Below are 45450 nucleotides of genomic sequence, written 5' to 3' on the forward strand. Positions count from 1 at the left end.
GCACAAAATTCCTTTGATGCGACCTGTCGCAAGCTCTATCAGTACCTGAATCGGGATTCACTCGGCTAGCCGCGCATCCGCTTTCACCCACAGATTCCGCCGACGAGCCATATTTTTAATGAAGTTTCTTGCAGGACAGGACACTACCTCCCGGCGTCCGCTATATCCGCTCAAGCGGACCGACGCCCGTTCCGTCGTAGAGCGGCTCGCCTTGCCAGTTCAAGAGTGGACAAGGGCTGAGAGTTAGATCCGGGAGGCTGGCATAGCTGTGGCAGAGACGTAAGGCCTCTTGTTGGTACTCGCGCACGCCCCAGCTTGCGATCTCTGTCAGTGACTCGGATACCGGAGGGGCCATCCTGGTCATTGCGTCTTCCTTGGTTGGCCACGTCGGTCTGGCAAGGCCACGTCGGTGGGCGAATTGGCCGAGAGCCATTGCAACAGGGCCAGGTTCATGCGCTGTTGCCAGCCGGGCCCGCTTGCGCGGAACGCTTCGACGATTTCGGGGAACAGCCGGATCGAAAGCGGAACCTTGCGGGGCGCCTTCTGCGGTCCGCGCTTTCTGGCTTCCTCCTGCGGCGGGGCAACGGTGCTGACCTCGGCCCTGGGACAGTCCCTCGCCGACCTACGGCGGTGTGCAATGTGCTGGTCCGAAGGACGCTCCATGGACCGGCTCACCGGTCGGCGTGGTGCGGGGCAACGCGGAAACAGGCAGACGCCTCCGCGAGTGCCGTTGGCAATGGGATGGGAGCAGCGCGCAACAAGGGGTAGACGCTGATTTCCTGCGGCACGACAAAAAACTGGTACCGGTGCGGATTGAGGTGCGAGGGCTTGTGCGTGATCAGCGCTTCCCATGCGCTGGAGGCCCACTCGCCGTAGGCGGCTTCGTTGGAGAGGTTGACCCGGTCGCCGCGAACGAACACCCGGCGCCTTGGATAAAGCGTTGCGATGTCCGGTGCTTGGCGGATTTGTTCTGCGGTAGCGTTAAGCACTGGTGTTCCGTTGGCGCCTCGTTCGACTAGCATAGGCGGTGCGCGGTGATCCGCAAGGCGTATCTTTGGGGCGTTATCAGGCCGCCTTGGCCATGGCTCACGGAGCGTCCCATGCCGCGATCCCTACCTGACCCAACCCCACCTTCGCGCGCGACGATTCGCAGCGCTACTTGACAAGCCACTACTCATAGAAGCGCTCCTCAACAACCACACAACAAGAGCCGACACTGCTGAATATTGGCCCATACGTTCCGGGATCTGCCCGGCATACCCGATGACGTTGTCAGACAGCGATAGCCGTGAGAGGGCGGCCCTGACAAGCCGCATCATCGCCACGAGCATTTGTGGTGGTCGGCCGAACGTCTGGGGGCGCTGGTGGATTGTTTTCCGCCGCTCGCTTACTTGGCTTACCGCCAGCCCTGGACGCGCGAGCGCATCCAGGCGTCACTCATGCTGTTTTTTTTGGCGTCGGCGCGCTGCTGCGGCTGTTGGTTCATCGCATTCCATTGCGGACCTCCTGCAACACCTCGTCGAAAGCGTCAACGCGGATCAGGCCTAACCGCGGAAACTCCAAGTCGACAATGACATAGAGTGTCACCGTCAGCGAGGCCACGAAAAAAAGCGCATGCAACCAGTTTCGAGGACCGCGGCTGGCCATGCCATAGCCCGCGAACAAAGCCCCAATCCAGCAAAGTGCGAAGAGCATGCCGAAGATGACGCTGGGCGGATGTTCCTTCGTTGAGGCGAGTCGGGTCGATGCCGTATCGAATGCTGCATTGAGTGCTGGCAACAGAAGCATGGTGGCCGCCGTACTAGCGGTTCGCTGGGACTCCGTTACGGATCTTGTCCAGAGGCGTTCACGCAGCACGTCCGAACGTACCAGGGCGGCCTCGACGCGTTTGCGGTCAGGGACGGCTCGATAGGCGGCAAGCCGGGCATCCAGATATTGCCTGAATATCTCCTGCAGCTCACCACGTGCTGGTTGCGGCAGCAGATCCAGGCGCAGGTAAGCAGTGCCGATGTCGTTGGCTTCCTGGACTATCAGCGTGCGCCGCATATCAAAGCGGCTTGCCGCCCCGGAAAAGGTGAAGGCGATCAATAGCCCAAGCAGTGCGAATATCGCGCTTGCGACCGCGCTGACGCCCGTTGTCTCCGGTTCGCGACCGGAGGAAACTTGCCATTGCCACACCAGCCGGCCGAGCTCCAGGGCGATCAGGATACTTGTGAATAATCCGACCGCAAACACCAGCCCGCCGGCCCAACCGGCACCATAAAGTAGTGATGCCAAAATTGCCTCCGGTGCTTTGCCGCGCGAAGCGCGCTTTCAACGTTGAAGACGGTATGGAAAAGTCTCGCCACCGTATGTGCACTTCCGCACAGACGTCCGATAGCTACATGCGGTTATACACATCTCTGCCGGCCCAACGCGACCGAGGCGCCCGGGAAACGTGTTTACTTTCAATGACTTGAAGCGGCACTTGTAAACTTCCGGAGTCTCGCGTAATGAGATGGTCGCCCCGCCTCCCCAGCGTTACGCTTACGGGGTGTTTCTACCAATGACGAAGAGGCCATCATGCAAGACACGACGCTGGTTGGAATTGATCTGGGCAAGAACAGTTTTCACCTTTCACGGCCAGGACAAACGTGGCAAAGTCGTGTTTCGCAAGAAGATGAGCGGCAAGCAACTGGTCGAGTTCTTCGCTACGTTTCACGCCTGTACCATCGTGATGGAAGCGTGCGCGGGTGCGCATCACATCGCCCGCAAACTGACTGCGCTCGGGCATCAGGTCAAACTCATCTCCCCACAGTTTGTACGGCCATTCGTCAAGAGTAACAAGAACGATTTCGTCGACGCCGAAGCGATTTGCGAAGCGGCATCCCGCCCCGCCATGCGGTTTGTCACACCGAAGACGGAATCGCAGCAAACTCTCTCAGCCTTGCACCGCGTCCGCGACTCGCTGGTGCGGGAGCGAACACAGGCCAGCAACCAGGTGCACGGCTTCCTGCTGGAATTCGGCATCACCACCTTTTCGCGCTTGGGCGCAGGCGCCTTCTTCGCCGGCTTTGCATTCGGGCGCGACCCGGGCTTTGCGGCCTTGGTCTTTTTAGCCTTTGCCGGCCTTCACGGCCTCTGTGGGCTTTTCAACCTTCGCGGCCTTCACGGGGCTTGTCGGACTTAGCGGACTTAGCGGACTTAGCGGCATTCACAGTGTTCGTGGCTCTCACAGCCTCACAGCATGTACCGGATGATATTCGGGCACATCCGGCGCTTGCCATTGGAATTGGCGACATACCAGGGAGCAAAGTCGCTATCGGGGGCGGCAAACATGGCGTAGCGCCCGCGTGAATAGTCGTACCACCGGCTGTACGAGCGCAGCTCCATGTCCGTGAGCTTCCATAGCTTGCTGCCGTCGTGAATGCGCCCCTCGAGGTGGCGAGTTTGCCCCTCATGGCTGACCTCCAGCCAGTACTTGATCGGGATGAGCCAAGAATTGACGATGGCGCGTTCGACCAGTGGAACGGCGCGGAGGAAGTCCTCAACCTGCGCTTTGGTACAGCAGCCCATCACGCGTTCGACGCGGTAGGGCAGTGGATGACTATCTCGGCAAGCCAGCCTGATTGCCACTGCTTTGCTGAGAAGCCGACAAGAATGGGCGACAAGGGAACCTTGCAGGCGTTTGCATACGCTGCGGCATGCCTTGGACTTCGTTGCCGGCAACCCCAGCCCGAAAATTCTTTGACCACATCTTGGCCGACGCCATCGTCGGCACTCGGCGCTCGCGTGTTGTGCAAGCTGCCGCCCACTACCAGAGAACGGCATGTCGAAGGTACCTTCACGCCATTGCGTTCCGATGCAGGAAGGGCTCGGCGAATCCGGGTGGTCAAGGACACGGACAGCTACTAGAAGTCGCGCGAGCTGCGAGCGTAGCAGCACGCCACGCTGGCCATTAGTATCGTTCTTCCACAAACCGATAAGGATAGTCAGGCTCCTGGTAGCCGCCCGCTTTCTGCCTGGCGGGCAGCTTGACCGGCTTGCGTTTGACGTCTTCGTAGGGTATCCGGTCCAGCATGTGCCGGATGATGTTCAGGCGAGCCTGCCTCTTGTCGTTGGAATTGGCGACGTACCAGGGCGCGAAGTCACTGTCGGACGCGGCGAACATGGCGTCTCGCGCGCGCGAATAGTCATACCAGCGGTTGTAGGAACGCAAGTCCATATCCGTCAGCTTCCACAGCTTGCGCCCGTCGTGGATGCGTCCCTCCAGGCGGCGGGTCTGTTCCTCCGGGCTGACCTCGAGCCAGTACTTGATCAGGATGATCCCCGAATTCACGATGGCACTTTCTACAAGCGGGACGCCGCGCAGAAACTCCTCGGCCTGTTTTTCGGTACAGAATCCCATCACGCGCTCGACGCCGGCACGGTTGTACCAACTCCGGTCGAAGATCACGATTTCTCCGGCGGCGGGCAGGTAAGGGAGATAACGCTGCATGTACATCTGGGTCTTTTCGCGCTCGGTCGGCGCGGGCAAGGCGACCACGCGGAAAACTCGCGGACTGACGCGTTCCGTGATGGCCTTGATGGTGCCGCCCTTGCCGGCGCCGTCACGTCCTTCGAACACCACGCAGACCTTGGTACCGCTGGCCTGTACCCACCGCTGCAGCTTGACCAGTTCGACATGCAGTGGCAACAGTTCCCTCTGGTAGACCTTTTCCGACATCCGGTCGCGGGTCTGACGATCCCGTGCACGACCTTCGCGACGGTCCACCACGTCGGCCCCGTGTCTCGGCTCCGGCTCCTTCCGGTCCTTGTCGTCGTGCTTTCCTCCTTTCTTGTCCATGGTCCACCTCCATCTTGATTCGGCGGCCTGAGGCCCACCTACTTACTACCGTCCCGCGCGTCGCCGCCAATTTCGTCGACAATAATCATGGTACGGTCGAGCGCGCCGCGTTCGTCATAGTAGGCTCTGAAATGCGCTGGCAAGAAGGAATTTGCGTAGAGCCGGTAGGACCAGACTTCGCGCTTCATTCGCGAGTAGAACTGAATGGGCTCGCGCGGATGGCCAAAGCGCTCGGCAATATCCTGCTTGGTCCAGACGCCCGGGCGCGCGTCGTAGATTTCTCTCGCAGTGAGCATCTGCCGAAACCTTGTCAGCTCGCCGTTCACGTCGAAGTCTGCGGCATAGACCTCGAAGCCGAGCGGCTGCTTCGAATAAATCCACCGCGTGGTGCCGTCAGCGAGCCGGTAGGTTTCCGTGGGAGTGCCGAACGTATCGCGCACGGCACGCTGCGGAGCGCCGAGCCTCCCCTGTCCCGTTTCGAGGGGCCGAAGGGTGGCGCAGGCGCCCAGCACGAGGGTTGCCACGGCGGCGGTCACGCAGGCGGGCAGGCGATAACGCACGTTCTCCTGGGAGGCGGCGCGACATACGCCGAGCTAGTTCAGCATAGCGCACGCAAAGTCCAAAGGATGGGTGGTTCATCTGGCCGTCAGTGGAAGAGATTTTTCTTATCTCGCCCTCCGAAAAGATTCAGTTCTGTTGCGATCACGGTTGACATTAGAGTTGGAGCAAGACGGACATCGGGCAGGGCTGCCACGCTTTCGCCTGCGTCATTGACTGCCTATATGGTCATAACGTGATGCGGGGTCGATGCCCGGCAGTCGGGCGAGGGGGCTTGGCCATGGAGGCAGGAATGAATTTACTCCGCTGCGTCCGCGCATGGGTGTTCGCAGGCCTGGCCTTGCTATCGCTCGCTGCCCATGCGCAGAATGTGAAGCAGCCTGCGCCGTTCAAGCCGGAAGAACTCGAGGCCCTGGTCGCCCCCATCGCCCTTTACCCTGACTCCGTGCTGTCGCAGGTCCTGATGGCCTCCACGTATCCGCTTGAGGTCGTGCAAGCCGCCCGCTGGGTCAAGGCCAATCCAAACGTGAAGGGCGATGCCGCACTCAAGGCGGTTGAAAGCCAGCCCTGGGATGTCAGCGTGAAGTCGCTGGCGGCATTTCCCCAAGCGCTGGAGCCGATGAGCGACAAGCTCGACTGGACGCAAAAGCTTGGCGACGCCTTTCTCGCCCAGGAAAAGGAGGTGCTCGACGCGGTGCAGCGGTTGCGGGCACGTGCACAGCAGTCGGGCAATCTCAAGTCGAATGAGCAGCAGAAGGTGATCGTGGAGTCGATGCCGCCCCCACCAGCGGGGCAAGGCCAGACGGCGCCCCCGGCTAGCCAGACTGTGGTGCGAATCGAGCCGGCGAACCCGCAGGTGATCTATGTGCCGGCGTACAACCCGACCGTCGTCTATGGGACCTGGAGCTCGCCCGCCTATCCGCCGTATTACTGGCCACCGTATCCTGCCTACTATCCTGGTGCCGCACTCGCGACCGGTCTAGCCTGGGGAGTCGGCCTCGCGGCCGCCGGGGCGATCTTCGGCAATTGCAACTGGGGTGGGGGCGACGTCAATATCAACGTCAACAAGGCCGCCAGCATCGATCGCAATTTTGACCGCACCAAGGTGCAAAGCGGCGGCCGCTGGCAGCACGATGCCGCGCACCGCAAAGGGGTGGCGTACCGGGATAACGCTTCGCGCGAAAAGTTCGGCGGCCGGAACGCCTCGGGGGCGGACCAGCGCAATGAATTCCGGGGCCGGGACGGCGCTGGCGTGTCCAACCGGGCCTCGGCCGGCGATCGCGCTGGACGGGATGATCGTGGCGGCGACCGTGCCGGCATTGCGGATCGCGGCGGAGCCAGCGATCGTGCGGGCATCGGTGACGGTGCCGGTGGTCGTGGCGGCAGCGACCGAAGGGGCGCTGGCGATCGTGCCGGCGTATCAGATCGCACCAGCGCTGGCGGCCGTAACGGCGCCGCCGGCGGCGGACGCGACAACGCATTCCAGGGCGTGGGCGATGGCGGCGCCGCTGCACAGCGAGACCTCGACCGCGGCCGCTCCAGCACACAATCGGCAAGCTTCCGTGACAGCGGTGGGGCGCAACGTGGTGGCGGAGGCGGGTTCAGCGGCCGCGGCGGTAGCCGTGGCGGAGGTGGCGGAGGTGGCGGAGGTGGCGGAGGTGGTTTCGGAGGCGGCCGCGGTGGCGGCAGTCGGCGTTGAGCGAGGAACGCGATATGGACCGCATACGACAAGTCACCAAACAAAGCACCGCGTGCTGGTTTAAGCGGTGCAGCGTTTTGCTTGGCCTGGTGCTGATCGCGCTGGCCATAGCGCCGGCCTACGCGCAAAAGAACTTCGCGTCGCCCGAGGCCGCGATGAACGCCTTCGGCGACGCTGTCGCCACCAGCGACGACGATGCCATGAAAGCACTGCTCGGCGCCAACTACACCTTACTGATTCCTCCTGTCGGGACCGAGGTGCGCTACAAGTTCCTGGAAGCCTGGAGCCAATCGCACGCGGTCCGCCCCGACAGCGCCGACCGCGTCAGCATCGCCGCGGGCAAGGATGGCTGGACCCTGCCCATCCCGCTCGTGAAGACGGCCAAAGGCTGGCATTTCGACACCCGCCTCGGCGTGGAGGAGATGCGATTGCGGCGCATTGGCCGCAATGAGCTGGCGGTGATGCAGACCCTACTGGCGGTGTGCGATGCGCAGAACGAGTACGCGCAGATCATGCGCAAAGCGGACGGCGTGACGACTTACGCGACGAAATTGGTCAGTTCGCCCGGCAAGCGCGATGGCCTGTACTGGCCGACGCAGTCGGCCGAGCCGGCCAGCCCGCTCGGTCCCGCCTTCATCGAAGCGGACCGGCGTACCGCCGCGGGAGATGGCTACCATGGGTACCGCTACCGGCTGCTGACCTCGCAAGGCGCGCAGGCGCCGGGCGGCAAGTACGATTATGTCGTCAACGGCAAGCTCTTCGGCGGCTTTGCTGTGATTGCCTGGCCGCTCCGGTATGGGGATACCGGCATCAAGAGCTTCATGGTCAGCCACGACGGGCGCGTCTTCGAACGGGATCTCGGTCCGGACAGTGCCGGCAGGGCGGCGGCAATCAAGTCATTCGACCCGGGGCCCGGCTGGACCGAGGTGACGCCGTGACACGCTTCACGCTGCTTGCCTGCCGTCGACCGGCTGTCGACGGCCTTTTCAAATTCCTGGCCTAACCCCGAAGGGGAGTCATGTCTATTCTCTTGCTTGGAAACCTCGACGCCAAAACTACGGATGAGGAAATCGGTGCCTTCCTGGTGAGGTACGGATTTCCTGAATACACCAGCATCGAACACATGGAAGGCGACGGCACCAGGCCGGCGGTGCGACTGACCTTCGATACGCTCGATGACGACACCCTGGACAAGCTGCGGGTGCGTATTCACGACATGTTTTGGAAAAGTCACAAGATCACCGCCGTTGTCATGAGAGAGCGCTTTAACTGAAGCGAGGGCGGCACAGGACATCGCGAGATGGCAATGCAAGTCTGATCAAAGGGGATATACAACATGAAACGAAAGACACTACTGGCTGCGGCGGTGATGGTAGCCGCCAGCGCTTCTGTGTGGGCGCAGCCCGAGACCCGCGTGGATGTCACGCAGTCGCCAGGACAAGCGACCGCGACCGGCACGGCGAAGCTCACCGCCAAGATCGTCAAGATCGATGCGCCGACGCGAACGGTCTCGCTGCAATCCGCCGAAGGCAAGACCAAGGACCTCGTGGTGGGGCCGGAGGCGAGGAACTTCGATCAGCTCAAGGTCGGTGATACCGTCACGATCGAGTACAAGGAAGCCCTGACCGTGAGCCTCAAGAAGGGCAAGGGACCGCTTGCCATGAATGAACGCGAGATATCGGACCGTGCGGCGCCTGGAGCAAAGCCGGGCGGCACGGTCGGGCGCGAAGTGACCGTCACCGCCGACGTTGTCGCGGTCAACACCAGCGCCAAGACCGTCACCCTGAAGGGGCCGAAGGGACGCACCGTGGATCTCATGGTCGAGGATCCGGAACGTCTCAAGGAGATCAAGAAGGGCGACCGGGTTGAAGCGGTTTATACCGAGGCCATTGCTGTGTCCGTGCAGCCGGCCGCCGGCAAGTAGCAGGCCAGAAAGCAGCAAGGAATCATTCCAGGACATGTCAGGCCCGCCAACCAGGCGGGCTTCTTTCCCTGGCGTCCGCGGCCGGGGCGTGGTCAATACGGTATCGCCGTGATGAACCGACCCGCTTCCTGGCTTCCATCTGACAGAATTTCCAGCGGAGAACGGCATGGATGCAGCAAAGCAACTGGTTCACGCGCGTGAAGTTGGCCTCAAGACCGGCATGGTGCTGCAAAAGCGCCTCACGAATGCGCAGGAGGCCTATGGCGGCCGCGTGCAGCAAGCCGTTGGCGCCCCGGGGACCGATCCGTCCACGCCGATGGCCGGCATGGATCCGATGAGCGGCTATGCCTATGCCATCGACAGCATGCAGCGTGCCATCCTCTTCTGGGACACGCTCAGGCAGCGGGGCAACAACTTTGTCGAGAACACCATGCAGGGGCTCAAGCCGGTCCTGCATTTTGGCTACGAGACCGTCATGGACGCGCGCCAGTTCGAGCGGCCCGTCAACTATGCGCTGCTGAAGATAACGGCGCCTGAGGGCGTGACGATCGATGACAGCCGCCGGCCCTACGTCATCATTGATCCGCGCGCGGGCCATGGGCCGGGCATCGGCGGCTTCAAGGACGACTCGCAGGTCGGCGTGGCAATGCGTGCCGGCCACCCCGTGTATTTCGTCATCTTCTTCCGCGATCCCGAGCCGGGACAGACCCTGCTGGACGTGTGCGAGGCCGAGCAGCAGTTCATCAGGAAGGTGCGTGCGCTGCATCCGCGCAGCCCCAAGCCCGCCATCATCGGCAATTGCCAGGGAGGGTGGGCCGCGATGATGCTGGGCGCCTCGGATCCCGACGACACCGGGCCGATCGTGATCAATGGCGCGCCGATGTCGTACTGGAGCGGTGCCTGGAGCGAGGGCGAAGGCGACAACCCGATGCGCTATTCCGGCGGGCTCCTTGGCGGCACCTGGCTGGCCTCGTTCACGGCGGACCTCGGCAACGGCAAGTTCGATGGCGCCTGGCTGGTACAGAATTTCGAGAACCTGAATCCTGCTAACAGTCTCTGGGACAAGTACTACAACCTGTACAGGAAGGCCGATACCGAGCCGCCGCGCTTTCTGGAGTTCGAACGCTGGTGGGGCGGCTACTACCTGATGAACCGCGAGGAGATCGAATGGATCACGCGCAATCTGTTCGTCGGCAACAAGCTCTGGAGCGGTGACGTCAGGAACGCCGGCGGCAAGGCGTTCGACCTGCGCGAGATCCGCTCGCCCATCGTGCTGTTTGCCTCGATGGGCGACAACATCACTCCGCCGCAGCAGGCATTCAACTGGGTGGTGGACATCTACGGCAGTACCGAGGAGATCAAGACTCGCGGCCAGGTGATCGTCGGCATGATGCATCGCAGTGTCGGCCATCTCGGCATCTTCGTCTCCGGCAAGGTCGCGCAGAAGGAGCACGCCCAGATCGTCTCGGTGCTCAAGAGCATCGAGCTGCTGCCGCCGGGGCTCTACGGCATGGTCATCCATGAGCGCAAGGGCAGCGATGGCGTGGAGTACGAGGTCGAGTTCGAGGAGCATTCGCTCGAGGAGATCGCCAGCAGGCTTAACCGCTTTGGGCGCGTCGACGAGCGGCCCTTCGAGACCGTCGCGAACCTGTCGGACTTTACGCAGCGCGCCTATGATCTGTTTGCGCAGCCTTACGTCCAGGCGGTGTCCAACGAGATGACAGCGCGGGTGCTGCGCGAATTCCATCCGCTCCGCATGCAGAACTGGCTGTTCTCGGACCTGAATCCGTGGATGGCATGGCTGAAGCCTGCCGCCGACGCGATCAAGGCCAACCGGCAAGCGCTGGAACCGGATCATCCGCTGCGGCAGCAGGAACAGGCGGGCGCGGAAATGCTCAGCGCCGGACTGGACGCATACCGGGCCGTGCGCGATGCGATGACCGAGTACACCTTTTTCAACGTGTACGCCAACCTGTTCCCGTTCCAGCCAAAGAGCGAGCCTGCCGCGCATGCGGGCACACCGGCGGCGACCGACCCGCGCGACCTGCCGGAAGTCAAGGCGGCGCTGGCCGCGGCCGGACAAGGCGGGTACGCCGAAGCCATCGCCCGGCTGGCCTGCCTGCTGAGCCGCAAGGGCGAGCCGCTGCCGCTGTCCAGGCTGGAGCTGCGCAAGGAGCTGGTCACGGACTATGCGGATCTGTTGCCGGAACTGGAGCCGGACGCCTGGCGCAAGGTCCGCGGCCGGCAGGAGCTGATCGCGCGCTACGCACCCGAGGAGGCGCTCGCGACGCTGCCGGCCTTGCTCAGGCATCAGGCCGACCGCCAGCGGCTGCACGCGCTGGCGGAGAAGCTGCGTAGCGATGATCGCGTGCTTGGCACCACGCCCACCGTCGAGCAGGCGGCAATGCTCGAGCGGATCCGCACCGTGCTCGGCGCCAGGCCGGAGCGCGTGCGCGGCGCGGCCGTACCGCTCACCCGCGCATCGTAGCGGGTCGTCGGCGGGCGCAGCCGTTGCTGCCGGCCGACACCGATGAACCTGACGCAGGAGCAAACCGTGAACGCCAAGCATGAGAAGTACCAGCGTTTGATTGACTACTGCAAGACCATGCCGCCCACGCCGACCGCGGTCGCGCATCCATGCGACCGCTCTTCACTGGAAGGCGCCGTGGAGGCCGCGCGGCTGGGCCTGATCGCGCCGATCCTGGTCGGGCCGCGTTCGCGCATCGAGGATGCCGCCCGTGAAGCCGGCATCGACATTCGCGAATATCCGATCGTCGATGCCGCGCACAGCCATGCGGCGGCGGCCGCCGCCGTGCAGCTGGTGCGCGAGAGCAAGGCCGAGGCCCTGATGAAGGGCAGCTTGCATACCGACGAGCTGATGGGCGCCGTGGTCAAGGGGGACAGCGGCCTGCGCACCGCCCGGCGCATCAGCCACTGCTTTGTGATGGACGTGCCCGGGCACGACGACGCCCTGATCGTCACCGACGCTGCCGTCAACATCGCCCCGACCCTGACCGAAAAGGCCGACATCCTGCAGAACGCGATCGACCTGGCCCATGCCTTGCGGGTCGAGGAGGTGCGCGTGGCGATCCTTTCGGCGATGGAGACGGTCAACCCCAAGGTGCCATCCACGCTGGATGCCGCCGCGTTGTGCAAGATGGTCGACCGCCACCAGATCACCGGCGCCATCGTCGACGGGCCGCTTGCCCTGGACAACGCCATCAACCTGGATGCCGCGCGGATCAAGAAGATCGATTCACCGGTGGCGGGCCGCGCCAATGTCTTGCTGGTGCCGGACCTGGACGCCGGCAACATGCTTGCCAAGAGCCTGACCTTCCTGGCTGGCGCCGACGCCGCGGGCATCGTGCTGGGCGCGCGGGTGCCTGTCATCCTGACCAGCCGGGCCGACTCCGTCACGACCCGGCTGGCGTCGTGCGCGGTGGCCGCGCTGGTGGCCAGGGCACGCCGCGAGTCCGGCCAGGTGGCGGGGTGATGCCATGGCCGAAGTGATCCTGGTCCTGAATGCGGGTTCGTCGAGCATCAAGTACTGTGCCTACCAGACCCATGACGATGCGCTGAGACTTGTCCTGCGCGGCAGCCTCGAGGGCCTCTATACGGCGCCGGCGTTCCGCGCCACCGACGCGGCAGGAGCCGAGATCGAGTCCCGGCGATGGGACGCGGGCACCGAGCTCGGGCACGAGGGTGCCATCGCGTTCCTGGCGGACTTCCTGCGCGGCCACGGCGAAGGGCATACGCTGGGCGCGGTGGGGCACCGGGTGGTGCATGGCGGGGTACGCTTCACCCAGCCGGCCAGGGTGACCGAGGCGCTGCTGGCCGAGCTGGACACGCTTTGCCCGCTCGCCCCCTTGCACCAGCCCCACAACCTCAAGCCGATCCGCAGCCTCACCGAGCGGCGTCCGGAGCTGCCGCAGGTCGCCTGTTTCGATACCGCCTTCCACCGGGCGCAGCCGGAAGTGGCGCAGGCCTTCGCGTTGCCAGTGGAAATCACCGGGCGAGGCGTCAGGCGCTACGGCTTCCACGGACTGTCCTACGAGTACATCGCGAGCGTCCTCCCGAGCGTCGATGCGGGCGCGGCCGCGGGCCGCACGGTGGTGGCACACCTCGGCAACGGCAGCAGCATGTGCGCGCTGGTCGCGGGGCGCAGCGTGGCCAGCACCATGGGCTTTACCGCGGTGGACGGCCTGCCGATGGGAACCCGCTGCGGCAGCCTCGACCCGGGCGTGATCCTGTACCTGATCAGCGAACTCGGCATGGACGCCCACGCCATCGAGGACCTGATCTACCGCAAGTCCGGCCTGCTTGGCGTCTCGGGCCTGTCGAGCGACATGCGCGCGCTGCTCGGCAGCGACGATGCGCAGGCCCGCTTTGCCGTCGAGTTGTACACGTACCGCATCGCCCGGGAACTTGGCTCGCTGGCTGCCGCAGCGCAGGGGCTGGACGCGCTGGTCTTCACCGCGGGCATTGGCGAGCATGCCGCGCCGATCCGCGAGCGCGTATGCCAGCTTGCTGCATGGCTCGGCGTGAGCGTCGATGCTGCGGCGAACGCGAGCGACGGGCCGCGCATCAGCCTGGCTTCGGGCCGTGTTCCGGTCTGGGTCATCCCGACCAACGAGGAACTGATGATTGCCAGGCATACCAGGGAGGCCCTCGCAGCGTCCACACAATAACCACAGTCATCGCCAATCAAGGAACGACATGTTCATGCACGGCGCACTGGGAATGACCGGGAATCGAGCAAGGAGGTGCCGCTCGCAGCACTGGCCGCTTTCTGCCGTTGGCATGGCCGGCGCGCCGGATCAGGCCGGGGTCATGCGCGAAGGTACCAGCTAGCCAAGCTTTCGCGCGGAAGCTAAAGTGGATTGACGGCACAAGGCCGATCCATCAGGGAGGCGACATGTTCCATTCCTATCCTCCGCGGCTGGTTTCCATGGTGGCATCGTTGGTCCTTGCCAATGTCGCGTTTGTCAGCGTCGCATGGGCGACGGAGCAGGCACAGCAGCGCCGTGCCGGCCGTGACGTCCGCCAGGAAACACGTCAGGACGCCAGGCAGACGAAGCAAGACTGTCGTGCCGCGGACCAGCAAAGCAATCCCAATTGCCGGCAAGACAAACGGCAGGCAAAGCAGCAAGGCCGCGAGACAGCAAGAGACATCAAGTACTAGCGCGGCGATGGCATGGGCTGCGTGCGGGTGGTTCCATGCCTGGCAAGGCAGCTTGCCATTCAGGTTCTCGAAGTCGCGACAGTTCGTGGCGCGAGCGGCTTGTCGAGCGGTGACGCCGGGACCGCGCGCCGGATTGCCAGGTTTCCAATGCGGCGCGGATCGATTCAACGAACCGGCTTTCTTTCCAGATAACAACGTTGCCATGCAAGAGAAGTCTGAAGCGACAACCTTCTTGCCGCTCAACGTGCCCCTGCGAGACGGCCGGCACGTATCGGTGCGGGAGATCACCGAAGACGACAAGGCCGGACTGTTGGCGGCATTCGACAGGCTTTCGGCCGATGCGCGCTATGCCAGATTCATGGCTGCCATGCAGCAGCTGCCGGAAGCAATGCTCGAACAAGCAACGCATCCCTCGGCCGAGCGCGAGTTTGCGCTGGTGGCGCTTGCCACGGAAGGCAAGGCTTCGGCCATTGTGGGTGGCGCGCGCTACGCTGCGGCGCCGGGCAGCGATACCTGCGAGTTTGCGGTAACGGTCGCCGATGACTGGCACAGGCTTGGGCTGGCCAGCCGGCTGCTCGGCACGCTGATCGACATCGCCCGCCGCCGCGGCTATCGATGCATGGAAGGCTATGTCTTGTCGTCGAATACCGGCATGCGGCGACTGGCCAGACAGTTTGGATTTGCCGACGTCGCATGTCCGGACGATGCCACGCTGCGCGTGGTGACCTTAGCGCTGTAGGCGTGCGGGTAGCGGCCGATGCAAACCGCACGCGTCTGGATCAACCGTACTGAAGCGTACGTGGAGCGCCCGGACGGCTCAGAAGCTCAGCCCGATGGAGACCACGGCGATCTGGTCGTGCGCGGCGGGGTTGAACCAGTAGACCGCACCGGATATGTGCTTTGTCATTCACTTGCGCAAACACGCCCCGCTGCAAATTGTGGCCATTGTCAGGCACACGCGTGCGCTGTGCCGCCAGGCCCAGCCGCAGCCAGTCACGGGGACGCCAGGCCAGCTCGCTCCACGCATAGGCATACCCGGACGGCTCGGCGTCCGGCACGTACTCGAACTCGACATAGGCATCGGCATAGCGGCCGGTCAGCGTGGCCTCGAACCCGCCCACGACTCTGTGCGTGCTGCCGGTGACCATTCCCAGGATCGGAGTGAAATCCAGCCGCAGGGCCTCTCCCCAGCCCAGGTTGTAGCCGACGAAGAACGAGTACGCGTCCATGCCTTCGTAGTTGCTGCGCGCCTCCAGGTGCAAGGCGCCGCGCTTGGCGATGGCGATGCCGTGACGTAGGCTTCGCTGCCGCGCGGCAGATTAAGGTAAGCCGAGACCCCGCCGCTCCACGCCGGCGCCTCCGCGGCCGCGGGCGCGACGGCGTCTTCGGCGGCACGCAACGGCAGCGGCGCGGTTGCCGTGGCCAGCACCAGCCAGCGCAGGGCCAGTCGTGCTGCCGGTCGTGCAGCCATTCCCCCTGCCTGCATGGTCAGCCTCCCGTGGCTCCTCTTGCAACCGGCCGGACGCGTCGAGTGGCGGAAGTATCAACGTTACGGCCGGCCACAGCGGCAAGGCCGGGCAAGCCGACATTCAACGACATTCCACGGCAGATGACGCCAGAGGGCAACGTGCTTCGTGTGGCAGGCGGCCAGTCTAGAGTTGATGTCGGGCGCTGATGCATTTGATACAGTCGCGCCCCCAAATTCCTTGTGAGTCAATCACTTGCGAAAGGATCGACATGTTCGATAGAAGGGACCTGGTCAGCCTTGCTGCGAGCGGCCGAGGGACGCCGACGAGACCTTCCAGTCTCTCTATTACGCCGAGCCCGAGGACGTCCCGAATACGACGAGTCGGCAGAAAGGTCCCGAAGTCGTACGGCGTTGATTGGGCGCGAGAATTCGTAAGGAAGGCTTGGCGCAGGCGAGAAGCGAACGACACGCAAGAGACAAGGTCTCACCCTCCATGGAATTAGGAAGCGTCTGCACCTGCAGTGACTTCAATGAAGGAGAGCGAATTAGCCCCAGAGCAAGTGGTTGAACCCCTTGTCGCGAGCAGTGCGACGGACGGACTTGGTCAGATGGAGCTTCCCATCGCTGAGGCGATGCGCGACGCGGATCCCGTCAGTGGTGAAGCCAGTGGTGCAGGCGTCGGTAGTGGCAGCGTTGACACTCAGGCCCAACGCTTGGACTTCTGGTCGACAAGCCGGGATAGCGGCCCGACGGCGACCGTGTCATATCGGCGCAGGCGGCCTTACGCAGCCCCGGAAGCTTCAACGGAAGACGTGGCACCGGAGGAATCGATGGAAGCCGCCGCCTCGGCAGCGTTGACTGAATCTGACGCGCCGGAAGCGCCCATTGAAGCCATGCCCTCGGAAGCGACCACTGAAGCCGTGGCCGAAGCTCCGGTTGAAGTCCTGGCCACGGACGAACCGATGGAAGCTGCCGCCCAGGACGAACTGACCGAAACGGCCGCCCCGGTAGCACCGCTTTACGCCCCAGCTCCGGAAGCAGCGCCTGAAGAGACGCGGGCCGCGAAGCGCGGTCGAAAGCCGAAAGCGCTCACCGAAACTGCCACTCCGGAAGCAGCGCCGGAAGAGAAGCGGGCCCCGCAGCGCGGTCGGAAGCCGAAAGCGCTCACCCAAACTGCCGCTCCGGAAGCAGCGCCGGAAGAGAAGCGGGCCCCGAAGCGCGGTCGGAAGCCGAAAATCCTAGCGGAAGTTGCCGCTCCGGAAGTCACGACTCAAGAGACCCCCACCCGGAAGCGCGGGCCGAAGCAGATAACACTGCCTGGAGTGGAGGCTGCCCCGGAAGCGCCGACTGAGAAGACGCAAACCCGGAAGCCGCGACAGGGGCAAAAAGCGCCTACCGCCACCCAAAGCCCGTCCCAATCCTCACTGCTCGCTCAACTGGCATCTGTCAATGCGCAACTTGAGCAGTTGCGGGCCACGGAAGTGCCAAAGGTCGTGGAAGAGATTCGGCAGTGGATGCAGGAGTACGACCTCAGCATTGAGGACATTGCGGGCAAGCCCAGTGTTGAGCCCGCTGCCCGCGCTGTTCCGACCAAGACGAAGGCCGCGCCGCCTCCGAGGTACCGCAACCCCAAGACGGGCCAGACCTGGTCGGGGCGCGGTAGGGCTCCCGCGTGGATTGGCAAGAAGCCCGAGCGTTTCCTAATCGATCTCTTGAACTGAACGACAGGTTGGCGGGCGCGGCCGGTCCACCCCCATACATAGGATCCAGCAAACTCGGCAGATGCTTTATGGTGCGCCTGCCGGGTCGACACGTACACGCGCCAGCCGCTCCAGTTTTGCGCCTGGCCGAGGGGGCACTCCTCACGCTGCGCCCAGGCGAAAGTGTCAACCGCAACGCCGAGGGGCTGACCTGGGACGGACAGGGGGAGATGCCCGCCTGGCTGCGGCGTGCGGTCAATGCGGGGCAGAGTGTGGAGTTTTACAGGGTAGGTAGCGCCAGCGGTTATCCCAGATTGGCAGGGGATCCGCTTAGAGCCGTCATGGCAGACCCGTAAGGGCATGCCCTGATCTTGGCCAGGTGATTGTTGCGCAACGGGAAACCGTTTATTGCTGAGTTGGCTCTTTGCCATTCTAGGGAAAACCCTTATCTTTCAATCCATGCGATACCGCAACGCAGCAACTCAATAACAGCCGGGTCGCTCCGAGAAAGAGAAAAGGGAAATCATGAACGCCACCCGCTACGCCTTGATCGTCATCACAGCCATCGCCGCCGCCTTGTCCGCTGCCCCGGTTCTGGCCACCAGCACAAAGTTCGATCCCTACACTGCCGGTGCGCGTGCTGCGAAGTACGACATCTACGTCGACGGTGCCAAGGCTGGCAAATTCAACCCTTACGCCGATGGCGCAAAGGCGGGAAAATTCGACGTCAACTCCGACGGCGCTCACGAGTTCTCGACCGACCACATGCCGCTCTGAGGCAGGGAGCCCCGGAAATCGGGGGCATCTAGATACGGCAAAGGGTTACGAGGCGCGCGCCTGTAACCCTTTTTTTCCTTTCCTGGCGTGGTGGACGCGGCTTTGGCATCGGCGAGCTAAGCTCTGGGATACAGAAAGGCCTGCGACCAAGATTCAGCATCAGCTTGACCGGGTTTCCGATCATTACGGAGTATCTGCCAATGGCAAATCGAACAGTCATCATCGCCGGCGCCACTGGCTTGGTTGGCAGAGAGATTCTTAATGGCTTGTTGGCCGACGTAACGGTGGCCAAGGTACACAGCCTCGGCCGCAGGACACCTGGGATTCAGCATCCCAAACTCACAGCCCATGTCGTCGACTTTGCCGCCCTACCTTCCCTGCCGGCTGCAGACGAGTTGTACCTTGCGCTTGGGACAACAATCAAGGTCGCCGGCAGCCAAGCCGCTTTCCTGGCTATCGACTACGATGCCAATCTGGCGGTGGCGAAGGCGGCATTGATCGCTGGCGTTAAGAAGTTGGGCTTGGTGAGCGCGATGGGAGCCGACTCCAACTCGAAAGTTTTCTACAGCCGTGTGAAGGGGAATCTCGAGAACACGTTGACGCCAATGCCGTTTGAAGGACTAGTCATTTCGCGTCCGTCTCTCCTTGTTGGGAATCGGGAGGCTGTAGGGCAGCCGAAGCGGTGGGGAGAGCAGCTTGGATTTACGTTCAGCAAAGCAGTCGGCTTCCTAATTCCCTCGAACTACAAGCCAATCGAGGCTGCTGACGTTGCAAAAGCTTTGCTGATTGAGGTGCCTCGAGCTACGGGCAAGACGGTTATGCTATCCGGGTCGATGCGCTCCACGAAGTGATTTGCCGCTTTGCGTCTGCGAATAAGTCGTCATTGCACAGGAACGCGCCGACGCCAGCGCACAGAACTGGCGGCGACGTGCCAGAAGGCGCGCGACGCCGTGGAAGACGCCCGCAGGTCTGGGGCGCGAACAGGTCGGGCTATTCCGGTAGCAGCGACAGCAGCTTGGTGCGAATCACGTCGCCGGCCACAACGGGATCGTATGAAATTCCGTTCAGCAGCAGGGGCTCCATATCGGTTCGGAAGCCGGGATCGGCCAGGCAGTCGGCCAGATGCGCTTCAAATTCGGCGCGCGGCACGACAGTGCGCTCCTCACCCATGTAATGCAGGAACGCGTCGATGATCTTCTGTTCGGCAACGCCAGAGGGGGAAGTGATTGCCCGATGCAAGTCGAACAGGTCCCGACCCTTCTGGCGCTTAAAGAGTGCTCGCATTTTCGTGCCCAGCATTTCGTGCAGGTCGTACGAGACGATCTGCGTTTGAAGAGTATCGTCTCGGAACGGAACCGAGAATAGCAGCGATTGCAAGGGGCTGTGTGGAATCCGTTCCGTAACGTTCGCCTCGATCTCGATCGTCAGATTCATTCCAGGCGTTGAAATGGACGGCACCTTGTAAACAACACGGAGAATCTCCGAAGGGCTGGCCAGGTTACGCACGGCGAGCTTCAGCAGGGCCCAGGCCGAGGTATAGCGCGTGCCGAGGATCGGGCGCAGAACTCGCTTGATGGCGGCCTGGAGATGTTCTTTGGGGCGGTCTCCGATCGCGACTAGGTCAATGTCCTCCGAGTAGCGGCATGCCGGCGCCAGATGGACCTTGTGCAGCACCGTGCCACCTCGCATGGCAACCTGCGCTGACAGAAAGTCATCCTCGAAGATCGCGACCATGGACCGGCACAAGAGTAAGTCCTGCTCGACTTGATACAAATTGGGCCACGGCACCACCTGCTGGTGCTCGAGGACGTCCTGTTGGGTGAGTTGGGTCATTCGTTATTGTTGACTGGGTTGGAGTAAGACAGCACCCGGAAGTTGGCTTCAATGGGTAGATGCTGGTCCGGATTGGCGGCGGACCGGCCTTCATGCCGATCGAACCAAACCCATTGCAGGCGGCCCGGGAGGGCCTCCTGAACCAGTTTTGCCTCGCTGTGTAGTTCAAGCTGGGCCAACAGATAGCCCATCCGCTGCAGGTTGGCGGTCTCCGATTCAGCCAGCACGGCCCTCTTGAGATCGGGCTTGCGAATTTGGTGCGACATCCCACGAATGACCTCGATCGCTCGGCTAATGCCGCCGATACGGTCGGCGTAACGAAGGAGGTCCAGGGCAGTCGCTGCGGGGCTACTGACCGCGACCGGGGCAAAGGCTTTCTCAGGGGTAATGGTCGGCGTGGTGGCCACATCGTGCTTGACGAAAAAACGAATGCGCTGCCGGCCCAACACAAGATCCCGCATCGGACGATCTGTGATGACCTGGACTTCCTGTACTGCTTGGTGGTGGGAGCCGAACTCCGCTGCGGCCGACAGTAGGGCAATGTAATAGGGGCGCTGCTCCATCTTAAAGAAAGCGTCCAGCCACCAACTTGCTGGCGGCGCCCCCATAGCGCGCTGCTCGGGGCGCACAATGACGAAGAAGTCCTTGCGTGGCGACACCCGTGCAACCTTGTTCGCCAACCGACGAAGCTGGTCCCGGGCGGCCGTCTGGCTCAGGCCTGTTTCGGTGCATAGCTTGGCAATGGAAAAGGTGACGCGACCGCGGGCGGCGAGTTGGTCGACGTAGCGCGCTGCGGCGCCTACTTGACGTTGGCCGGGCAGTTCGGGCAGCTGAGAGGGAGTTTCATTGCGCTGGAGCATTTACATATTGTAGCGTCATACGCTCCAATGTGAAAACCAACGCGGAGCCTAAAAAAGCACTTTACGGAGTCGCTAACAGTACACCGGCGCTCGCCAGCCCAGCATGCTCGGTTCGTCCCCATCCTTCCGCTCATCAGGAGACTCGCTGAGGCTTTCCGCCCGTTGCCGTCGGCGGTCTAACGTGAGGCAACATGGATCCCAACGTACAAGAGCACAGGAGTTGGAAGCACGCGCCTACTCCGCAGCGCCGACGGGGACAAACTTCTTACTTGCCAATTACGCCCGGCAGGCCGGACAAGCACTCACGGACCCATCTCTGCCCATCTCCGATATTCACGCGAGGTTCAATCTGTTTGGGATCGGTTATGTCCGCGTGTTCGATCTTGTCGGCCGCAGCGCTTCCATCGGCCTGTTTGTACCGTTTGCTGATGGAGACGTGGCCGGTAAAGTCTTCGATGCGCCGAATCAGGTACATCGCTCGGGACTTGGGGACATTCGGCTACGGTTGGCAGTGGACCTGGTTGGCGGACCGGCGATGACGCGTGAGGAATTCGCCCGGCGTACCCCCAGCACAATCGTGGGTGCCAGCCTACAGGTTATAGCGCCCACTGGTCAGTATGACCCCGGCGCGCCTGATCAACTTGGGCACCAACCGATGGGCGATCAAGCCCGAAATCGGTGTCTCGCAGCCGATTGGCAATTGGTTCGTCGAGGTTGACGCTGGGGTATGGATCTAATCGGACAACGATTCATTCCTTCGCAGCCACCGCCGCAGCCAAGCGCCGCTTGCCGCGCTGCAGCTTCACGGCGGCTATGACTTCCGGCCAGGCTTATGGATTGCCGCCGACCTTGGCTACTTTTTTGGTGGCGAGACGGCAGTCGATGGCAGCACCAACGAAGACAGGCAGCAAAACTCCCGCTATGGCGTCACGCTTTCGCTACCGCTGGCAGGGGGGCTGGTCCGCCAAACTGGCAGCATCCAAGGGACTCTCGACCAGGTTCGGCGGCGCTTACAAGGTAGTCTCACTGACAATTCAGTACCGTTGGTTTGATCACTGAGCGGAGGTGGAGAGGCGGCATGAACACTGCACCGGAGCGTAGACTTCATGGCGCCATCACCGTCGGCGCCTCTTCGTGTCGATGCGGCTGAGGTGTGATCGCTGGATTTCCCAACGTATCTCCCGACACCGCCCACCCCTCAGGGTGACAACGCTACCGCGCGCCGGATGACACGACGAGCCGCTTCACGCGATGCAGAAGAGAATCTCCATGAACAAGCCAGACACCCGTAAACACCTTGCCGCCGCGCCCCAGGCCGGAGCGAGTTACCTGACCGCCGAAGAGCGCGCAGCGAAAGGGCGGGCGTTACGTGATGCAGTCCCGCGCACATCGCAGGCGGGATGGATGCCGCCCCCGAACCGCCGCGACCCGGTCGAGCTCCTGATGGAATCCAACGCGGGCCGGCTGTTGGATCTGATCCCGATTCGCTTCGGACGCATGTCCACTTCGCCCTTCGCGTTCTACCGCGGGGCGGCTTCACTGATGGCTGCCGACCTCGCCAGTACCCCCACCAGCGGGATCCGGGTGCAGGCGTGCGGGGACGCGCATCTGATGAACTTCGGCGGCTTCGCGACGCCGGAGCGCAACCTGATTTTCGATATCAACGATCTCGACGAGACCTTGCCGGCCCCCTTCGAGTGGGATGTCAAGCGACTTGCGGCGAGCGTAGTCATCGCAGCCGAGCATCTGGCCCTCCCAAAGAGGGATGCGGCACGTGTGGCCGTCGATCTCGTTCGCGAGTATCGCGAACGGATGTTCAACTACGGGTGGATGCGCGCCCTGGATGTCTGGTACGACCGGATCGACCTGCAGAAGTACCTCGACCAGACAGGCGACCCTGAAATCATTGCCGCGGCGCGCAAGCGGCTGGCAGAGCGTATCGAAGCAGAGAAGCGTAAGTCGGTACCTGAACATCTGTATCCGAAACTTGTTTCGGAGCAAGGGGAAAGGCCCAGGATCAAGGACGAGCCCCCGCTGATCTTTCATCCGACCGAGGAGCAGGCGCCCGGCCTGGCTTCGGGGTACGCCGAAGCCATTGCTTCGTACCGGGAGAGCCTGCCCGAACATACGCGGATCCTGTTTGACCGGTTCCACTTCTTCGACCTGGCATTCAAGGTTGTCGGCGTGGGCAGCGTTGGCACAATGTGCGGCGTGGGCTTGTTCATGGCCGCGGACAACGACCCGCTGTTCCTGCAGGTGAAGGAGGCACGGTCGTCTGTGCTGGAGCCCTATGCAGGGACGAGCCTGCACCCCAACCATGGCCAACGTGTCATCGTGGGTCAGCGCCTCATGCAGGCGGCGAGCGACGTCTTTCTCGGGTGGACCCGGGGCAAGAATGGACGCGACTTCTACGTCCGGCAGTTGCGCGACATGAAGCTGTCCGCGATCATCGGGGACTGGGATGCGAGCATGCTAAGACAATATGGCCGGATGTGTGCGCACGCGCTGGCCCGCGCGCATGCCCGTTCGGGTGATGCTGCGATGATCGCGGGGTACATGGGTTCCGGGCAGACCTTCGACGATGCGATCTGCGAATTCGCGACCGAGTACTGTTCCCAAAACAAGAGCGATTACCGTGCATTCCTCAGTGCGATCAGAGAGGGGCGGATCGAGGTGGTACTCGAGGAAAAATAGTTAAAGTCCTTTGCGAGGATCACCAAAAGGCGCCCTCGGGCCGCCCCCGGCCCCCCAGTTGAGACTACAGCCTGTAGTCCTGGATTCCCCCACACGCCAGCCGCGTAGTGGCTTGAGCCGCAGTTCGGGCTGTGGACTCTGAAGGAGATCGTGATCTCAGTAGAAAGGCCCTGTTATGACATCGAACGCCCCTACCTTGCGTCTCCGATATAGGCCAATCTCTTAGCGGCCCAATTCCGAGCCGGACCCTTGCTCTTCAGGCGCGCCCCGCGGGCCCATGTTCCGAACGCCGTTCAGTATGGCAATCCCACGTAGTTCTCCGCCAGCGCGCGGCTGCCGGCTTCGGAGCCGACCAGATAGTCGAGTTCCGCCTGCTGGATGCGGCTGGAAAACGCGTCGGCATCCGGGAACCGATGCAACAGCGAGGTCATCCACCACGAGAAGCGCTCCGCCTTCCAGATGCGGCGCAGGCACTTCTCCGAATAGACGTCCAGTTGATGCGGGTCGTCCTGCCTGTAGCGGGCAGTCAGCGCATCGGCCAAGTACAGGACGTCGCTCGCGGCCAGGTTCAGGCCCTTGGCCCCGGTGGGCGGCACGATATGTGCGGCATCGCCGGCCAGAAACAGGCGGCCGAAGCGCATCGGCTCGCACACGAAGCTGCGCAGCGGTGCAATGCTTTTTTCGATCGACGGCCCGGTCACCAGCGACTGTGCGGCTTGCGGATCCAGCCGGCTGCGCAGTTCATTCCAGAAGCGCTCGTCCGACCAGGCTTCCACGCGCTCGCTCGACGGCACCTGCACGTAGTAGCGGCTGCGCGTGCGGGAGCGCATGCTGCACAGCGCGAAGCCGCGTTCGTGGCCGGCGTAGATCAACTCGTCAGCCACCGGAGGCGTGTCGGACAGGATGCCCAGCCAGCCAAACGGGTAGACGCGCTCGAACAGCTTCGTGGATGCCGCCGGGACGCTCTTCCGGCTAGCGCCGTGAAAGCCGTCGCAGCCGGCAATGTATTCGCAGGCGATCTCGTGCGTGATGCCGTCCTTGCGGTAACGCACCAGCGGCCGCGTGCCATCGAAGCCATGCAGGCTCACCTCCTCGGCCTCGTAGATGGTCGGGGTGCCGTCGGCCTGGCGCGCGGCCATTAGGTCGCGCGTGACTTCGGTCTGCCCGTACACGGTCACGCTGCTCCCGGTCAGTGCATGCAGGTCGATGCGATGACGCTGGCCGTTGAACGACAGCTCGATACCCTCATGCGGCAGGCCGTCTTCATGCAGCCGCGCCGCCACACCGGCGCGCTCCAGCGCCTGCACGGTCACGCTTTCCAGGATGCCGGCGCGGATGCGGCCGAGCACGTATTCAGGGCTGCGCTGCTCAACGATGATGTTGTCGATGCCCGCCCGGCTGAGCAGCTGGCCGAGCAGAAGACCGGCAGGGCCGGCGCCGATGATGGCGACCTGGGTGCGCATGGCTTGTCTCCGTATGCTTTGTTATAAAGGGGAAACGATAGTGGCCGGGCGCGTTTTCCGGAATGGACAGACCGAACCAAGAACAGCAAAATCCGAACATTGCCGGAAAAAACCGAGCCGCCACTATGAAACCCGTCCCTACCTATTCGCTGTACGGCACCAGTTCATCAGAGCCGCTGCTTGACCAGCTGCATTTCGAATCGATTGCGCAACGCAGCAAGCTGCACGGTTGGGAGATCCAGCCGCACCGACATGAACGCTTCCTGCAAATTCTGTACATCCATGCCGGTGGCGGCGAGGCCTTGCTGGAAGAGCGGCGCGAGCCGCTGCGCAGCGGTTCGCTGGTCATGGTGCCACCGCAGCATATCCACGGGTTCGTCTTCCGGCCGGATACGGACGGCATTGTCGTAACCATGACGGACAGCCACCTGCGCACGCTACTGGCCGGCGTGCCGGATACCCTGCCCTTGTTCGAGCGCCCGCGCCACGATCGTGTGCGACGCGGCCACGCGCTGGCCGACGCGCTGGCGCTGTTCCGGGGAGAGATGGAGGAGGTTTCCGCCTGGCGGGGCGCGGCGCTTTCGGCGCTGCTGACAGTGGCGCTGATCGGCATAGCCCGCCTGGCGGACGCCTCGGCGCCGGCGGCGGCGCGCAGCAGCAGCCGGCCCACGCGGCACTTCCAGCAGTTCCAGCAACTGCTGGAATCGGGCTATCGCGAGCAAAGGGAGATTGGCGACTATGCGCGTGACATCGGCATCACGGGCACACAGCTGAACCGCATCTGCAGGCAACTGGCGGGGCAGTCCGCGCTGCAGATGATCCACACCAGGGTGCTGGCGCAGGTGCAGCGCGACCTGCTGTTCAGCGACCTGGAGATCAAGCACATCGCCCTGTCGCTAGGCTTTGCCGATGCAGCCTACTTCTCTCGGTTCTTTGCGCGGCAGGTCGGGCAGACGCCGACCGAGTTCCGGCAGTCGGGGCGTGCACGCCTGCCGGCGTTTGCGATGCGCCAGGAGTAGCGCCGCGGTATGACTGCTGGTTCGCCCCCTCTTCCACGCTGAACAGACCAGTGGGAGAGGAGAAAAAACCTCCGTCCAACGCCCAGTCGAGTGGGCCTGACAATGCGCGCTATTGCTCAGGCCTGCGGCCTGCCATTGGCTTCTTCCATCGTCCCAAACACTTCTTCGGCCATGTGGAAGGCGGAATTGGCCGCTGGCACGCCGCAGTAAATCGCGGTCTGCAGCAGCACCTCCTTGATCTCGTCGCGCGTCACGCCATTGTTGGCGGCGGTGCGCAGATGCAGCTTCAGCTATTCCGAGCGGTTCAGCGCCACCATCACCGCGATGGTCAGCAGGCTGCGCGTGAGCCGCGGCAGCCTTTCCCGCGCGCAGATCTCGCCCCAGGCATAGCGCGTGATCAGGTTCTGGAATTCCTCATTGAGCGGCGCCAGGCGGACCAGCGCGCGGTCTACGTGCGCGCGCTGCCCAACACCTTGCGCCGCACGGACAGGCCGGCCTCATAGCAGGCCTGGTCGTCGGTGACGGGGAGGCGGCCGAGGATGAAGTCGAGCAGCGCGGCGGTAAAGCGGCCCGGTTGCTCGAGTTTGGAACAATGCGCGGCCGGCAGTTCGACGAAACGCGCATCCCGGATCGCAGCGGCCAGGGTCGCGGCCCACTAGCAGGCGGACGCCGTGCACTGGATCCAGACGCAGATGGAAGAGTATGGGCTGACGCCGGGCCGACGGCACCAAGTGGTCGGCGACCGCAATGCGAGGGGCGAGCGGGACGGGACCCGCGAGATGCCGGACTGATTGGATTCCGCCCATCCGCCGCGAGCTGCCGGCTTGCGTGTGCCGGGGGCGCGATCAAGCCAGCCCGAGCAGGCGCACGGCATTGCCCTTGAGGATGCCGGGCATGACCTCTGGCTTGAAGCCCGCTTCCTCGAAGTCCTTCATCCAGCGCTCGGGCGTGATGAGCGGGTAGTCGCTTCCAAACAGCACGCGGTCCTTCAACAGCGTGTTGGCATATTGCACCAGCTGCTTCGGAAAATACCTTGGGCTCCAGCCCGACAGGTCGATCCACACATTAGGCTTGTGCGTGGCTACTGACAGCGCCTCGTCCTGCCACGGCCAGCTTGGATGTGCCATCACGATCTGCATGTCAGGAAAATCGATCGCCACATCGTCCAGGTGCATGGGGTTGCTGTACTGCAACCGCAGACCGCCGCCGCAGCGCATGCCCGAGCCGATGCCGCTGTGTCCGGTGTGGAAGATCGCTGGCAGCTTGTACGCGTTGATGACCTCGTAGATTGGCCAAGCCATGCGGTCATAGGGGTGATAGCCCTGCACCGTCGGGTGGAACTTGAAACCCTTGACGCCGGCTTCCTTGATCAGGCGCTCAGCCTCGCGCGCGCCCATCTTGCCCTTGTGCGGGTCGATGCTCGCGAAGGCCATCATCATGTCGCTGTTCTCGCGGGCCGCCTGTGCAATTTCTTCATTGGGAATGCGGCGCCGGCCAAGGTTGGATTCGCTGTCCACCGTAAACATTACCAGGCCGATCCTTCGCTCGCGGTAGTAGGCGACCGTCTCGGCAATGGTCGGCCGCCGGCTGTTGTGGAAGTACTTGTCGGCTGCCCGGTCGTACTCCTCGCGATAGCTGTCGAAGGGGTTCCAGCAGCTCACCTCGGCGTGCGTGTGAATGTCGATGGCAATCAGGTTGGCGTGGTCCATGGGCGTGTGTCTTGGGACTGCGTGTGGGTGAAGGAATGCGTGCAAGGCGCATGCGTCGGCGGCCTGTGCCGCCGCCGGAAACAAGATCGGCTTAGTCGCGTCGCGAACTGTCGCTCACTCCAGGCGGATGCCGGCATCCTTGACGACTTTGTGCCACATGGCTCTCTCGCCCTGGGCCAGTCTGGTCATCTCGGCGGGCGTGCTGCTGACGGGCCGAATCCCCAGCCTGGCATAGCGCGCCTTGACCTCCGGGTTCTTGATCGCGCGCGCGACTTCGGCATTGAGCTTCTGCACCACGTCAGCCGGCGTGCCTGCCGGAGCGACCAAGCCGAACCAGCTGACGATCCGCACGCTGTGCAGGCCCGCCTCGGCCGTTGTCGGCACGTCGGGCAGCGCTTCCAGGCGCGACGGCCCCGCGACGGCGAGCGCGCGCAGCTTTCCCGCCTGCACGTGGGGCAGCACGGAGGGCGGTGTCTCGATGCCGCCCATGACCTGTCCGCTGATGATGGCGGCGGCCGACTCAGCGCCACTCTTGAACGGCACGTGGACGAGCTGGATACCGGTTTCCCGCCTGAACAGTTCGGCTGCCAAGTGCGGCGTGGTGCCATTGCCTGGCGAACTGAGCACCAGACCGCCCCGCTTGCCGGCGTACGCCACGAGTTCCTTGACGGTCATCGCCGGCACTGTGGGATTCACGGCGATAACCAGCGGCATGTCTCCCGTCAGGGACACCGGCACAAAGTCCCTGGCCGGGTCGAACTGGAGGCGGGGGTAGATTACCTCGTTGATCGTCAGGATGCTCCCTGGGGTCAACAGTAGCGTGTAGCCGTCGGGCGGTGCCTTGGCGACCGCCGCGCTGCCGATGTTGCCACCGGCGCCAGGCCGGTTCTCCACCACCACCGGCGTGCCCATCGACCTGGCCATCTGGTCGCCAAGAATCCGCGCCATGACGTCGACCGGACCGCCCGGTGCGAACGGCACGACAAGCCTGACAGGCTTAACGGGGAAGGCCGGCTCGCTGGCCGCAGGAAGGGCGATGAGGGCAAGGGTCGCGGCAGCAAGGGTGGAAAAAGCGCGGCGATGCATGGTGGAGTCTCCTTTTTTTGATATGTGATGACAGGCGGCCTGCGACAGGCCGCGGCAGTCATTCGGACGAGTTCAGTTCCGCTGCGAGCTTTACAAAGAAAGCGAGGCTGGCTGGGTTGGCCATGGCATCGGGGCTCGCCACCTTGTCGGTCGGTGCACCCAGCAGCAGCTTGCGCACCGGAACTTCCATCTTCTTGCCGCTCAGGGTGCGGGGGATCTCGTCCACCGCGTACACGGCATTGGGCACATGGCGGGCCGATGCCCTGGTGCGGATCTGCTGCAGCAATGCATCGCGCAGCGTGTCGTCCAGCGTCACTTCAGGCGCCAGCACTACGAACAGCAGCATCGCCGAGGGCCGACCGAGATACTCGAGATCGACGACCAGGCTGTCGCGCACCTGCGGCAGTTCCTCGACCACGCGGTAGATTTCCGCCGTCCCCATGCGGATGCCGCCGCGGTTGATCGTGCTGTCGGAGCGGCCGTAGATGACCGCCGTACCGCGCGGCGTGAAGCGGATCCAGTCGCCATGCCGCCAGACGCCGGGGAAGGTGTCGAAGTAGCTGTCACGGTAGCGCCGGTTTCCGTCGTCGTTCCAGAAGAACAGCGGCATCGACGGCATGGGCCGGGTGACGACCAGCTCCCCGACTTCATCCAGCACTACTTCGCCCGCATCGTTGTAGGCGTGCACCGAGACGCCAAGCTCGGGAGCCTGGATTTCGCCGGCAAGGACCGGCAGCGAGGGCACGCAGGCCACGAAACCTGAAGCGATATCGGTGCCGCCGCTCATCGAGGCCAGCCAAACGTCTGGCTTTACGGCCTCATAGACCCAGCGATAGGCGTCTTCAGGGAGCGGCGAGCCAGTGGAATTGATGGCGCGCAACCGCTCCAGCTGGACAAGGTCGCGTGGGCGCAGGCCTTGCTTCATGCAGCTGACCAGGAAAGCGGCGCCGCAGCCGAACAGGGTGACGCCCTGCCGGTCCATGAAGCGCCACAGGACCTCGCTGTCGGGCCAGGCGGGGTTGCCGTCATACAAGATGACGGTGGCACCGGTCAGCAGCGCCCCCACCTGCAGGTTCCATACAATCCATCCTGTGCTGCCCAGGAACAGCAGCCGATCGCCGGGGCGCAGGTCATGCTGCAGCGCCAGCGTCTTCAGGTGTGTGAGCACGATGCCGCCATGGCCATGCACCATCGCTTTGGGCAGACCTGTGGTGCCGGACGAGTACACGATCCACAGCGGATGGTTGAACGGCAGCCTTTCGAACTGCAGGTCGGCGTCGGCACGCAGGACTTCCTGCCAGGCGATCGCTCCGCCCCACGGCACGGAGCGCTCCGCTGCCAGTGGCCCGGGTACATGGATGACGGTGCGCACGCTCGGCAGTGCCTGCAACAGGGGAATCGCCCTTCAGGGCCATCTTGTGCGAACCATGGACGATGCGGTCGAGGATGGCATCTGCCAAAGTGGGCTCATCAAGCCAGGCGTGCCACGCCGTGACCGGCAACTGAGAGGTGATGACGGTCGAGCGAGTGCCGACGCGGTCGTCGAGCAACTCCAGCAAATCGTTTCGTTCGTGCGCCGCAATGGGCGCAATGGCAAAGTCATCCAGAATGAGCAGGTCGAGCTTGGCCAATTGCGCTAGGCGCCGCGCAAAGCTGCCATCGCCATGCGCCACGTGCAATTCCTCCAACAGCCTTGGCGCGCGGGCGTACAGCACCGAGAAGCCCAGCCGTGCCGCCTGCTGGCCCAAGGCGCACGCCAACCAAGTCTTGCCGCAACCAGTGGCCCCGGTAAGCAAGACGTTGTGACCGTGGCGCAGCCAGTCCCCGCTGGCCAGACTGGCGATGAGTTCACGGCTGAGGCCGCGACTGCCGCGCCAATCAATGCCCTCCAGGCAAGCCGAGGAGACCTTCAATCGGGCGGCTTTCATCAGACGCTCCAGTCGTTTGCTGTCACGCCAGTCCACCTCGCGCTGGACCAGCAAGGCCAGACGTTGCTCGAAGGACATGTCGCTGGTGGCGACTTGGGTGGCGGCGTCGGCCAAGGCGGCGACCATGCCGTCCAGGCGCAGCGCGCGCAGTTGGGTCAATGTGTGTTCGTTGAGCATGTTCATTCTTTCGGTGTGAGGGATGGTTCAGTGGTAGTAGCCGGGGCCGCGCACGTTCTCGTGCAAGGGCAAGGTGGCCTGGACGGCAACGGGGGCGGCGAGCGGGCGCTGGTCGAGTCCACTGCGCAGAATGGAGGCGATGCTTTTGTAGTGCGGCGAGCGAATCGACTGGGCACGTGCGCAGGCGGCCTCCAGCCGGTCGCCGCCGTACTGGCGCCCCAAACGCATCAAGCCCAAGCAAGAGCGGTAGCCCTGCTCGGGGTGAGCGCGGTGCTCCATTTGCCAGCGCACCACGGCAGCGGTGGCGGCGCCGATGCGCTCGGCCCAGGCGATGAGCTTGGCTGGGGTCCATTGCAGATGCGCCCGGTGTGACGCCGGCATGTGCTCGGGCGTGGTGGTGTGGGCACCCCGGCGCGGGTTGAGAGGATGGGCTGCCACACGTTTGCCACCATGCAGCACTTCCAGCGTGGTGGCGGTGACGCGCAGTTCCACGGTCTCGCCGACCAGGCCGTGAGGTACCGAGTAGTAGTGGCCGTCGAGTTCGACGTGGTAGTCGATGTTGACGCGCGCCCGTTTGTAATTCGCAATGGCCATGCGCGTGGCTGGCAGCGGGCGCAGTGCCGGGCGGTCGAGTTCGGCAAAGGCACTGGCTCGGCAGCCGGGCAGCTTCTTGAACGGACGCTGGTTGAGCTCCACCACCAGAGTAGTAATGGCGCGGTTCAAAGTGGCCAGGCTGAAGAAGCGTTGGTGGCGCAGCCGAGCCAGTATCCAGCGTTCGACCACTTGAACCGCAACTTCCACCTTGGGCTTGTCACGCGGCTTGGCCGGTCGTGCCGGCAGCACCGCCAGAGCGTAGTGGGCGCAAAGTTCGTCGAGTAAGCGATGCGAAGTCGGCTCGTAGCGGTCGGGCCGGGCCATCAAGGCACGTGGCTGGTCGGGCAGCAGCAGGCGTGGGACGCCGCTGATGAATTCCAGCGTGGCAATGATGGAGCCGACCCAATCCGCTGCCTTCTGGGTCGGTGTGGCACAGGCGTAGGTGTAATTGGACGCACCAAGCACAGCGACGAAGATTTGCGCCTGGGTTATCTCCCCGCTGCTGGCATCAACGATAGGGACTGTCTGGCCAGCGTAGTCGACGAAGAGCTTGTCACCGCCCACATGTGTCTGGCGCATCGAGCGCTTGAGCTTGGTCGCCCAGCCGTGGTACTTCTCGCAGAAGGCGCTGTATTTGTAGGCCTGCCCCTGGTGTTGCTGTTGGTACTCCTCCCACAGCAGTTGCAAGGTCACGCCGGCGCGGCGCAGTTCACGGTGGATGTAGGCGTAGTCGGGTTCGAGGTGACGCGACTGCCGGGGCACCGGTGGGCGGTACAGCAGGGCTTGCAGTTCTTCGTCGCTCAATGTCTGGGCCAGCGCCCAGTCCACGTTGGCCGCGCGCGCGTAGCTGGCTATCTCGCTGACTGGAGATGACCCGCTTTTTTGGACACCCGCTATCTTGAACCGTAGGGGGTACCCATCATGGCCAAGACTCGAGCGCCGTATGCCGCTGCTTTCCGGCAGCAAATGATTGACCTGGTCCATGCCGGCCGGACGCCGGAAGACCTGGCCAAGGAATTCGAACCCACTGCCCAGACCATCTACAATTGGGTCGCACAGGCCGACCGTGACGCGGGCAAACGTCACGATGGCCTGAGCACTGCCGAGCGCCAGGAACTGACCCATCTTCGTAGAGAGCTTCGGCGGGTCAAGATGGAGCGCGATATCTTGGCAAAAGCCGCGGCCTGGTTCGCCCGGGAGACCGGAACGGTACCCGACAAGGGTTCGAATTCATGAAGGCGAATCAGGACACCTGGCCCTTGGCGACCATGGCACGGCTGCTCAAGGTCTCGCGCAGTGGTTTCCATGCGTGGAATCAACGCCGGCCATCGGCCCATGCGCTGCGGGATATGGAGTTGCTGGCACGCATCCGGGTCATCTACACGCGTTCGCACGGCACCTATGGCATGCCGCGCATTCACGCGACGCTGGCCCGGCAAGGAATACACGTCGGGCGCAAGCGCGTGACGCGTCTGATGCGTGAAGCGGGCCTGCGCGGCGTGAGCCGGCGCCGCTGGGTAAAGACCACGCGGCGAGCACCTGGGGCACGACCGGCTCCGGATCTGGTGCAGCGCCACTTCCAAGCTGACGCACCGAACCGTCTGTGGGTCGCCGATGCGACCTACATACCGACCGCAGCGGGCTTCTTCTATCTCGCGGTGGTGTTGGATGTGTTCAGCCGCCGGATTGTGGGCTGGGCCATGGGCAGCCATCTGCGTACCGAGTTGATGCTGCAGGCGCTGGATATGGCGCTCGCGCAGCGCCGCCCCGAGGATGTCATTCACCACTCGGATCAAGGGACCCACGGTCCGAGTGATGCAGGGCGCCTGGCTCAGGCCTGCGCCGGAACCACGCCATCATCAGTGCGTCGATCACGATGTCCGCCGTCATGCGTGGCTTGATCGACCAGCCGACAACCTCCCGATTGAACAGATCCAGCACGACCGCCAGATACAGCCAGCCTTCATCGGTCCAGATGTAGGTGATGTCCGAGGTGAACACCTGGTTCGGCGCCGTCGGCGTGAAGTTGCGATCGAGCAGATTCTCCGCCACCGGCAGCTTGTGCTTCGAGTCCGTCGTCACCTTGTAGCGCCGCTTATGCCGGGCCCGGATGTTGTTCTCGCGCATGAGCCGCTCAACCCGCTCCTTGCCGGCCGGAAAGCCCCGAGCACGGATCTCCTCGGTCATTCGCGGCGATCCGTAGGCGCCCTTGACCTCGGCGTGAATGGTCCGGATCAAGGTCAGCAACTGCCCATCGCTCAGCCGCTTGCGCTCAGGCTTGCCACCGCGCTTCCAGGCACGATAGCCGTTGTGGCTGACAGACAGGACCTCACACAGCGCCGCCAGCGGATACTGACGCCGCTGCGAGTCAATCCAGGCGAACTTCACAGGAGGTCCTTCGCGAAGAACGCCGCCGCTTTTTTTGCGATTTCAAGTTCCATCTGCAGGCGCTTGTTCTCGGCCTTCAGGCGCGACAGCTCCATCTGCTCCGGCGTGACGGCCTTCGTGCCTGTGCCGTTGAGCGTGCCCGCATCCGATGCCTTCACCCAGTTGCGCAGTGTCTGGCCTGACATCCCCAATTCTCGGGAAACAACAGCTACTCCCTGCCCGTCCTTGACGCGCTTCACGGCCGCAGCCTTGAACTCCGCCGTGTATGCCTGGTTTGGTACCTTGAACATCCTCTTTTCCTTCCGTTCGGTCGACTTTATACACGACCTACTGGAAGGCGAATTTCGGGGGGAAGCTCATGGCGGGGGAGGGAGTGTTTCGGTAGTCACGGTCATCATCCCAGCAATAGTTATGAGGATCGTGGCATAAGTGGCGGCGACACGATTTGTACGGAATGTGCCCGTTTTGTTCAGAAGATTCCCGACGTGCCAATGCATTCGTGCAACTGGGACAGTGTGGGCGGCCCGAGGCTACCGCCTGGCCATGACATCAGCCCGGGATGTCGCGCGGCTGCGGGGGAGGGCCTACAGCTCCTGCCCGGTATGCCGACCAGAAATAGTGCGTATACCTTCCATGTTGCGCGCGCTTCTTTTCGATAAACAGCCGGACGGTACCGGCGTGTCCCGCCTCAACTATCACCTGGTGGTGGTTTGCCGACTCGCGCGTGGCGGGGCCTAGCGTGCCCAGCGCGGCGGCGATGTACTGCCCGTGGATGCTGCCGAGGATGCCGTTCTCCGAGTGCGCCAGGCTTTCCCCCTTAACTTCTGTAGGAAGTTGGCACCGGGCCGCCTGTTTGCTGTTGCCCATGGTTTAGATGTGCGGTTCAGCGCAAGGTGAAGCGGACCGTGGTCGCATCCACTGCAGCCCATGGGCCTACGGCCAGGCGAATCAACTGGCCGTCCTCCCAGTAGGACAGGAAGTCGGGCCGCCACTTTAATGCGCGCAACTGTCTTGCTGCTTCCAAGCCGGTCACGACGAGGCCGCCAGCCGTGGCCGCGATCGCCTCGCACGGCAACCGCAGCGCCTCGCTGTCCTCGCCGAAATAGTGGGCCTCGAGAAAGATGGTCGTGCTCGCGGCCATGTGGACGTTCAGTTGACGCGTTGCCAGGCGTCCTGGATCGCGCTGAAGGTGATTGGCACCACTTCGCTGCCCGAGAAGTCGGCAGGCGTGTCGTCCTTCGGGTAGCCCAGCAACGGCGAGGCCTTCAGCATGCGAAGCAGGTTAGGCGCGTGCTTACCCGATTGGCCCACCTCATGCATGACCTCGGTCTCGATTTGATGAATGAGCTTCCAGGTCAGGATGCCAGCGGCTCGGTGCTTGGCAACGATGGCTGGCGTGGCTCGGACGATGGCAGCTTCGGCGGCTTGGATTGAGTCCATGGTTTGGTGGGAACTGTATGGATATACAGTATAGCGAAACAACCCGCCACAGAGCCAGCGGCAATGAGCGTCCCGGTTTTGCGCATTCGCCGGGCGTGTGCAGCGTTCAGCGTGGTTCACCACTTTAGTAGGTTGATTTGGTTGACATGGTTGCAAGACCAGCCTACGGCGCTATGGCACTAGCTATTTCGGCTTCACGTTACCTTGCGCTTTCGCCGAGACGGTCCTTCACGATGAAGTCACAGCACCAGCAAAGCCATAAAAAAAATCATGGCGGTTCCGCTTCCCCAGTTGAACACCGGATGGACCACTATTTGTCGAGCATCAATCCACATGAAAAATTCGATGAGGACACTTTGCCGGCCCGGACATTTGAACTTTGCCTTGACAACTGAATTGTCACGAACTGGATTTGCCAATACATTCTCCTCGACAGCTTGGCCGACGATCTCGCAGGATCGCCGTTGATTCGAAGACTTCTGCTCATGCCGCATGTACAATTGAAATGTACATTTCTGGCAAGGAGCACCATCCCATGCAAACGATCCCATTCTCTGAGGCAAGAGCGCACCTCGCTGATGCGCTCCGCGGTGTAGAAGTGGCACAAGAGCCACTAATGATCTCCAGGCGCGGACAGGCGGCCGGGGTCTTGATGTCTTGGTCGCAATATCGGCAGCTTGTTGGCTCGTCATCTGGCTTTTCTGCACGTTTAGCGGAGTGGCGCAAAAGCTATGTGGCAGAGGAAGATGAGGGCGATCCCTTTGAGCAATTACGTCAACCCGATGGGGGAAGGGAATTCTCATGGTGAGCGCCGTGAGTTGGTTGCTGGACACCAACATTATTTCAGAGGCCATGCGGCCGAGACCTGAGGTCGCGGTAATGGAGAATTTGGCCCGCTACGATGGCGAGCTAGCCATTCCGGCCCCAGTCTGGCATGAGCTCCGCTATGGTTGGTTGCGCATGCCAGAAGGCCAACGCAAAGACGCTGTTGGTCGTTTTGTGCAAGATGTCGTTGGCACGTTGCCCATATTGCCGTATGACGGTGCCGCGGCGCGGATTCACGCAGAGCTGCGCCAGTCGCGCGAGCGGGCTGGATTCACATTGCCATTCGTGGATGGGCAGATTGCATCGGTTGCGATCGCACACGGGCTGACCCTGGTGACGCGTAATACCAAGGATTTTGCGGAATTGGCTGGTTTGCGGCTGACGAACTGGTTTGGCGTCTGAAGGGCCGCTACGCGTCGGTTTGCATAATTTTGTTTTTCCCACCCAGGCAATCGAGCGCCACCGGCCAGCTGGCTTACTTCATGGTGCTTTGCAGAAACTGGTTTACACCGCCACTTGAAGTCGGCAGCGCAGGACAGACCGCAGTGAAGGCGTTCGACAATGCCGAACAGGCCCGGCGCGAGATGGACAAGCTGGTGGCGGAGAAACTGCGCAAGGGCTACGTGGAGGAGTAGCCGCCGGGCATGGCGGCCGTCATGCTGACTCAACTGCCATGCCGAAGCGCCTGCTGCCTTCGACATGGCGCAAGTCGCGCCGAGAGTTTGTTATTGGCGGCTGATTCTACGAATCTTGTTGCCAGCATTTTCGACGACAGCAAGGCTGCCTTGTGCATCGAACGCCAGCCCCGCGGGCAAATTGAAGGTTGCGGTGGTGCCACTGCCATCGGCGGCGCCGCTACCTGCCAGCGTTGTCACGATGCCAGTCGGCGTGATTCGCCGGATCTTGTTGCCTTGCAATTCGGCAACGTAAATAAAGCCATCGCTGCCAACGGTAATACCGAACGGGTAGTTGAACGTCGCGCTGCTTCCGGTGCCATCGGACGAGCCTGCTGAACCGCTTCCAGCCAGTGTCGTGACGGTGCGGGTCGGCGTGACCTTGCGGATCTTGTTGCTACCGCCGTCTGCCACATAGACATTGCCGTCTGTTCCCACGGCCACCATGCCGGGAGCATTGAACGAAGCAGCGGAACCGATGCCGTCGTCAGATCCTGCGAGATTGTTTCCAGCCAGAGTGGTGACGTCGCCGGCCGGACTGATCTTGCGGATGCGCCTGCCGCTCTGCTCGGAAACATAGAAGTTGCCATCGGCATCCATTGCCAGGCCGTAGGAGCGTGAAAAGCTGGCTGTAGCGCGGTGCGCTCACGCGCCTGGGTGCTTTCCTACCGTCTTCTGTGTCTACAGAAACATACCAATGATGACGCCCAGCACGAGGGTTCCAAAACCGAAAGACGCTTTGGATTGTTGCGCCTTGCGGCGCTGTTCGCGGCGGCGCTCACGGGTCGCCTCGATCTTTTGTCTGCGGCTGGCTTCCTCCGCAGCCTCTTTGCATTCGGCCATGTACTGCTTGAATCCGACCTCCACGATTCGGGCCGCTCCAGAACCAACGCTCACGACGAGCGATGCGAGACCCACCCACAGGCAAATACCGCCAATGTAGTGGAAGACTTGCGCTAGCCAATTGATAGGCCCTGATGAGCGTTGTGGGCCTAGCGCGGCGTCCATGATGGCGAGGATTTGATCGAACCCAGGTGCGCCAATGTCGCCCTGGCAGAACCGAACGGCCTGCCAAGCGACAATCAAAGCTGCGATAAAGACCACAAGTCTAATTAGACTCGCTGCGAATACGCGGTTATTGTTGTGCTCAATTTGCATAGTTCTTTCCATCGTTATTCTTCGTGTGGCCCTATGACGGCATGAAGTGCAGGCGTTTCCCGCCACAGTGCTGTTCATTGAACGAGGTCATCTGCTCCTCAGATTGTTGTCGCGCTCGATGGCGGTGCCATGTCAGGATAGCTGCGCGCTGTTTGCCCGGCCGATTACGGGCCCGGTCCCACGCCGCGTGAGTAACGCAACGTCACTGCACACGCACACACCAGCACCACTTACTTATCTTCCTTCCGTGTACCCGCGAACACCGCCAGCGCCAGGAACAGTGCGCCACACCCGACTGTGAACTTCGCGAACGGCGCGATCCAGGCCGGCATTCCGGTCAGATCCAGCTCGAGCAGGAACAGGCCGGCGCCAATGGCCAACACGCCTGCCAGGACCAACTTGGTCACGATTTGCTTGTATGGGGTGTGCACATAAGTCCTTGATCGATGATGCCAGCTCTCGATTCCTGCCCGGCGGGTGTCCATGCTTTCACTACGCCAGCTCGTACTTGGCCAGCAGTTCGTTCTTGCGGGCCTCTTTGCGAATGCGTTCTGCCCGAGCCTCCGCTGTGAGCTCGATTGCGGGGGACGCTGCGCAACCAAGCGCATCAGTTCGCGCAGCTCGATCTTCGCTTCTGTGAACATCTCGTCTTCTTCCTATCTCGCGCTTAAGTCTTTCACGCACGCCATGATCTTGTCATGGTCCTGAACGCTGATTGACGACGCTTTTGCACTTAGAACTCCTGCAGCGACAACGGAATTTCCCTCCCGCGCCATTGCGGCCTTCGCGTTCTTGCAAGCTTCGAGGCTGGCATACCCCCCGAGGAACGGGATTGAAGACCACCCATAGGGGGACGTATGACACTGCTCCCTTAGAGCTAACGGCTATTCAAGAATGGTCTGAAGTCGTGCCAGGGCATCTTCGACAACCGCGGCCGGTGCCCGCTCGACCTTCTTTGCTCCGCGAGCCTCAAGGTCCAGCGTGCGCACCATGTTCACCAGCGCGACTCCCTGAGTTTCCGTGCCAGAGCCCGACAGCGGAACGGCAAATCCAGCAAATCGCGCGAAGTCGCCTCCCTGCGAAATCGGGGCAACCAGCGCGACACCAAGAGCGTTGAACGCTGCCGGCGACAGCACGAGTGCTGGGCGATAGTTCCCTCGTTGCTCACGCCCCTCCGTTGGGTTCAGGCTCACCCGCACGATGTCGCCCCGGTCAAACTTGACGCGCCTCACCATACTTCGCGCCCGACCGGCTTGACGCCCCCCCAATCTGCTAGCCCGTCGGGCATCGGCGCCTTCGGATTGCACTGGGCAACCAGCTCATCGAGCGAATACTTGTGCCGGGCGGGCTTGAGCATGACACCGTCCGGCCGCACATCCACTGACAGCCTGTCGCCCAATGCCACTTTGAGCTGCTCAAGCAGCGTTGTGGGCAGGCGCACTGCCGCGCTGTTACCCCATTTTTGAATCGACAGTTCCATCGCCGCACCTCCTATTACGTAGATTCATTGTAGATACGCGCGCGGAACACGTCAAGCAGTGGTTTCTACATCGTAGCTACATCCAATGAATCGCCATGTGCTGGCACCGCCTCATGCATCTCCTTGTGGGTCACCTCCAGGTAAGGCGCTACGTGGCTACGTGATCGATCTGCCCGGCGTCCTGCGAAAAATCCACGACGCGTCCTGTGTCAACAGAAATTCCGGCTCGCCGTCTGAAGCTCGCCAAGCATGCGCGAGAGATCCACCACACGCTGAGCGATCAGGTGCCGGACCTCCCCCTCACGTTGCCACTGGCCGTAGATTCCGACCATCGCCGAACCCAGAACTTCCTTGCGGAAGCGCTCGAAGACATTCGGCCACACGATCACGTTGACGACGCCAGTCTCATCCTCCAGCGTCATGAACACGACGCCATTGGCAGTGCTGGGTCGCTGTCGCACCGTCACGATGCGGCAGCGCGGGCGGCCTGTCGCGGCTGGAATTGCACCAGCTCCGCCGCCGCCACGAAGCGCCGGGCTGCCAGCATCGGGCGCAGCAGGGCAAGAGGGTGGCGCCGCAGGGTCAAGCCCATAGCGCGGTAGTCGCCAGCGATCTCCTCACCCTCTGTTGCCTGGGCCAACTCGGCCGGCGCTTCGGCAATGTCCGCCGGACGCAGCAAGTCCTTGTCCGCTACTGCGGCAGCGGCCTGCCACAAGGCTTGCCGGCGATCGCCAGTGATGGATGCCAGCGCGTTGCCGGCAGCGAGAACCTGCAGGTCGTGGCGATCCAGCGCCGCGCGCCGGGAGAGATCCGCCGTACCGGCGAACGGACGGACCGCTCGCGCTTCCTCAATACGCTGGCCAGCCTCGCGACGCATGCCACGTAGGAGCGACAGACCAAGGCGCACCGCCGTTGCCTGCGAGCCGGGATGGGATTCCATCGTGGAATCCCATCCGCTCACCGCTACATCTGCCGGGAGCACGATCACGCCATGCCGCCTCGCGTCCTGCACCAGTGTAGAACCCCATCGGCTGGCTATTGAGCATCGCGCATAGGAAAGCTGCCGGCTCGTGGCATTTCAGCCAGGCTGAGGCATAGACCAGCAGCGCGAAGCTGGCCGCGTGGCTCTCCGGAAAACCATACTCGCCGAAGCCCTGGATCTGCCGGAAGATGCTCTCTGCGAACTCGCGGTCATAACCGCGCTCGAGCATGCCCGAGACGATCCGCTCGTAGTACTTGTCGATGCCGCCCCTGCGTTTCCAGGCGGCCATGGCGCGGCGCAGGTTGGCCTGCTTCGCCAGCCGAAAACCCAGCCGCCAGCATTGCGACTTCGAACGATGGCCACCTCGATGACCAGGTCGTAGAAGGTCCGCGGCTGCAGTCGTGGCAGCATGGACATTTGGGCGCGGGACTCGATCTGGAAGACGCCAACCGTATCGACCTTGCAAATCATCTCGTAGGTCGCTGGGTCTTCGGCGGGAATATCCTGCAGCTCAAACGCCTCGCCGCGCTGCTGTGCCACGAAGTCCAGCGCGTGACGCACCGCTGGAAGCATGCCCAGCGCCAGCACGTCGACCTTGAGCAGCCCCAGCGCGTCCAGATCGTCCTTGTCCCACTGGATCACACTGCGGTCAGCCATGGCCGCCGGTGTGCTGCGATAGATGGCGGGGGAAACCGAGCAATGACACGGCCATGTTGGCCCACCGTTGGGATAGCTCTGCGTCTGGGTCCACACCGCTCTCATTGAAGCGCCGCTGCAAATCAGCCTTGCCATCGAACCAGTGGTGCGATTTTGCAACCAGGTCAATGATGGCGGGATCGACCCCGAGCGCTTTGCCGGAATCGCGTAGGGCGCTGCGCGGTCGGTAGGTAGTCACAGCTGCGGCTAGCGCGGCACGGTCTCGCCCGTATTTCCGGTAGAGATACTGGATGACTTCCTCGCGTCGCTGGTGCTCGAAATCGACGTCGATATCGGGTGGCTCGCCACGTTCTTTGGAGATGAAGCGCTCGAACAGCAGGTTGCCCCGCACCGGGTCGACCTCTGTGATGCCCAGGCAATAGCAAACGGCGGAGTTGGCGGCCGAGCCCCGCCCTTGGCAAACGACTCGGCGTCGACCCAGAGCAGTTGTTCCGGCGGAATGCCCCAGTTGGCCAGCGCCAGCGTTTGCGGGGCGTGCGGTGGCGTCAACAGCGCGATCGGGCGTCCGCACCGGGCTGCCAGGGCGGGGCGGAGCAGGCGCAATTCCCCGATCCCGGGCTGGCGCTGGAGCAGCTCCGTCAGGCCGCCAATCGGCCAGCCGCCACCTGGCAATTCACGGTCCAGCGAGGGATGTCCAGTAGACACGGCGCGCGCGTAGCCGCCGGCCAGTTGCGAGGCGATCCAGAGCGATGGATGGATGGTTTCGGGGGCGACTGTCAGCATGAGGGCTCCTGCTCACAGTCTACTGTATATTTATACAGTGGTCAGGGGCCCTTTCTCAAAACCTGCCACTCCCCGGCGCTCCCCTGGCGTGGAATCGGGGAGCCGTGACTGAAATCTTGCCATTGCGCAGAATTTGCGCAGAATTCTGCATTTTATGGCGCGATATGTACGACAAACGACACCTCCAAACCTTTACGAGACGGCCTTGTCTGTCAGAAAAAAATAGGTTAATTTCTGACTTATGAAAGCAACCACACCATCCGTTCCGGACCAGATCATGAGACGCGCCCGTGCAGCCGGGCGTGGGGGCGTTTTCACCCCCAGTGACTTCCTGGACGTAGGGGGTAGGGCAGCCATTGACCAGGCTCTTTCACGGTTGACGAAAGGCGGAAAGCTCCGTCGTTTGGCGCGCGGCCTGTACGACTTTCCCAAAGTTCACCCGAAGCTTGGCCCGCTTTCTCCAGCGCCTGATGACGTGGCGCAGGCACTTGCGCGGGAGACCGGGTCTCAGGTACAGATCGCCGGCGCACGCGCGGCAAATGTCTTGGGGCTGACCACGCAGGTTCCGGCGAAAACGACTTATCTGACCAACGGACCCTCTCGCCGTGTCGTGCTCGGCAAGCGCGTCGTCGATCTGCGGCATGCTTCGCCGAAGCACCTGATTGCGCCGGGCAGTGCGGCGGGCACCGTGTTCCAGGCGCTTCGTCATGTGGGGCCCGTCCGTGCGGCGGACGTTGTGCAAGTCGCAGCGAGTCGCCTCTCGGCCAGCGACAAGCGGACGCTCGCATCCACCGCGATCCAGGCGCCCGCCTGGATGCGACCGACCCTTGTATCGATTGCTAACGCGGCAACGGGTGAGATCGATGGATAAAGTCGCCAAGCTTCCGGCGGATGATCGAGCCGCTCTCTTTGGCGAAACTGGCGCCGGTCGAGGGGTCGCCAATACGATCATCGAAAAGGACTTCTGGGTCTGCTGGACGTTAAAGCGACTGTTCGGCCTGCAGCGCCAGGACGCTGCGGCCCTCGTCTTCAAAGGCGGAACATCGCTATCTAAGGCGTTCGGCGCCATCCGCCGCTTCTCCGAGGATATCGATCTGTCCTTCGATCGAGCCGACCTCGGCTACACGGGCGACCGCGATCCCGAAATGGAGGGAATCAGCGGGAAGCAAGCGAGCCAACTCATCAAAGAACTGATAGGCGATGTTGAGGACCATATTGCCCAGAAGCTGCTACCCGCGCTTCGAGCCGCAATCGTCGAGCAACTGGGCGAGCCGAGCCAGGGCCGGTGGTCCCTGGAGATCGACACCGCCGACGCGCAGACGGTGAACTTCCATTATCCGACCGCACTACAGGCCTCCGAATACGAGGGCATGGCTTACATCACCCCGCGGGTAAAGCTCGAGCTTGGCGTACGCGGTGACCCGTGGCCGACCGAGCAGCGAGTGATTCGCCCTTACGCGGCGGAGGACTATCCCAGCTTCTTCGAAGACGCCACCTGTACGGTGACCGTCCTATCAGCGCGGCGCACTTTTTGGGAAAAGGCCACCGCATTGCATGCGGAAGCACACCGCCCAATGGAAACGCCCACACCACAGTATTTTTCGCGGCACTATTACGACCTCGCTATGCTGTTCGACACTGAGGAAGGGAAGCAGGCCGCAACCGACTTCGGCCTGCTCGCACAAGTCGTCACGCACAAAGCAACATTCTTTCGGTCGAGCTGGGCGCGTTACGACCTCGCAAAGCCCGGCACCTTACAGCTCATCCCGAACGCGATGCGCATCAAAGACCTGCGCATTGACTACCGGGCGATGGCGCCAATGATGTTCGATGAGAACCCGCCTTCGTTCGAAGATGTTCTTGCAAGGGTCGAGAACCTGGAACGAACCATCAACGGCTAGTGACAAAGACCGTCGGCGGGCTTGCTGCCGCAATCGCTGCTTGTCATCGATGACCCGCAAAAAAGAAAAGCCCTCGGCGTGGAAATGCCGAGGGCGGAGCGTCTGCTGGCGGGTCGCAACCACCAGCGCAGTGATATTGCCATCGGACGATCCGTCCCTTCCATCCCCCAATGTAGGGGGATGCCCACGGCCCGAGTTCTCACGTGATTGCGAAGCGCATTTTATATCACATCTTGATGTGATCAGCCCTCGTGCCCTTGCCACCCTTGGTATTTCCCCGAAGTTGTCTTTACATTGCGTTCCCGGAATAATCGCGCCGCCCTCAGCCATCGCCGAGCAATGGTAAAAGGGGTTGTTGTCCACAAATAAAGGAGTCCACGTGTTTCGGTTCGAGTATGGAACGAGCAATGTCTATGCGCAGCTTGGCTTCGCTGACGCAGACGAAATCCCTCTCAAGGCGGGCATTGTTCGCGACATCACCGAACGGATTCGGGGCCGTGGACTGACGGTTTGCCAGGCCGCCATCCTCGTTGAAGCATCGCAAGCGGATCTACTCCTCGCCCTTTGCGGGAAGTTCCAAGCCTTTCGCGCGGCCGAACTACGCAGCTGGCTCAAGCGGCTAAGCTGCCCGCTAGCGGCACCCTGCGATAGACGACGATACGACTGAGGGGGCGCAGCCCTTCTTGGGCCCAACACTCTCCCGCGAACATTCCGGCATTGAAGTATGAAATTTAACCATTGTGAAATTTCGCGGACTCGTCCTATTGCAGCCCGTAGCCAGATCCCCACCTGCATCGGTTCAGTCCTATTTGACAACCCACTTCTCCGCCGCGGGTTCGGTAACCTCTATACCCCAGAAATTCCAATAAATTCAGTAGGTTCGAGAAAGCGCTCTTATTTGATGGTCATTTGATGCGCAAAGATCCAGGGGCTCTTTTAAGTATCGTTCGCAGCAGATTGTCAGTCGCGTAGTTGGACGAAGCGGAAGGGCACGGGGACCCGATGGACAACATTCGACGTGGTCCATCGAGGACACTCTCCGTCGGGATTGCGGTGTGCCCGGCGCCTGCCGGACTGCGATTCACAACAATTCAGTGACTTAACAGCTAATTCCGTCGCGGCTCGGCCGTCTCAGCGCGTCATTGCAGGCGCGGTGCGAGTTGGACTACGTGACGCGGCGAGCCCGGCGTCGGTTTGCATAATTTCGTTCCTGCTGGCTGCCCGCGAGCTCGCCGTTTCCGAGGCACTGGGAACAATTTTGCTTCAACTAATTTTGCGGAAAATTGTTCCTCCGGCCGACGCTTGAAGCAATTTTGTTCCTTTCCCAACGGGCCGGTCAGTCGCTGGTCCGCACGCTGAGGCTTGCGAAGCCGATGACGCTCGCCGTCAGGGGACTCCGCGCGATCAGGATGCCAAGCCAAGGCCACGCGAACGCCTCGCCGCCGCGCCCGTCAGCCGGGCCCATGGGGGCCAGGAACAAAATTCTGCAAAAACCGGGAACAACTTTGTGCCAACCAAAGACGAGCAATCTGCCTACTTTCATGCGTGAAAGCCATTTAACATAATAAATCTTATGCGAAGGAACGGTAGGTTTACGACTGTTGCGCTTTGAAGCCTTGAAATCCCGCTTCTGGCGCAACAGCCAGGATGGTCTATGGTATAGATT

46 protein-coding genes and 8 pseudogenes are annotated in these 45450 nt (G+C 62.6%); 25 read left to right on the forward strand and 29 right to left on the reverse strand.

Annotation, left to right across the window (positions count from 1 at the left end; all coding sequences use genetic code 11):
• Positions 1–360 precede the first annotated feature (360 nt).
• The 3 genes from ACIP1U_RS30525 to ACIP1U_RS30535 form a co-directional block, all read right to left on the reverse strand.
• The gene (locus tag ACIP1U_RS30525) at positions 361–663 is read right to left on the reverse strand and encodes a BrnA antitoxin family protein (RefSeq protein WP_400323018.1); all 303 of its coding nucleotides are present in this window, start codon (positions 661–663) and stop codon (positions 361–363) included.
• An 8-nt stretch (positions 664–671) separates the two neighbouring features.
• Positions 672–989: a hypothetical protein gene (locus ACIP1U_RS30530; RefSeq protein WP_400323021.1), complete on the reverse strand. Its 318-nt coding sequence runs from the start codon at positions 987–989 to the stop codon at positions 672–674.
• Between the two features lie 493 nt (positions 990–1482).
• Positions 1483–2277: a DUF4239 domain-containing protein gene (locus ACIP1U_RS30535; protein WP_400323024.1), complete on the reverse strand. Its 795-nt coding sequence runs from the start codon at positions 2275–2277 to the stop codon at positions 1483–1485.
• Positions 2278–2562: 285 nt separating this feature from the next.
• On the opposite strand from ACIP1U_RS30535, the pseudogene ACIP1U_RS30540 reads away from it, so the two are divergent.
• A pseudogene (locus tag ACIP1U_RS30540) lies at positions 2563–3013 on the forward strand (IS110 family transposase); the annotation flags it as partial.
• A 209-nt stretch (positions 3014–3222) separates the two neighbouring features.
• On the opposite strand, the pseudogene ACIP1U_RS30545 reads toward ACIP1U_RS30540, so the two are convergent.
• The 3 genes and pseudogenes from ACIP1U_RS30545 to ACIP1U_RS30555 form a co-directional block, all read right to left on the reverse strand.
• Positions 3223–3567 (reverse strand): annotated as a pseudogene (locus tag ACIP1U_RS30545) (polyphosphate kinase 2); the annotation flags it as partial.
• Between the two features lie 370 nt (positions 3568–3937).
• Positions 3938–4705 carry a polyphosphate kinase 2 gene (ppk2, locus tag ACIP1U_RS30550; RefSeq protein WP_400323136.1) on the reverse strand — a complete coding sequence of 256 codons (768 nt, stop codon included), beginning with the start codon at positions 4703–4705 and terminating at the stop codon, positions 3938–3940.
• Positions 4706–4863: 158 nt separating this feature from the next.
• Entirely contained in the window at positions 4864–5385 is a 522-nt protein-coding gene (locus ACIP1U_RS30555; protein WP_400323027.1) for a hypothetical protein, read from the reverse strand.
• A 290-nt stretch (positions 5386–5675) separates the two neighbouring features.
• Here ACIP1U_RS30555 and ACIP1U_RS30560 point away from each other — a divergent pair, with 290 nt between their 5' ends.
• The 9 genes from ACIP1U_RS30560 to ACIP1U_RS30600 all read left to right on the forward strand — a co-directional run bounded on the left by ACIP1U_RS30560 (position 5676) and on the right by ACIP1U_RS30600 (position 14927).
• The gene (locus ACIP1U_RS30560; protein ID WP_400323030.1) at positions 5676–7082 is read left to right on the forward strand and encodes a DUF3300 domain-containing protein; all 1407 of its coding nucleotides are present in this window, start codon (positions 5676–5678) and stop codon (positions 7080–7082) included.
• Between the two features lie 14 nt (positions 7083–7096).
• A complete protein-coding gene (locus ACIP1U_RS30565) occupies positions 7097–8020 on the forward strand; it encodes a DUF2950 domain-containing protein (RefSeq protein WP_400323033.1) in 924 nt (307 codons plus the stop codon).
• Positions 8021–8100: 80 nt separating this feature from the next.
• A complete protein-coding gene (locus ACIP1U_RS30570; protein WP_400323036.1) occupies positions 8101–8355 on the forward strand; it encodes an RNA-binding protein in 255 nt (84 codons plus the stop codon).
• Positions 8356–8418: 63 nt separating this feature from the next.
• Entirely contained in the window at positions 8419–9006 is a 588-nt protein-coding gene (locus ACIP1U_RS30575) for a hypothetical protein (RefSeq protein WP_400323038.1), read from the forward strand.
• Positions 9007–9172: 166 nt separating this feature from the next.
• Positions 9173–11494 (forward strand): DUF3141 domain-containing protein, encoded by a 2322-nt coding sequence (locus ACIP1U_RS30580; RefSeq protein WP_400323041.1) that lies wholly within the window; start codon positions 9173–9175, stop codon positions 11492–11494.
• Positions 11495–11560: 66 nt separating this feature from the next.
• Positions 11561–12499 (forward strand): phosphate acetyltransferase, encoded by a 939-nt coding sequence (locus ACIP1U_RS30585; RefSeq protein ID WP_209754932.1) that lies wholly within the window; start codon positions 11561–11563, stop codon positions 12497–12499.
• Positions 12500–12503: 4 nt separating this feature from the next.
• Entirely contained in the window at positions 12504–13694 is a 1191-nt protein-coding gene (locus tag ACIP1U_RS30590; RefSeq protein WP_400323045.1) for an acetate/propionate family kinase, read from the forward strand.
• 260 nt (positions 13695–13954) lie between these two features.
• Positions 13955–14188: a hypothetical protein gene (locus ACIP1U_RS30595; RefSeq protein WP_336620889.1), complete on the forward strand. Its 234-nt coding sequence runs from the start codon at positions 13955–13957 to the stop codon at positions 14186–14188.
• A gap of 202 nt (positions 14189–14390) precedes the next feature.
• Positions 14391–14927 carry a GNAT family N-acetyltransferase gene (locus ACIP1U_RS30600; protein ID WP_400323048.1) on the forward strand — a complete coding sequence of 179 codons (537 nt, stop codon included), beginning with the start codon at positions 14391–14393 and terminating at the stop codon, positions 14925–14927.
• A gap of 40 nt (positions 14928–14967) precedes the next feature.
• On the opposite strand, the gene ACIP1U_RS30605 is transcribed toward ACIP1U_RS30600, so the two are convergent.
• On the reverse strand, positions 14968–15417 hold the full coding sequence (locus tag ACIP1U_RS30605) for a hypothetical protein (RefSeq protein WP_400323051.1): 450 nt from the start codon (positions 15415–15417) through the stop codon (positions 14968–14970).
• 769 nt (positions 15418–16186) lie between these two features.
• On the opposite strand from ACIP1U_RS30605, the gene ACIP1U_RS30610 reads away from it, so the two are divergent.
• The 4 genes from ACIP1U_RS30610 to ACIP1U_RS30625 all read left to right on the forward strand — a co-directional run bounded on the left by ACIP1U_RS30610 (position 16187) and on the right by ACIP1U_RS30625 (position 18984).
• Positions 16187–17377 carry an H-NS family nucleoid-associated regulatory protein gene (locus ACIP1U_RS30610; RefSeq protein ID WP_400323054.1) on the forward strand — a complete coding sequence of 397 codons (1191 nt, stop codon included), beginning with the start codon at positions 16187–16189 and terminating at the stop codon, positions 17375–17377.
• Between the two features lie 68 nt (positions 17378–17445).
• Positions 17446–17712 (forward strand): H-NS family nucleoid-associated regulatory protein, encoded by a 267-nt coding sequence (locus ACIP1U_RS30615; protein WP_400323057.1) that lies wholly within the window; start codon positions 17446–17448, stop codon positions 17710–17712.
• Between the two features lie 169 nt (positions 17713–17881).
• The gene (locus ACIP1U_RS30620) at positions 17882–18133 is read left to right on the forward strand and encodes a hypothetical protein (protein WP_400323060.1); all 252 of its coding nucleotides are present in this window, start codon (positions 17882–17884) and stop codon (positions 18131–18133) included.
• Between the two features lie 200 nt (positions 18134–18333).
• Positions 18334–18984, forward strand: a complete 651-nt coding sequence (locus ACIP1U_RS30625; RefSeq protein WP_400323063.1) for a nucleoside-diphosphate sugar epimerase — start codon at positions 18334–18336, stop codon at positions 18982–18984.
• A 139-nt stretch (positions 18985–19123) separates the two neighbouring features.
• Here the strand turns inward: ACIP1U_RS30625 and ACIP1U_RS30630 are convergent, their stop codons facing one another.
• Positions 19124–19966: a nucleotidyl transferase AbiEii/AbiGii toxin family protein gene (locus tag ACIP1U_RS30630; RefSeq protein ID WP_400323065.1), complete on the reverse strand. Its 843-nt coding sequence runs from the start codon at positions 19964–19966 to the stop codon at positions 19124–19126.
• The gene (locus tag ACIP1U_RS30635) at positions 19963–20826 is read right to left on the reverse strand and encodes a type IV toxin-antitoxin system AbiEi family antitoxin (protein WP_400323067.1); all 864 of its coding nucleotides are present in this window, start codon (positions 20824–20826) and stop codon (positions 19963–19965) included. Before ACIP1U_RS30635 ends, ACIP1U_RS30630 begins: the two co-directional genes overlap by 4 nt.
• A gap of 220 nt (positions 20827–21046) precedes the next feature.
• Here ACIP1U_RS30635 and ACIP1U_RS30640 point away from each other — a divergent pair, with 220 nt between their 5' ends.
• Together ACIP1U_RS30640 and ACIP1U_RS30645 are read left to right on the forward strand one after the other, a co-directional pair.
• Positions 21047–21544, forward strand: coding sequence for a transporter (locus ACIP1U_RS30640; RefSeq protein ID WP_400323070.1), 498 nt, complete (start codon positions 21047–21049; stop codon positions 21542–21544).
• A gap of 551 nt (positions 21545–22095) precedes the next feature.
• A complete protein-coding gene (locus tag ACIP1U_RS30645; RefSeq protein WP_400323073.1) occupies positions 22096–23520 on the forward strand; it encodes a DUF2252 domain-containing protein in 1425 nt (474 codons plus the stop codon).
• Positions 23521–23813: 293 nt separating this feature from the next.
• On the opposite strand, the gene pobA is transcribed toward ACIP1U_RS30645, so the two are convergent.
• Positions 23814–24983, reverse strand: a complete 1170-nt coding sequence (gene pobA, locus ACIP1U_RS30650) for a 4-hydroxybenzoate 3-monooxygenase (RefSeq protein ID WP_400323076.1) — start codon at positions 24981–24983, stop codon at positions 23814–23816.
• Positions 24984–25108: 125 nt separating this feature from the next.
• Here pobA and ACIP1U_RS30655 point away from each other — a divergent pair, with 125 nt between their 5' ends.
• Complete coding sequence (locus ACIP1U_RS30655; RefSeq protein WP_400323079.1) at positions 25109–26002, forward strand: helix-turn-helix domain-containing protein; 894 nt, start codon at positions 25109–25111, stop codon at positions 26000–26002.
• 116 nt (positions 26003–26118) lie between these two features.
• Here ACIP1U_RS30655 and pcaC read toward each other — a convergent pair.
• The 6 genes and pseudogenes from pcaC to istA all read right to left on the reverse strand — a co-directional run bounded on the left by pcaC (position 26119) and on the right by istA (position 32480).
• Positions 26119–26543: pseudogene (pcaC, locus tag ACIP1U_RS30660) on the reverse strand (4-carboxymuconolactone decarboxylase).
• Between the two features lie 304 nt (positions 26544–26847).
• Positions 26848–27711, reverse strand: coding sequence for an amidohydrolase family protein (locus ACIP1U_RS30665; protein ID WP_400323082.1), 864 nt, complete (start codon positions 27709–27711; stop codon positions 26848–26850).
• 114 nt (positions 27712–27825) lie between these two features.
• Complete coding sequence (locus ACIP1U_RS30670; protein WP_400323085.1) at positions 27826–28797, reverse strand: Bug family tripartite tricarboxylate transporter substrate binding protein; 972 nt, start codon at positions 28795–28797, stop codon at positions 27826–27828.
• Between the two features lie 58 nt (positions 28798–28855).
• Positions 28856–30190: pseudogene (locus ACIP1U_RS30675) on the reverse strand (acetoacetate--CoA ligase); the annotation flags it as partial.
• A 1-nt stretch (position 30191) separates the two neighbouring features.
• Positions 30192–30902 (reverse strand): annotated as a pseudogene (istB, locus tag ACIP1U_RS30680) (IS21-like element helper ATPase IstB); the annotation flags it as partial.
• A 27-nt stretch (positions 30903–30929) separates the two neighbouring features.
• Entirely contained in the window at positions 30930–32480 is a 1551-nt protein-coding gene (istA, locus tag ACIP1U_RS30685; RefSeq protein ID WP_400323088.1) for an IS21 family transposase, read from the reverse strand.
• Here istA and ACIP1U_RS30690 point away from each other — a divergent pair.
• The gene (locus ACIP1U_RS30690) at positions 32463–32732 is read left to right on the forward strand and encodes a transposase (protein ID WP_400323091.1); all 270 of its coding nucleotides are present in this window, start codon (positions 32463–32465) and stop codon (positions 32730–32732) included. The genes istA and ACIP1U_RS30690 overlap by 18 nt on opposite strands.
• Positions 32681–33316, forward strand: a pseudogene (locus ACIP1U_RS30695) (IS3 family transposase); the annotation flags it as partial. The gene ACIP1U_RS30690 and the pseudogene ACIP1U_RS30695, both read left to right, overlap by 52 nt.
• Here ACIP1U_RS30695 and ACIP1U_RS30700 read toward each other — a convergent pair.
• The 5 genes and pseudogenes from ACIP1U_RS30700 to ACIP1U_RS30720 all read right to left on the reverse strand — a co-directional run.
• Positions 33276–34174: pseudogene (locus ACIP1U_RS30700) on the reverse strand (IS3 family transposase); the annotation flags it as partial. The pseudogenes ACIP1U_RS30695 and ACIP1U_RS30700 sit on opposite strands and share 41 nt — an antisense overlap.
• A 259-nt stretch (positions 34175–34433) precedes the next feature.
• The gene (locus ACIP1U_RS30705) at positions 34434–34751 is read right to left on the reverse strand and encodes a hypothetical protein (RefSeq protein WP_400323094.1); all 318 of its coding nucleotides are present in this window, start codon (positions 34749–34751) and stop codon (positions 34434–34436) included.
• A 16-nt stretch (positions 34752–34767) separates the two neighbouring features.
• Positions 34768–35025 carry a hypothetical protein gene (locus ACIP1U_RS30710; RefSeq protein WP_400323097.1) on the reverse strand — a complete coding sequence of 86 codons (258 nt, stop codon included), beginning with the start codon at positions 35023–35025 and terminating at the stop codon, positions 34768–34770.
• An 8-nt stretch (positions 35026–35033) separates the two neighbouring features.
• Positions 35034–35324 carry a DUF2471 family protein gene (locus ACIP1U_RS30715; RefSeq protein ID WP_400323100.1) on the reverse strand — a complete coding sequence of 97 codons (291 nt, stop codon included), beginning with the start codon at positions 35322–35324 and terminating at the stop codon, positions 35034–35036.
• A gap of 239 nt (positions 35325–35563) precedes the next feature.
• Entirely contained in the window at positions 35564–35743 is a 180-nt protein-coding gene (locus ACIP1U_RS30720) for a hypothetical protein (RefSeq protein WP_400323103.1), read from the reverse strand.
• Positions 35744–35859: 116 nt separating this feature from the next.
• Here ACIP1U_RS30720 and ACIP1U_RS30725 point away from each other — a divergent pair, with 116 nt between their 5' ends.
• The 3 genes from ACIP1U_RS30725 (at position 35860) to ACIP1U_RS30735 (ending at position 36784) form a co-directional block, all read left to right on the forward strand.
• Positions 35860–36132, forward strand: a complete 273-nt coding sequence (locus tag ACIP1U_RS30725) for a type II toxin-antitoxin system Phd/YefM family antitoxin (protein WP_400323106.1) — start codon at positions 35860–35862, stop codon at positions 36130–36132.
• A complete protein-coding gene (locus ACIP1U_RS30730; protein ID WP_400323109.1) occupies positions 36126–36551 on the forward strand; it encodes a type II toxin-antitoxin system VapC family toxin in 426 nt (141 codons plus the stop codon). The genes ACIP1U_RS30725 and ACIP1U_RS30730 overlap by 7 nt, the downstream gene beginning before the upstream one ends.
• Positions 36552–36631: 80 nt before the next feature.
• Positions 36632–36784, forward strand: a complete 153-nt coding sequence (locus tag ACIP1U_RS30735) for a WGR domain-containing protein (protein WP_400323112.1) — start codon at positions 36632–36634, stop codon at positions 36782–36784.
• 90 nt (positions 36785–36874) lie between these two features.
• On the opposite strand, the gene ACIP1U_RS30740 is transcribed toward ACIP1U_RS30735, so the two are convergent.
• The 6 genes and pseudogenes from ACIP1U_RS30740 to ACIP1U_RS30765 form a co-directional block, all read right to left on the reverse strand.
• Positions 36875–37423: a hypothetical protein gene (locus ACIP1U_RS30740; protein WP_400323115.1), complete on the reverse strand. Its 549-nt coding sequence runs from the start codon at positions 37421–37423 to the stop codon at positions 36875–36877.
• A gap of 81 nt (positions 37424–37504) precedes the next feature.
• Positions 37505–37981: a hypothetical protein gene (locus ACIP1U_RS30745; protein ID WP_400323118.1), complete on the reverse strand. Its 477-nt coding sequence runs from the start codon at positions 37979–37981 to the stop codon at positions 37505–37507.
• A 230-nt stretch (positions 37982–38211) separates the two neighbouring features.
• The gene (locus tag ACIP1U_RS30750; RefSeq protein WP_400323120.1) at positions 38212–38625 is read right to left on the reverse strand and encodes a hypothetical protein; all 414 of its coding nucleotides are present in this window, start codon (positions 38623–38625) and stop codon (positions 38212–38214) included.
• A 240-nt stretch (positions 38626–38865) separates the two neighbouring features.
• A complete protein-coding gene (locus ACIP1U_RS30755) occupies positions 38866–39216 on the reverse strand; it encodes a type II toxin-antitoxin system ChpB family toxin (protein ID WP_400323123.1) in 351 nt (116 codons plus the stop codon).
• Positions 39210–39461: an AbrB/MazE/SpoVT family DNA-binding domain-containing protein gene (locus ACIP1U_RS30760; protein ID WP_400323126.1), complete on the reverse strand. Its 252-nt coding sequence runs from the start codon at positions 39459–39461 to the stop codon at positions 39210–39212. Before ACIP1U_RS30760 ends, ACIP1U_RS30755 begins: the two co-directional genes overlap by 7 nt.
• A gap of 209 nt (positions 39462–39670) precedes the next feature.
• Positions 39671–41566 (reverse strand): annotated as a pseudogene (locus tag ACIP1U_RS30765) (OB-fold nucleic acid binding domain-containing protein); the annotation flags it as partial.
• A 558-nt stretch (positions 41567–42124) separates the two neighbouring features.
• Between ACIP1U_RS30765 and ACIP1U_RS30770 the strand changes: the two are divergent.
• Both ACIP1U_RS30770 and ACIP1U_RS30775 read left to right on the forward strand, forming a co-directional pair.
• Entirely contained in the window at positions 42125–42754 is a 630-nt protein-coding gene (locus tag ACIP1U_RS30770) for a DUF6088 family protein (protein ID WP_400323129.1), read from the forward strand.
• A complete protein-coding gene (locus ACIP1U_RS30775) occupies positions 42747–43784 on the forward strand; it encodes a nucleotidyl transferase AbiEii/AbiGii toxin family protein (RefSeq protein ID WP_400323131.1) in 1038 nt (345 codons plus the stop codon). The genes ACIP1U_RS30770 and ACIP1U_RS30775 overlap by 8 nt, the downstream gene beginning before the upstream one ends.
• A 322-nt stretch (positions 43785–44106) precedes the next feature.
• Here ACIP1U_RS30775 and ACIP1U_RS30780 read toward each other — a convergent pair whose 3' ends face one another.
• Positions 44107–44328: a hypothetical protein gene (locus ACIP1U_RS30780; protein WP_400323142.1), complete on the reverse strand. Its 222-nt coding sequence runs from the start codon at positions 44326–44328 to the stop codon at positions 44107–44109.
• On the opposite strand from ACIP1U_RS30780, the gene ACIP1U_RS30785 reads away from it, so the two are divergent.
• The gene (locus ACIP1U_RS30785; protein ID WP_400323139.1) at positions 44248–44451 is read left to right on the forward strand and encodes a hypothetical protein; all 204 of its coding nucleotides are present in this window, start codon (positions 44248–44250) and stop codon (positions 44449–44451) included. The genes ACIP1U_RS30780 and ACIP1U_RS30785 overlap by 81 nt on opposite strands.
• A 669-nt stretch (positions 44452–45120) precedes the next feature.
• Here the strand turns inward: ACIP1U_RS30785 and ACIP1U_RS30790 are convergent.
• Positions 45121–45450, reverse strand: a 330-nt coding sequence (locus tag ACIP1U_RS30790; RefSeq protein ID WP_400323134.1) for a hypothetical protein, incomplete at its 5' end; no start/stop codon positions are given.

It is taken from the genome of Cupriavidus sp. NPDC089707 (genome assembly GCF_044748965.1).
In the GTDB taxonomy this organism is placed as follows: Bacteria; Pseudomonadota; Gammaproteobacteria; order Burkholderiales; family Burkholderiaceae; genus Cupriavidus.

Coding starts and splice junctions, on each gene's coding strand:
- ACIP1U_RS30610 (WP_400323054.1), top strand. CDS start 16,187: ATGAAGGAGAGCGAATTAGCCCCAGAGCAAGTGGTTGAACCCCTTGTC.
- ACIP1U_RS30565 (WP_400323033.1), top strand. CDS start 7,097: ATGGACCGCATACGACAAGTCACCAAACAAAGCACCGCGTGCTGGTTT.
- ACIP1U_RS30665 (WP_400323082.1), bottom strand. CDS start 27,711: ATGGACCACGCCAACCTGATTGCCATCGACATTCACACGCACGCCGAG.
- ACIP1U_RS30575 (WP_400323038.1), top strand. CDS start 8,419: ATGAAACGAAAGACACTACTGGCTGCGGCGGTGATGGTAGCCGCCAGC.
- ACIP1U_RS30750 (WP_400323120.1), bottom strand. CDS start 38,625: ATGTTCACAGAAGCGAAGATCGAGCTGCGCGAACTGATGCGCTTGGTT.
- ACIP1U_RS30705 (WP_400323094.1), bottom strand. CDS start 34,751: ATGGGCAACAGCAAACAGGCGGCCCGGTGCCAACTTCCTACAGAAGTT.
- ACIP1U_RS30755 (WP_400323123.1), bottom strand. CDS start 39,216: ATGGTGAGGCGCGTCAAGTTTGACCGGGGCGACATCGTGCGGGTGAGC.
- ACIP1U_RS30710 (WP_400323097.1), bottom strand. CDS start 35,025: ATGGCCGCGAGCACGACCATCTTTCTCGAGGCCCACTATTTCGGCGAG.
- ACIP1U_RS30645 (WP_400323073.1), top strand. CDS start 22,096: ATGAACAAGCCAGACACCCGTAAACACCTTGCCGCCGCGCCCCAGGCC.
- ACIP1U_RS30615 (WP_400323057.1), top strand. CDS start 17,446: ATGGTGCGCCTGCCGGGTCGACACGTACACGCGCCAGCCGCTCCAGTT.
- ACIP1U_RS30770 (WP_400323129.1), top strand. CDS start 42,125: ATGAAAGCAACCACACCATCCGTTCCGGACCAGATCATGAGACGCGCC.
- ACIP1U_RS30725 (WP_400323106.1), top strand. CDS start 35,860: ATGCAAACGATCCCATTCTCTGAGGCAAGAGCGCACCTCGCTGATGCG.
- ACIP1U_RS30740 (WP_400323115.1), bottom strand. CDS start 37,423: ATGGATGCCGATGGCAACTTCTATGTTTCCGAGCAGAGCGGCAGGCGC.
- ACIP1U_RS30690 (WP_400323091.1), top strand. CDS start 32,463: ATGATTGACCTGGTCCATGCCGGCCGGACGCCGGAAGACCTGGCCAAG.
- ACIP1U_RS30745 (WP_400323118.1), bottom strand. CDS start 37,981: ATGCAAATTGAGCACAACAATAACCGCGTATTCGCAGCGAGTCTAATT.
- ACIP1U_RS30730 (WP_400323109.1), top strand. CDS start 36,126: ATGGTGAGCGCCGTGAGTTGGTTGCTGGACACCAACATTATTTCAGAG.
- ACIP1U_RS30655 (WP_400323079.1), top strand. CDS start 25,109: ATGAAACCCGTCCCTACCTATTCGCTGTACGGCACCAGTTCATCAGAG.
- ACIP1U_RS30570 (WP_400323036.1), top strand. CDS start 8,101: ATGTCTATTCTCTTGCTTGGAAACCTCGACGCCAAAACTACGGATGAG.
- ACIP1U_RS30560 (WP_400323030.1), top strand. CDS start 5,676: ATGAATTTACTCCGCTGCGTCCGCGCATGGGTGTTCGCAGGCCTGGCC.
- ACIP1U_RS30715 (WP_400323100.1), bottom strand. CDS start 35,324: ATGGACTCAATCCAAGCCGCCGAAGCTGCCATCGTCCGAGCCACGCCA.
- ACIP1U_RS30590 (WP_400323045.1), top strand. CDS start 12,504: ATGGCCGAAGTGATCCTGGTCCTGAATGCGGGTTCGTCGAGCATCAAG.
- ACIP1U_RS30595 (WP_336620889.1), top strand. CDS start 13,955: ATGGTGGCATCGTTGGTCCTTGCCAATGTCGCGTTTGTCAGCGTCGCA.
- ACIP1U_RS30635 (WP_400323067.1), bottom strand. CDS start 20,826: ATGCTCCAGCGCAATGAAACTCCCTCTCAGCTGCCCGAACTGCCCGGC.
- istA (WP_400323088.1), bottom strand. CDS start 32,480: ATGGACCAGGTCAATCATTTGCTGCCGGAAAGCAGCGGCATACGGCGC.
- ACIP1U_RS30670 (WP_400323085.1), bottom strand. CDS start 28,797: ATGCATCGCCGCGCTTTTTCCACCCTTGCTGCCGCGACCCTTGCCCTC.
- ACIP1U_RS30735 (WP_400323112.1), top strand. CDS start 36,632: ATGGTGCTTTGCAGAAACTGGTTTACACCGCCACTTGAAGTCGGCAGC.
- ACIP1U_RS30525 (WP_400323018.1), bottom strand. CDS start 663: ATGGAGCGTCCTTCGGACCAGCACATTGCACACCGCCGTAGGTCGGCG.
- ACIP1U_RS30620 (WP_400323060.1), top strand. CDS start 17,882: ATGAACGCCACCCGCTACGCCTTGATCGTCATCACAGCCATCGCCGCC.
- ACIP1U_RS30775 (WP_400323131.1), top strand. CDS start 42,747: ATGGATAAAGTCGCCAAGCTTCCGGCGGATGATCGAGCCGCTCTCTTT.
- pobA (WP_400323076.1), bottom strand. CDS start 24,983: ATGCGCACCCAGGTCGCCATCATCGGCGCCGGCCCTGCCGGTCTTCTG.
- ACIP1U_RS30760 (WP_400323126.1), bottom strand. CDS start 39,461: ATGGAACTGTCGATTCAAAAATGGGGTAACAGCGCGGCAGTGCGCCTG.
- ACIP1U_RS30605 (WP_400323051.1), bottom strand. CDS start 15,417: ATGGACGCGTACTCGTTCTTCGTCGGCTACAACCTGGGCTGGGGAGAG.
- ACIP1U_RS30625 (WP_400323063.1), top strand. CDS start 18,334: ATGGCAAATCGAACAGTCATCATCGCCGGCGCCACTGGCTTGGTTGGC.
- ppk2 (WP_400323136.1), bottom strand. CDS start 4,705: ATGTCGGAAAAGGTCTACCAGAGGGAACTGTTGCCACTGCATGTCGAA.
- ACIP1U_RS30600 (WP_400323048.1), top strand. CDS start 14,391: ATGCAAGAGAAGTCTGAAGCGACAACCTTCTTGCCGCTCAACGTGCCC.
- ACIP1U_RS30580 (WP_400323041.1), top strand. CDS start 9,173: ATGGATGCAGCAAAGCAACTGGTTCACGCGCGTGAAGTTGGCCTCAAG.
- ACIP1U_RS30630 (WP_400323065.1), bottom strand. CDS start 19,966: ATGACCCAACTCACCCAACAGGACGTCCTCGAGCACCAGCAGGTGGTG.